We start from the raw sequence: 57671 nt of genomic DNA on the forward strand, positions 1-57671 counted from the left end.
CCGCCCTGGCCTGCCAGTCGGCGCCGTCGCTGGTCACCTTGGTGCCGTCCGCCCGATCGCTGATGCCGCGCACCACGATGGTCGGCAACGACCTGTTGAGATGGCCGGCCTGTGACACACCGGCGGCTTCCATCTCGATGGCGAGCGCGTCGTTGTAGGTCTGGCGGATCCACTGGGCGTGCGCGGAGATCCTGGAGTCCTGCACGACCTCGCCGGCCGCGATCGGCCCGAAGCGCACCTTCGGTACGGCTGCTCCTTCGGGCAGGCGGCGAGTCCAGGATCCGCTCCTGTAGAGGTGACGGGCGATCTGGTCCGGCTCGTGCGAGATCTCCCAGACGCGCGGACGCGCCTTGAACCCGTCGTCCTCGCTGGTGCCACCGTGATAGGCGTACACATGCGTGGCGACCACCACGTCGCCGAGGTCGATGTCGGGCCAGAGAGCCCCGGCCACCCCCACGAACAGCAGGGCGAACGGGGCGAACTCGGTGATAGCCCGCTCGGCGAGCACCGCGGCGGGGTGGGTTCCTTTGCCGACCAGCCCCAGGGCCACCGGACATCCGCCGTCCGCGAGCCTGCCGACCTCGAACCGTGTGCCGGCGGCGTGGCGATGTGACCGTAGATCGGTCACATGCTTGCGGACGGCCTGATACTCCAGGTCCAGTGCGGTGAGGATGACGATGGGACGCTCGTTCATGACTGTCGGACTCCTTCGGCCGCGGTCTGAGCCGCCGGTCCGTCCTGTGGCGTGACGTGGGCCGACCGGACCATGGGGGGATTCAGCGCCTGGACCGGGCCCGCTCTGAAGAGCCTGGCGGGGCGGCCGTTCGCCGTCCGCCGCATCGGGCCGGCCGCGACGATGAAGCCGCGCGAGCCCTGGACCTTGCGGTAGAAGTTCCGGGGGTCCAGCCGGATGCCCCACACCGCTTCGTACACCTGCTGGAGCTCGGAGATGGTGAAGGTCTCGCCGCAGAACGCGGTGGCGAGCGCGGTGTACTCGAGCTTGGTGCGTGCGCGTTCGACGCCGTCGGCGATGATCCGCGCGTGATCGAACGCCAACTCCACGCCGGAGGACAGGGCGTCCTCCACCGGCATCCAGCAGGCGTCGGCCGCGTCGGTCCCCGCGGTGGGCTCCGGCAGGCGCGGTGCGATGGCCAGGTGGGCGACGGACACGACGCGACCGCGGGGGTCGCGCCCTGGCTCGCCGTACACACCCAGCGTCTCCAGGTGCACGTCGGCCAGGCCGGCCTCCTCCGACAGCTCCCGCCGCGCCGCCGCCTCGATGTCCTCGTGCTCGTCACGGAGGAACCCTCCAGGCAGGGCGAGTGCGCCCTGGTAGGGGTCGATCCCGCGGTGGACGAGCAGCACGTGCAGGCGTGCGCCGCGCAAAGTCAAGATCACCAGATCGGCCGCGAGCAGGACGGCCGGTGGTTCCCATGGGTCAGCGTGCATGAGGACAGCGTAGCTTTTTGTCAGATCGACAGAAAGTCTTTAGCTGAACTGATTTGCACTCAATGTCACATGTAGATCACTGGCGGCATGAGAGTGCGTGGGCCGCGCGGGGGTGGGTCAGGTGATCGGCAGGTCCTTGCGGGCCTGTTCCAGGTCGGTGATCCAGATCCACAGCCGCTGCGGCGGCGGCACCTGGTGGTAGCCGAACGGGCCGACCTCGGTCAAAGAGCGCAGGTCGACGCAGACTCGCTGGTAGGCGGCCGCGATGGCGTCCGCGGGGTCGCTCATCTTCGCGGCGCCGAGCCTGAGGCAGGCCCGGTACTCGTAGCCGAGCAGCAGGTCGGAGCCGAACTGCCGCCAGGCGCCGCGCTGCTCCTGCCACGCCGTCTCGGCCTCCTCGATGAGCAGGTTCAGGTCCGAGGCGCGCGGGATGGAGGGGTAGATGACGAAGGTGGCGGCCCAGCCGAGGGCGACCATGTCGAGGTTGAACGTCCTGCGGTCGGGGTGGTGGCGCGGCGGCAGCGGGTCGGTGGCCGAGCCGGAGAACCAGGGGGCGGTGTAGGCGAGCAGCCGGCCGTTCCGCTCGACCAGCTCGCCGGTGGCGATGACCGCCAGCTTGCGCTGCGAGCCGTCCGGGCGGGTGAGCCGGGTGTTCGTCATGGTCTTGTGGGCTTCGGCTGCCAGCTTGCCGGCGGTCAGGTGCCGCTGCGCGGCGTCGGGGGTGAGGCGGGCGATGAGATGGTCGCGCAGGTCCTGCGGCAGCGCGTCGTACGTGCCGTCGCTCAGGCGGGTCCTGGCCCGGTCGAGGGTGGCCTGGGCGCTGGCCGGGTTGCCGCCCAGCTGGCTTTCCGGGGTGTCGATGGACACCATGCGGACCGACATCTCGATCACGGGGGTGTCGCCGTCGGTCACCCTGACGAAGCGGTAGTCCTGGGCCGGCCGACTGGGACCGACGAATCCGAGATCCACCATGCTGCGCTCCTGACCTGCTGAAAGGTGACTGCCTGCCAGCGGCAAGGTCGCAGCCGGTCAGCCGTCCGGCGTGGTGCACACACGGTTCTTGAGAGGCGCGGGGGAAAACCCTCGCCGTGCGCCGACACTCCCGTTACGGTTTTGTGACCTGTTAGAGGTTCGTTGGCGGTTCTGTGGGAAAGCTTGAACATGAAGTCCAGCAGAGGGCTTCTCGCCTCACGTGTTACGTGGCGTGCCTCTGCCTGGGCTTTTTTCCATGGCGGGCCGCCAGCGAATATTTGGAGCATCACATGGCCGTCCTGGATATCGCACTCGAGCAGATGAACGCCGAAGAGCTTCTGACCGAGATGGTCAAGCCGCAGACCTCCGAGCTGCTGAAGGCACGGATCCGTGAACGCCTGGTGGAGCTGTACGACGGGCTCGTGTCCGACGTCACCCGCCGCTACCGCTATCGCGGCGAGCCCGTCGAGGACCTGCGCCAGGCCGCGTACGTCGGGCTGATGAAGGCCGTCAACGGCTACGACGCCGAGCTCGGCCACGAGTTCCGCGGCTACGCGATGATCACCATGATCGGCGAGGTCAAGCGTCACTTCCGGGACCGTACGTGGGCCATCAGGGTGCCGCGGGTCTACCAGGAGCGGCGGATCGAGCTCAACAAGGCCACCTCGGAGCTGACCCAGACGCTCGGCCACTCGCCGACCGTCGCCGAGCTGTCGGCCAAGATGGGCATCTCGGAGGAGGAGGTGCTGCTCACGCTCGAAGCGTCCACCGCCTACAGCGCGCTGTCGCTGGACGCGCCCGTCGGTGACGGTGAGGACGCGGCCGAGCTGGGTGACTTCCTGCCGGCCCAGGACGGGTCGCTGGACATGCTGCTCGACAAGCACTCCGTCAAGCCGCTCATCGACGCCTTGCCGACCCGGGAGAAGAACATCCTGCTGATGCGCTTCTACGGCAACATGACCCAGGCCGAGATCGCCGCCGAGTTCGGCATCTCGCAGATGCACGTGTCGCGGATCCTGCGCGCCGTGCTCACCAAGCTGCGCGACGGCCTGACCGACTGACGGGCGGCGACCGGCGGATAGGCTCGCGAGTGTGCCCCCCTGTCGGGGAGCGCTTCTCTATCCGAGAGTGACAGGCGACATGAGCAGTGTCCGTAACAACGACGGCGTGCGCGTCGGGCACGGGGCCAACGCGCAGTGGCTCAAGGACAACCCCTCGGCCCTGCCCCAGGTGGGGCCGGGCCGCTGGGCGGTGTACGACCGGACCGGCCACCTGTGCGGCCACATCACGGGTGACGGTCCGACCCGCGAGACCCGTTTCAAGGCGGTGACGGCCGAAGGCGAGCCGGTCGCCGAGGACAGCTTCGGCATCACCCTGCCCGACGCGGGGGCGTACCTCCTGGATGTCGCCGGGCACGGCGAGCAGGGGGATGCCGCCGACGGCGGCGAGCAGGGGCAGGCCGCCGGCAAGTAGTTCCGGCCACGGGTTTCCGGTAATGTCCATAGGTATTACATGGAATCCTAAAAGGAAGGTGACCAGGCATGCCTGGCTCCCGGTTGTGGCCTAATCTCACGTCCATGTCGATCAATGAGGACGTTCTCGGCGGCCTGCTGCCCGATCCGGACCGTGCGGCCGTCGCGGTCCTGCCCCCGGTCACCGGGGAAGGGCACTGGGCGGGCGCGCCCAGTGCCGTCGCCGGGGACGAGTGGATCCATCTCGCCTACCGGTTGCGCCGCCCGGTGGGGGAGGGGCGGGGCTACGCGGTGGTGATCGCCCGCTCCCGCGACGGCGAGCGGTTCGAGACGCTGGCCACGATCACCCGTGAGGAGATGGACGCCGAGTCCCTGGAGCGCCCGGCGCTGGTACGCCTGCCGCAGGGACGCTGGCGGCTCTACCTCAGCTGCGCCACCCCGGGCACCAAACACTGGCGGGTGGAGGTGCTGGAGGCGGACGACCCCGCCGCCTTCGATCCGGGCGCGCGCCGGATCGTCCTGCCCGGCGCCCTGAAGACGGGGGTGAAGGACCCGGTGATCGTACGGCGCGGCGGGGTCTGGCACCTGTGGGCCTCCTGCCATCCGCTGGACGACCCCGACGAGGCCGACCAGATGGTCACCGACTACGCCACCAGCGCCGACGGCCTGGAGTGGACCTGGCAGGGCACGGCGCTGAGCGGCCGCCCCGGACAGTGGGACGCGCGCGGAACCCGGATCAGCTCGGTCCGGTTCGACGGGGACCGCGTGCTGGCGTTCTACGACGGACGGGCCAGCGCGGCGGAGAACTACGAGGAGCGCACCGGGGTCGCGGCGGGCGCCGAGCCCGGCGCGCTGACCCCGTACGGCGACGCCCCGGCGGCGGCGTCGCCGCATCGGGGCGGTGGCCTGCGCTATCTCGACCTCGTCGACCTGCCGGCGGGCGGCACTCGGCTCTACTACGAGTACACCCGCGCCGACGGGACCCACGAACTCCGCACCGAACTGCGCTGATCAGGGCGACGTCGCCCGGCCGTTCCTGGACTGGCGCTGGCTCGGCGGCCGGATGCCCACCAGCCCGCCCGAGCGGGACCGGGGCCCGAGCCAGTCGCTGAAGTCCTCGCCGGTGACCTCCCCCAGCAGGGCGATGTCGTCGGCGAAGTAGGGCAGCAGCCCGCTGCGCTGTTCCCAGGTCAGCGGCCGGCGCGACTCGCCCCGGTGCTGGAGCAGCGTCTCGATGGGCTCGGCCAGCGTGGCGGGCAGGCGTCGCCGGAACGACGACAGCAGCGTGTGGCGCGGGCTCGCGTCCGGGTGGGCCGTGACGTTCTCCCTCGGCACCTGGGTGACCAGGCCCTGCCGTACGCCGAGGAAGGCGCAGATCCGGTCCAGTGTCTCGGCCGGCCGGTCCACCAGGTCCCGGTAGCGGAAGATCAGCACCTGCTCCCGGGGGAACAGCGTGAACAGGTGGGCGAGCTGCTCGCCGTAGCGGCCGAGGCTCGTGTAGTGCCAGAAGTGCGCCCAGCCGGCGGCGATCCGCCTGCCCTCTTCGGCGCAGGCCCGCACCACGTCGTCGATCGGGTCCAGCCCGGCCGACCACAGGTGGGTCCAGTTCGAGTGGGCCCGCTCGACCGGGTCACGCAGGATCGCGATGATCCTCACGTCCGGTACGGCCGCCTGGATGCGGCGTTGCGCGTTGAGGTCGTACAGGTAGAAGGGGGTGGCCTCGCCTTTCAGGGTGCCTGGGGGTGCGGCGGCGAACAGCGCCTCGTAGTCCTCGCGCCGCCAGACGTGCTCGCGGTAGGTTCGGGCGTCGCCCGGCCCGCCCCTGGCCGGCGGCGGGCCGTCGGTGAGGAAGAACTTGGGCTCCTTGACCGGTGACATGAACAGCTGCGGATGGTGCTGCAGAGCGGCGTGCAGGGCCGTCGTCCCGGCTTTGGGCGCACCGGCGATGAGGAGGTCCGGCAGGGGCACGATCATCCCTCCTAAGGACTGAAAAGTATCACCTCATTACCTACCAACTATGTGGGATGCTTCAAGCATGGGTTTGGACAGAACCCGCTCACCGAGCGACCACGTCGAGACACCGATGACCGCCGCGATCATGGCCGGGCGCTGGATTCGCTCCGCCGCGGTCGACGACGAACGCGGGCGGCACTGGCGAGCCAACCCCGACCCCCGAGGGCGAGCGGCCGTCGACACCGAGCCCGACTCCCTCTACGCCGGGGCGGCCGGCATCGTGCTCTTCTTCCTCGACCTCGCCGCCGCGACCGGCCACGAGGCCTACCTGGAAGACGCCCGCGCCGGGGCCCGCTATCTCGCCGCCACCTGGCAGGACCAGGCTGACCTGTCTCTTTACCATGGTCTCACCGGCATCGTCGTCGCGCTCACCGAGGCTGGCTGGGTGCTCGGCGAGGAGCGGTTCGAGGAGGCGGCGGTCGCCGCCGCGGACCGGATCGTCCAGGGGGCGCGCCCGTTCGGCGGCGGTCTCGGCTGGACCGGCGACCCCGCCCAGAGCGGCGACGGCGGGATCGTGCTCGGCCTGCTGCGGGCCGCCACGGTGCTCGGCGTGCCCGCCTACGAGGAGATCGCGCTGGTCGCGGGGGAGCGGATCGCCGAGCTGGCCGTGCCCGGCCACCGCTTCGGCGACTGCCCCGGGCTGCCCGAGGACGCCGTCACGCCCGGCTTCCTGTCCGGCACGGCGGGCACCGCCTTCCTGCTGGCCCGCCTGTACGCCCGCACCGGCGAAGGGCGTTTCCTGGAGGGCGCACTGCGGGGAGCGGGCTTCGTGCGCGAGGTCAGCGTGGTGGCCGGCCGGTGCGCCGTGGTCCCGCACCACGTGCCGCAGGGCAGGCAACTGCACTATCTGGGGTTCTGTTCCGGCTCCGCGGGCGTGGCCCGGATGTTCTACGAGCTGCACCGGGCGACCGGCGACCCTGGCCACCTCGACTGGGTGGAGCGGCTGGCGCGGGGCATCATGGAGAGCGGCGCCCCGCACCGGCAGACGGCCGGGTTCTGGAACGTGGCCTGCCAGTGCTGCGGCGCCGCGGGCCTGCTGGAGCTGTTCGTCGGGCTGTGGGCGGCGACCGGGCGCACCTTGTACGCGACCTACGCCGAGACCCTCGCCACCCACCTCATCGGCCGCGCCACCGGCTATGACGGGCTGGGTATGCGGTGGTACCAGGCTTATCGGCGGCTGCGGCCCGGCGAGGTGTCGGCGGACACCGGTTACCTGGTCGGCGCCGCCGGGATAGGTGCGGCCCTGCTGCACTTCGACGCCGCGATGAAGCCGGAGCAGGCGCGTAGGGACATCCTGCTGCCCGACAACCCCTTCCCCGCCATCCCGGTGCCCGCCGCTCAGTCGTGAGCTTTTCATGTAAAACCAGTAGGGAATGTTGACTTTGCCCGGAGCGAAGCGTACGTTCCAGGTATGAGCCAGGGCATCAACCTGACCAAGCGCGCGCACGTGGACTTCGGCCACGTCATCAGCGCGCAGTGTCGTTGATCACGAAGACGTTCCTTCCCTCCGACTTCTCCTGGCGTGGCCGACGGCGCTCACGCCCTCACCGACGTCCTGCCTCCCGCGTGCGCTTACCGCGGGCGAGGCGTCTCTCCCGTGAGGACCCATCTCGTGATCATGACCTCTGACCGATTCCCCGCCGCAACGCCCCTGTACGACGACGCCGCCGAACCGAAGGTGACGCAGTCATGACGGACACGCTCCCCGACCGCACGGTGGACGCCGACGGCTTCCGGCGGGCGCTGGCCGTCCATCCCGCCGGCGTGGTGGTGATCACCGCACTCAGCGAAGGGCTCCCCGTGGGGCTGACCGCGACGTCGTTCTGCTCCGTCAGCCTGGAGCCGCCGCTGGTCTCCTTCTACGTGGACCGATCCTCGAGCACCTGGCCGTCGCTGCGGACGGCCGACCATTTCGCGGTCAACATGCTGGCCGGCGACCAGGCCGACGTGGCGGCGCGGTTCGCCCGCAAGGGGATCGACCGCTTCGCCGAGCCCACCCGGTGGCGGCCGGGCCCGCTGGGCGCGCCGCTGCTGCAGGACGTGTCGGCGCACCTGATCTGCCTGCCGTACGAGACCCGCGAGGTGGGCGACCACATCCTGGTGGTGGGGCTGGTCGCCGAGGCGAACGTGCGCGGCCCGGCCCGCCCTCTCCTCTACCACAGCGGCCGCTTCGGCCGGTTCGTCGCCCAAGCCTGACGTTTCTCCGCTTGTCAGCCCAAGCCTGACATTTTTCCGCCTGTCATAGGGAGCTTTGGTGCCCCGCTTATTTCGGCATGCCCGTTTTGACCTGTCCATTCGATCAACGACTCGGTGGTCCCGATGACCCGGCCACGTAAGCGCGTCCACCTCGCCGCACACTTCCCCGGAGTGAACAACACCACGGTCTGGGCCGATCCGCGCTCCGGCAGCCAGATCGACTTCGCCTCCTTCGTCCATCTCGCCAGGACGGCCGAGCGCGGTACGTTCGACTTCTTCTTCCTGGCCGAAGGGCTGCGGCTGCGCGAGCTGAAGGGGCGCATCCACGATCTCGACGTGGTGGGCAGGCCGGAGGCCCTCACCGTGCTGAGCGCCCTGGCCGCCGTCACCGACCGGCTCGGCCTCGCGGGCACGGTCAACGCCACCTTCAACGAGCCGTACGAGCTGGCCAGGCGGCTGTCCACGCTCGACCACCTGAGCGAGGGGCGGGCCGCCTGGAACGTGGTCACCAGCTCCGACGCCTTCACCGGGGAGAACTTCCGCCGGGGCGGCTACCTCGACCGCGCCGACCGTTACCGGCGCGCCGGCGAGTTCGTCGAACTCTCGCGGAAGCTATGGGACTCCTGGCAGCCGGACGCGCTGGTCGCCGACCAGGACTCCGGCCGGTTCGTCCGGACGGGTGACGTCGGGGCGTTCCGGCACCAGGGCGAGCAGTTCACCGTCGAAGGCCGGTTCACCCTGCCCCGCGGCCCGCAGCGCCATCCGGTGATCATCCAGGCCGGGGACTCCGACGAGGGCAGGGAGTTCGCCGCCTCCGCCGCGGACGTGATCTTCAGCCGGCACGGCACCCTGGAGGACGGCAGGGCCTTCTACGCCGACGTCAAGCGCCGCCTGGCCAGGTACGGCCGCGAACCGGCCACGCTGAAGATCATGCCGGCGGCCACGTACGCGCTGGGCGACACCGAGGAGGAGGCCGCCGAGCGGGCGGCGGAGATCCGCCGCCTGCAGGTCGGGCCGCAGACCGCGATCGCCTTCCTGGAGCAGGTGTGGGGGCGCGACATGTCGGCCGTCGATCCGGACGGCCCGCTGCCGGACATCGAGCCGAACCTGGCGGACGGGGTCTCGCAGGGGCGGGCCGCGCACGGCGACCGGGCGTCCCTGGCCGCTAAGTGGCGGACCATCGCCGACGAGAAGCGACTGACCGTCCGCGAGCTGGTGATCGAGGTGACCGGGCGGCAGACGTTCATCGGGACCCCCGAGAGCGTGGCGCGGCAGATCGACGAGCACGTGCAGGCGGACGCCGCGGACGGCTTCATCCTGGTGCCGCACCTGACCCCCGGCGGCCTGGACGAGTTCGTCGACCGAGTGGTGCCGCTGCTGCGGGAGCGCGGCGTCTTCCGCACCGAGTACACCGGCGGCACGCTGCGCGAACACCTGGAGCTGACATGACCGACCAGCATCAAGCACTGCACCTGGCCGTCGCGCTGGACGGGGCCGGATGGCATCCGGCGGCGTGGCGGGAGTCGTCCGCGCGGCCGTCGCAGCTCTTCAGCGCCCGCTACTGGGCGGGGCTGGTGGCCGAGGCCGAGCGCGGCCTGCTCGACTTCGTCACCATCGAGGACGCGCTGGGCCTGCAGTCCGCGGGGTTCGACGGGCCGGACGAGCGGGTCGACCAGGTGCGCGGCCGGTTCGACGCGGTCCTGCTGGCGGCGCGGCTCGCGCCGCTCACCACCTCCATCGGGCTGGTGCCGACCGCCACCGTCACGCACACCGAGCCGTTCCACGTGGCGATCGGCATCGCCACGCTCGACCACATCAGCGGCGGCCGGGCCGGCTGGCGGCCCCAGATCTCGGGCCGGGCCGCCGAGGCGCGGCACTTCGGACGCCGGCCGTTCCCGCCCCTGGACCCCCGCGACGACGAGCGGATCCGGCCGCTGTTCGAGGAGGCCGCCGACGCGGTCGAGGTGGCCCGGCGGCTCTGGGACAGCTGGGACGACGACGCGGAGATCCGCGACGTGCCCACCGGCCGGTTCATCGACCGGGACAGACTCCACTACATCGACTTCGCCGGGCGCTTCTTCTCGGTGAAGGGGCCGTCGATCACCCCGCGCTCGCCGCAGGGCCAGCCGGTGGTCACGGCGCTCGCGCACGCCCGGATCCCGTACGAGTTCGCGGCGGGCGCCGCCGACGTGGTCTACGTGACGCCTCACTCGGCCGAACAAGCCGCGAGCATCGTGGCCGAGATCCGAGAGCTGTCCGGCGAGGTGCGGATCTTCGCCGACCTGCTCGTCCTCCTGGGCGAGGACGCGGCGGCGCGCAAGGCCCGGCTCGACGAGCTGGACGGCGCCGAGCTGGACTCCGACGCGGCGATCTTCACCGGGACGGTGGAGGAGCTGGCCGACCTGCTGATCGCGTGGCAGCGGGCGGGCATACAAGGCTACCGGCTGCGACCGGGCGCGGTGCCGTACGACCTGAAGCAGATCACCCGAGGGCTGACCGCCGAGCTGCGCGGGCGCGGCGTGTTCAGACGCGCGTACGAGTCCGGCACGCTGCGCGGACTGCTCGGCCTGCCGCGCCCGGCCGGTCGGTATGCGGAGGTTCGATGAAATTTCTGGCCATCACCCTGATCGCGCACCACGACGAGAGATCGCACGCCGAGCGCCTGCGCGAGGTCGTCGACAACGCGGTCCTGGCCGAGGAGCTGGGCTTCGACGGGTTCGGGGTGGGGGAGCGGCACGAGCGGCCGTTCCTGTCCTCCTCGCCGCCGGTGGTGCTCAGCCACATCGCGGCCAGGACGTCCACGATCCGCCTGTTCACCGCCGTCACCACGCTGAGCCTGCTCGACCCGGTGCGCGCGTTCGAGGACTACGCGACGCTCGACAACCTCTCCGGCGGCCGGCTGGAGCTGATCATCGGCAAGGGCAACGGGGCCGCGCAGGCGCAGCTCTTCCACGTCACCCCCGAGGACCAGTGGGAGCGCAACCGCGAGGGGTACGAGCTGTTCCGGCGCCTCTGGCGGGAGGACAAGGTCACCTGGGAGGGCCGGTTCCGGCCGTCGCTGACCGAGGCCGAGACCTGGCCGCGACCGCTGCAGCGGCCGATCAGGATCTGGCACGGCAGCGCGACCAGCAAGGAGTCGGTGGAGCTGGCCGCCAAGTACGGCGACCCGCTGTTCTCGGCCAACGTCAGCAACCCCATCGAGCCGTACGCCGAGCTGATCGAGCACTACCGCGAGCGGTGGGCGCACTACGGCCACGATCCCGCCGAGGCGCTGGTCGGCGCCGGCAGCGCCGGTTACTACGCCACCCGCAGCTCGCAGGAGGCGATCGAGACCTACCGCCCGATCTACGAGGCCCGCCTGGCGCTGTTCGCCCGGCTCGGCGTGCGGCCGGAGTTCCCCACCCTGGAGGACGCCATCGAGCGCAGCTCCATCCTGGTCGGCAGTCCGCAGCAGATCATCGACAAGGTGCTGCGCTACCACAAGCGGTTCGGCCATGAGGCGATGCACCTGCACGCCGACGCCGACGGGCTCACTCCCGAGCAGCACCGGGGCGCGCTGGAGCTGTTCCAGGCCGAGATCGCGCCCGTGCTGCGCGCGGAGATCCCCAGCAGGCCGTTCCCTGGAGGAACCTCATGACACTGTCCATTCTCGACCTCGCCCCCATCACCTCCGGAGGCACCGCGGCCGACGCCCTCCGCAACACGATCGACCTCGCCCAACGGGCCGAGGAGTACGGCTACCGCCGCTACTGGCTGGCCGAACACCACTTCACGCCCGGCGTGGCGAGCTCGGCCCCCGCCGTGCTGATCGCGCTCGTGGCGGCGGCCACCGGCTCGATCCGGGTCGGCTCGGGCGCCGTGCAGCTCGGGCACCAGACACCGGTGTCGGTGGTCGAGCAGTTCGGGCTCATCGACGCGCTCTATCCGGGGCGGCTGGACCTGGGCGTCGGCCGCTCGGGGCAGCGCAGGAACGAGCTCGCCCAGCAGGGCGCCCCACCGCCCGCCCAGCCGCCGCGCATCGTGGACGGCCTGCTCATCCCCCAGGCGTTCGACTGGTCGCAGCTCTTCAAGAGCCCCCACCTGGCCTACCAGGCCGGCCTGCTCCAGCAGCCGGGGGCGCGGACGCCGGACTTCGCCGAGCAGATCGACGAGGTCCTCGCCTTCCTGCGCGGCACCCACCAGGCGCACGCCGTGCCCGGCGAGGGAGCCGACGTGGCCGTGTGGATCCTCGGCAGCAGCGGCGGGCAGAGCGCCCGGGTCGCGGGCGAGCGCGGGCTGCCCTTCGCGGCCAACTACCACGTCAGCCCGTCCAGCGTGCTGGAGGCGGTCGAGGGCTACCGCCAGGCGTTCAAGCCCTCCGACGTGCTGGCGGAGCCGTACGTGATCGTGTCGGCGGACGCGGTGGTGGCCGAGGACGAGGCGACGGCCCGTGAGCTGGCCAAGCCGTACGGGCTGTGGGTGCGCGGGATCAGGACCGGCGCGGGCGCCCCGCCGTACCCCAGCCCGGCCGAGGCCGACGCGCACGTGTGGAGCGAGGAGGACCTGGAGCTGGTGAAGGACCGGACCGACACCCAGTTCGTCGGCTCGCCGGAGGACGTGGCCGAGCGGCTCGGGGTGCTGCGCCGGGTGACCGGCGCCGACGAGCTGCTGATCACTACCATCACGCACGGCCACGCGGACCGGGTGCGCTCCTACGAGCTGCTGGCCAAGGCCTGGGACGGCCGGCGATGAGACGTCTGGTCGTGCTCGCCCTGCTGCTCACCGCCTGCGGCGCGCAGCCCGTTCAGCAGGCCGCGAGCACCTCGCTCACCTGGGCGATCGAAACCCAGCCGATCACGCTGAACCCGCACCTGTGGGCGCAGAACAAGGCCAGGCTGCTGGTCTTCAACCAGTTCGACGCGCTGGTGTCGCGCGCCGAGGACGGCTCGTTCCAGCCCTGGCTCGCCACCTCCTGGAAGGTCTCGGACGACGAGCTCACCTACACCTTCGAGTTACGCGACGACGTGACGTTCCACGACGGCACGACGTTCGACGCGGCGGCGGTCAAGGCCAACCTCGACCAGTTCCGCGAGTCCGGCTACAACCCGGCCGTGGCCGCGATCCAGCTCAGGGCGTTCGACAAGGCCGAGGTGGTGTCGCCCACCACGGTGAAGATCACGCTGAAGGAGCCGGACGGGCTGTTCCTCGACTTCCTCGCCTCACCCCTCGCCGGGCAGGTGTCGCCGAAGTCGCTGCGCGAGGCCAAGGACGTCCGGTTCGGCGGCCCCGACCTGGTCGGCACCGGGCCGTTCATCCTCGACCGGTACGTACAGGGCCAGGAGATCCACTACCGCCGTAACCCCGCCTACAAGTGGCCGCCCGCCGGCGCCGGTCACCAGGGTCCCGCGCACCTGTCCGAGATCACCTACCGCTTCCTGCCCGAGGCCGCGGTCCGCGTCGGCGCGCTCACCTCCGGCCAGGTGCAGGTCATCGAGGGCGTCCCGGCCACCGAGGTCACCCTGATCGAGCAGGACCCCGGCCTGACCCTGACCACCGCGCTCAACTCCGGCACCGCCTTCTCCTATTACTTCAACACCGATCACGCCCCCTTCGACGACCAGCGGGTACGGCAGGCGTTCCGGGAGGCCGTGGACCTGGACGCGGTGCTCAAGGCCGTCTACCAGGGCACCGCCACCAGGGCGTGGAGCGTGGTCGGCAAGGCGAGCCCGTTCTACGACGCCTCCCTGGAGAGGACCTTCGGCGGCGACGCGGCCAAGGCCAACGCCCTGCTCGACGAGGCCGGCTGGAAGCAGCGGGACGCCGAGGGCTTCCGGGTCAAGGCCGGCAAGCGGCTCACCGTGCGCAGCGTCTCCGCCGCGCCCTACGTCAGGGACCGCAGGGACGTCCTCGCCCAGGCCATCCAGGCCCAGGTCAAGCAGAGCGCCGGGATCGACTTCCAGGTCAAGATCGTGGACCAGGGAACGGCGCAGAAGGCCGTGGACGACAACGCGTACGAGATCTTCGAGAACTCGCGCGGCGACTCCGACGTGGGGGCGGCGCTCAACCTCATCCTGCCGCGCGACGGCGCGATCAACCGCACCCGCTTCACCGACCCCCAGGTGGAGAGGTGGCTCGGGCAGGCGTCCGCCACCTCCGACCAGGCCAAGCGGAAGGAGCTCTACACCAAGGTCCAGCGGGCGGTGGTGACCGAGAAGGCGATCGTGTTCCCGATCTACGTCCCCGCCGACCAGATCGCCGCCCAGAAGAGCGTCCAAGGGCTCGGCTTCGACCCCGGCTCCGGCACCCCGGCGAGCGCCTACGACGTCCGGATCGGCACGTGATCAAGAGACTGGGCACCGGGCTGGCCGTCATGTGGGCGGCGGCCACCGCGTCCTACCTGGCGCTGCTGCTGGCCCCCGGCGACACCGTGGACATCCTGGTCGGCGAGGGCGCCGACACCCCGGAGATCCGGGCGGAGATCATCGCCGAGTGGGGGCTCGACCGGCCGGAGGCGGTCCAGTACCTGGACTACCTGTGGCGGCTGCTGCACGGCGATCTCGGCCGCTCCTACCAGCTCGACCGCGGGGTGGGTGAGATCCTGGCCTCCCAGGCCGGGCCGACCGCCCAGCTCACGCTCGCGGCGGCGGCCATCGGGGTCACGCTGGCCGGGGTCATCGCGGTGGCCACGGCCGGCCGGGGGCGGTGGCTGCGCGGCGCCGCCTCGGCGGCAGAGCTGGTGTCGGTGTCGGTGCCGCCCTTCCTGATCGGGATCCTGCTGCTGTCGGTGTTCTCCTTCACGCTCGGCTGGTTCCCGGTCTCCGGCGCGGCGGGGCCGCAGGCGCTCGTGCTGCCCGCGCTCGCGCTCGGCCTGCCCATCGCCGGCGTGCTCGGCCAGGTGCTGCGCGGCGGGCTGGAACGGGCGCTGGAGCAGCCGTTCGCCGTCACCGCCAGGGCGCGCGGGCTGACCGAGCGGGCGCTGGTCGCCCGGCACGCGCTCCGGCACGCCCTGCTCCCCGCCGTCACCCTGGCGGGCTGGTTCACCGGCGCGCTGCTCGGCGGCGCGGTGATCACCGAGGTGCTGTTCGGCCGCCCCGGCCTCGGGCAGATCGCGATGCAGGCCGTGACCGGCAGGGACATGCCGGTGGTGATGGCCGTCGTGCTGCTGTCGGCGGCCGTGTACGTGACGATCAGCACGCTGCTCGACCTCTCCTACCGCGCCATCGACCCGCGGATCGGGGGCTGACGTGCGGATCTTCGTCCCCGCGACGTTCCTGGTGCTGCTCGCGCTGGCCGTCGCCGCGCCCGGCCTGATCACCGGTGTGGACCCGCTGGCGGCCGATCCGCTGCGCGCGCTCGCGCCGCCGGGCGCGGACCACTGGTTCGGCAGCGACCATCTCGGCCGGGACGTGCTGTCCAGGGTGGTGTACGGCGCACGTCACTCGCTCACCATCGGCGTCACCGCCACCGTGCTCGCCGTGACCGCGGGCGTGCTGCTCGGCCTGGCCGCCGGGCTGTCGCCCAAGTGGCTGGACGAGACGCTGGCCCGCTCGTTCGACGTGCTGTCCACCCTGCCGGAGCTGCTGCTCGCGCTGCTGGTCATCGCCATCACCGGGCCGGGCACGGTCAACGTCATCGTGGCCATCGCCGTCGCGCAGATCCCGAACTACGCCCGGGTGATCCGCGCCCAGACCTTCGTGGTCCGCCACGCCGCCTACGTCGAGCAGGCCGTCACGTTCGGCCGCTCCCGGCTCGCGATCACCGCCGGGCACGTGCTGCCCAACGTGCTCGGGCCGATCCCGGTGCTGGCCACGATCGGGCTCGGCACCGCCGTCATCGCCGCCTCCGGGCTCAGCTTCCTCGGCATGGGGCCGCAGCCGCCGGCCGCCGAATGGGGCGCGATGCTCTCCGAGGCCCGCAACTACCTGCGGGTCGCCTGGTGGGAGGCGCTGTTCCCGGGGATCGCGATCACCCTGACCGTCGTCTGCCTGACCGTGGTCGGGCGGCGCCTGCAGCGCCGTTTCGAAGGGAGAACGCCATGACCGTGAACGCCGCGCCGCCCGCCGTCAGGACGCTGCTGGCCGCCGAGGACCTGCGGGTGAGCTTCGTCGGGACCGAGGTGGTGCGCGGCATCTCGCTGTCGGTCGCGCCGGGGGAGTGCGTGGCGATCGTGGGGGAGTCCGGGTCGGGCAAGAGCGTCACCGCCCGGTCGCTGCTCGGCCTCGCCGGGCCCGGCTCGGTCGTACGGGCCGGGGCGTTCCGGATCGCCGGGCGGGACGCGCTCGGGTTCGGACCGGGGGACTGGCGGCGGCTGCGGGGCCGGTTCGCCGGGCTGGTGCTGCAGGACGCGCTGGTCTCGCTCGATCCGCTGCGGACCGTGGGCGCAGAGATCGGGGAGGTGCTCGCGGTGCACGACGCGGTGCCGCGGGCCCGCCGTACGGAACGGACGCTGGAACTGCTCGCCTCGGTGGGCGTGCCCGATCCGGCGGCTCGCGCGCGGCAGTATCCGCACCAGTTGTCCGGCGGGCTGCGGCAGCGGGTGCTGATCGCCTCGGCCATCGCGGCCGAGCCCGAGCTGATCATCGCCGACGAGCCGACCACGGCGCTGGACGTGACCGTTCAGGCGCAGATCCTGCGGCTGCTCGCCGAGCGCAAGGCCGGCGGGACCGCGCTGCTGCTGATCAGCCACGACCTCGCGGTGGTGGCCTCGATCGCGGACCGCGTCCTGGTCATGAAGGACGGCCGGACCGTCGAGGAGGGGCCCACCGGCCAGGTGCTGTCGGCGCCCGAGCACCCGTACACCCGCTCGCTGCTGGCCGCCGTGCCCTCGGCCGCCTCCCGCGGCACCCGCCTGTCGACCGCCCCACCCCTGGTGGGAGCCGCCGCGCGCACGGCGGGGGAGTCGCCGGCGGTCGGGGGCGGCCCGCGTACGGCGGCTGAGCTTCCGCCGGCCGGTGGTGGCGTTCGGGTGGCGGGGGAGCCGCCGCCGGTGGGACGTGCGGTGAGTCGGGCTTGGCCGGTGCTCGCCGGGGTCGGGTTGTCGAAGTCGTACGGCGCGCGCACGGTGGTGGACGAGGTCTCCTTCGTGCTGCACGAGGGGGAGACGCTCGGCATCGTCGGTGAGTCCGGGTCGGGCAAGACCACGCTCGCCAGGCTGGCCCTGGGGCTGCTCGAACCGGATGCCGGGCGGGTCAGCCTGCACCGGCGCCCGTGGAGCGGCGTGCCGGAGCGCGGGCGGCGGCCGCTGCGGCCCAGGATCCAGCTCATCTCGCAGAACCCGCTCGACTCCTTCCACCCCCGCCACACCGTCGGCCGCCTGATCGCCGAGCCGCTGTCGCTGTCGGTGTCAGCGTCGTTGTCGGCGTCGTTGTCGGCGTCGGCGTCGGCGTCGCGGTCGCTGTCGCGGGGCGAGCGGCGGGACCGGGTGCTCGACCTGCTGGCCCGCGTCGGGCTCGGCCCCGAGGTGGCCGGCCGGCACCCCAGGGAGCTGTCCGGCGGGCAGCGGCAGCGCGTCGCCATCGCCCGGGCCCTCGGCCCCCGCCCGGACGTGCTCGTCTGCGACGAGCCGGTCTCCGCGCTCGACGTCTCCATCCAGGCTCAGGTGCTCGACCTGCTCGCCGAGATCCAGGCCGAGTACGGCACCGCCATGCTGTTCATCTCCCACGACCTGGGTGTCGTACATCACGTCTCCGACCGGGTGCTGGTCATGAAAGACGGCCAGGTGGTCGAGGAAGGCGACGTGGAGCAGGTGTTCACCCGCCCGCGGCATGCCTACGCACGGGCGCTGGTGGCCGCCGTGCCCCGGCTGCCCAGGGCGCGAGACGTAAACGTGACTTGACGGTCCGTGAATAACCATTAGATTCCTACTTGTACAGTAGGAATCATAGGAAAGGGGAGGTCGTGCGAGCGCTCATTCTGCTCGGGCTGGTCGGCTTCGTGGCCCAGCTCGTCGACGGCAGCCTAGGCATGGCCTACGGCGTCACCTCGACCACACTGCTGCTGGCCGTCGGCACCAACGCCGCGGCCGCGTCGGCCACCGTTCACCTGGCCGAGATCGGCACCACGCTGGCTTCGGGCATCTCACACTGGCGCTTCGGCAACATCGACTGGAAGGTGGTCGCCCGGATCGGCGTCCCCGGCGGGATCGGCGCCTTCGCCGGCGCGACCTTCCTGTCCAACCTGTCGACCGAGGTCGCCGCCCCGGTCATGTCGATCATCCTGCTGTCTCTGGGTGTCTACATCCTCATCCGCTTCACCGCCTTCGGCCTGCCGCGCGGCAACCTGGGCAAGCCGCTGCGCCGCCGCTTCCTCGGCCCGCTGGGCCTGGTGGCCGGCTTCGTCGACGCCACCGGCGGTGGCGGCTGGGGCCCGGTCGGCACCCCGGCCATCCTGGCCAGCGGCCGTCTGGCCCCGCGCAAGGTGATCGGCTCCATCGACGCCAGCGAGTTCATCGTCGCCATCGCGGCCAGCGTCGGCTTCTTCATCGGCATCGGCTCGGAGAACATCAACTTCTCCTGGGTCGCCGTGCTGCTGATCGGCGGCGTCATCGCCGCGCCGATCGCCGCCTGGCTGGTCCGCCACATCCCGCCGCGCATCCTCGGCTCGGCCGTGGGCGGTCTGATCATCCTGACCAACGTCCGCACCCTGCTGCGCAGCGACTGGATCGACGCCCCCGGCAACGTCCAGACCGTGGCCTACATCACCATCGCCGTCCTGTGGGCCGCCGCCCTGGCCTACTCGGTGCGGGAGTACCGCCGCCACAAGGCCGAGGAGACCGTGGAGGCGATCGAGACCGATCTGCGCAAGTCCGAGGAGGAAACGACCTCCGCCTGACACCTGTGAGAATCTCCGCACGCACCCAGTACGCGCTGGGAGCCATGTTGGCCCTGGCGGAGGCAGGCGGCCCAGTCCACGCGGAATGGGTCGCCACTTCGCAGGACATCCCACGCCGTTTCTGCGACAACATCCTGCTCCAACTCCGCCGGGCCGGGCTCATCAACAGCCAGCGCGGCCCCGACGGCGGGTACTGGCTCGCCCGCTCACCCGGGGAGATCTCCCTGGCCGACGTCATCCGCGTCACCGAGGGCGTCGAGCAGGCCGCCAAGCCGTTCCCCAAGGCAGCCGCGCCCCTCGAAGAGATCTGGGCGCGGCTGCACGACCATGAGCACACCCTGCTCCGCGAGATCACCCTCGCCGACATCATGACCTCCGGCGGCCCGCCGCCGTGACCGAGCCGCGCGATGTCGGGGATGTCGGGGATGTCGGGGGATGTCGCGTGACATCGCCGCGCGAGGGTGGGCCCGCGCGGCGTCTTCGACTCGGACGGCCTGTCAGCAGGACAGGTTGTCGCCCGGCGTGGTGCCGAGGATCTGCACGAACCGCTGGTAGGCGGTGATGCGGCTCTGCACCTGGGCGGGGTTCCTGCCGCCGCACTCGAGGCCGCCGTTGATGCTGCGGATGGTCTCGCCGAAGCCGGGGCCGTTGACCATGGCGTTGTGCGGGGTCATGGTGCCGGGGCCGTTCTGGGTGTTCCAGTACCACAGCGCGGTCTTCCAGGCCACGGCGGAGTCGGTCTGCACCAGATAGGGGTTGCCCAGCAGGTCGAGGCCGAGGGCGTCGCCGGCGGCCTTGTAGTTGTAGTTCCAGCTGAGCTGCATCGGCCCGCGACCGTAGTAGGCGGACGTGCCGGCGGGGCAGCCGAAGGGCTGGCCGGGGTCGCAGTAGTGCGAGTAGTTGGCGGTGTTCTGCTCCACGATGTGGACCAGGCCGCCGGTTTCGTGACCGACGTTGGCGAGGAACGCCGCGGCCTCCCGCTTGCGTACGGTGTCGCTGCCGGTCTTGGCGAAGCCGGGGTAGGCGCTGAGGGCGCTGGTCAGCCCGTTGTAGGTGTAGAAGGAGTTCCTGCCCGGGAACATCTCGTTGAACTGCGCCTGGCTCACCACGAACCCGGACGGGTCCGGCGGGTCGGTGGGGTCGGTGCCGCCACCGCAGGTGTACGGGTCCCAGTACCACGTGCTGATCGTCGGGTCGTAGCCCGGGTTGTCGTGCTCGGCCCGGTAGTACCGGCCGTCGGTGAACCGGACGATGGAGCCGGCGGGGTACCACGTGCCCGCCGCCCAGTTCGGGTGGTTGCAACCGGGGGTGGTCGAGCCGCCGCTGCAGCCGCCCTTGTCCGCCCAGACCGCCGCGCCGCCGGGGGTCTCGCCCTGCGTCCACCACAGGGCCGAGTAGTTGCGGCCGTTGTGGGAGACGGAGGCGCCACCGGTGTAGACGGCGCCGGAGCTCCACGCGGCGGCGCACGCCTCGGCGGAGGCGCTGGACATCGGCAGCGCGAAGGTCAGCGCGCCCGCCACCGCCGTAGCCGACAGGGCGGCCAAAATGCGTTGTTTGTACACCCAATCACCCTCTCAGAATCTCTTAGGAAAGTTTCCTAAGAGATTGGTGCCTGACAATAGCCATGACTCATCGCCACAACAAGGCCCAAATGAGGAGTCAGCCGGTGCTGTAGTGCACGCTCCACGCCGTGCCACCGGTGAACTCGGCGAGGACGCGCACCGGCCTGCCGGTGAGGTCGATGGCCTGGGTCCGGGGCGGGACGCTCTTCTCGGTGTAGACGGCCAGGTGGTCCGTGCCGTACCAGAACCAGATCTTCCCGCCCGCGGGCAGTGGCAGGGTGGACAGCCGCCGTCCGGTGGCGACGTCGATGACGCACGCGGTGTCGGTCAGGCCGGGGCACCCGGCGGCGAGCCGGCCCGCCGAGAAGTGCGGGGTCTCGCCGTCCGCCAGCGCGGCCTGCTCGATGGTACGGCGCACGCTGCCGTCCAGGGCGTGGACGCTGACCCGGTCGGCGCCGGCGGCACGGGCGACCGTCCCCTCGTCGGGCCCCCACACGTAGTCCGCCTTGCCGGACTCCGGCGCGCCCTGCCGGGTCACGGTCGCGGTGCGCCCGGCGACGTCCACCAGGGCGAAGCCCACGGTACGGTTCTCGGCCGCGGTGTCGAAGACGGTCACCAGCAGCCGATCGCCCTCCTCGCTCCAGTTCGCGTTCCGCAGGGCGAGCGGCGGGTCGACCACGTGCACCCAGAACTCGCCGCCGAGGTCACGGTCGGTGAACCGGACCCCGCCCGCGTTCTCCGCGGCCAGCTGGGGGGACTCGTGGACGGCGGCGGTCCGGTCGCCGGCGGGGGAGATCAGCGGCAGCATGCGGCCGGTCGAGGGCCGGAAGGTGTCGCCGTCGACGGCACGCAGACCGGCGCTGAAGGCCAGCCCCTCACTCAGCTGCGTGCTGCCGCGCAGGAAGGAGGTCATCCGCAGGGGGTCGGAGGGATGCTCGTGCAGCGTGGCGCTCAGCCCGGGGACCTTGACCGCGCGGGTGTCGGTGGCCAGCGGCCCGCTCGTGGCGCGGGTGACCGCCCCCGGCCTGAGCACGGCGAGGGTGACGGATCCCGCGACGAGCACGGTCGCCAGGGCGGCGGCCATGATCACCAGGCGTCGCCGGCGCGGGCCCGGCTCGCGGAACGGCACGGGAAGGGACGGCCACCTGCCCGGCTGGGTGACGGCGGCCCTGGTGGCTCCGGCGGTCAGCTCCTGCGGGGAGGTGGCGCCGGTGGCGGTCTGGGCCGGGCGGCCGAGCAGGCGCAGGAGCACCTGCCGGGCGGCGGGCCGGTCGGCCGGGTCCTTGGTCAGGCAGGCGGCGACCGCCTCGCGCAGGTCGGCGTCGAGGGGGCCGAGGTCGGGCTCGGCGTGCATGATCAGGTTGATGGTCGCGGGCAGCGCGCCGGTGCCGAACGGGGGCGTCCCCGTGGCGGCGAACACCATGGTGGAGGCCCACGCGAACAGGTCGGCCGCCGGCCCGCCCACACCGAGGCTGAACTGCTCGGGCGCCATGTAGGGCGGGGTGCCCATCAGGTCCTCGCCCGGGACGTCGACCACACCGGCGGGGCGGGCGATGCCGAAGTCGATGACGCGCGGCCCCTCCGGGCTGAGCAGCACGTTGCCCGGCTTGAAGTCGCGGTGCACGACTCCGGCGCGGTGGATGGCGGCCAGCGCGGTGATGGTGCCCACGGCCAGCCGGTGCAGTTCGCGCCCGCGCAGCGGCCCACGGGCGGCCACCGCCTGCTGCAGGGTGGGGCCCTCGACGTACTCGCTGACCACGTAGGGCGCGCCGTCGGCCGTACCGACCTCGAGGACCTGCGCCGTGCAGAAGGCGGCGATCCTCGGCAGGATCTCGGCCTCGCGGCGCAGCAGCGCCGCGGCCTCCTCGTCGGGCGCGCGCAGGACTTTGACGGCCACCGGGCGGCCGTCCGGCGACTCGGCCAGGTAGACCACACCCTGACCGCCGGCGCCGAGCCGGCCGCGCACCCGATAGTCGCCGATCCTGTCGGGGTCGTCGGGCAGCGACACGGCCGCTATCCCCGGGTGTAGCGTACGTCGACCACCACGTCGTCGGCCGCCTTGATCATGGCTAGCACCCGGACGGGCTTGCCCGACATGTCCGTGACAAAGATGCCACGCTGTCCCTTCTGCACGGAGGCGGCGATGATCAGGTGATTCTCGTCGTACCAGCCGTAGAAGCCCGCGCCCTTGAGGAGCGTCACGTTGTGCAGGCGGGAGGCGTCGGCCGTCTTCCAGACGCAGGCGGAAAGGATCTTGGCGCAGCCGCCGGTGACGAACTTGCCGCCCGAGGGGGAGAACCAGTCGGCCATGCCCTGGACCTCCCCGGTCCAGTGCATCATGCGGATCGCCCGGCCGGAGTCCGCGTCGCGGATGCGCACCCCCTGTCCCCACTCGGCGGTCAGGAAGCTCGAGATCACCGACCGCCCGTCCGGTGTCCACCGGTACTCCGCGTGGTGCTCGATGGGCTTCACCCGGCCGCCCGATGCCTTGGCCGCCTGTTTCACCTCATCGCCGTCGCCGGTCGGGACGAACCGCGCGGTCCGCGCCGCCACGTCCACGATCACGTACCCGGCCGTCAGGGGCACGTCCTCGCCGTCCACCTGCTCGATCCGCTGCGCCGTCAGCAGCACCCGCCTGCTGTCCCGGGACCAGGACAGCGTCAGACTCTGATAGGGCGGACCCAGGGCCGGCACGCTGAAGCGGGCACCGGTCAGGCGGTCGACGAAGGACACGGCCAGATGGTCGTCGGTCGCCGCGTACAGGGAGTTGAAGGAGGCCAGCCAGCGGCCGTCGGGGGACTGCTCGGCCGCCACGGTGTGCGGGCCGACGTCGTTGAACGCACCGGTCCGCGGATCGCGTACGTAGCGGCGGCTCTCGTCCACCCGGAACGAGGTCAGCCGGACCGGGTCGGCGGGGTTCTCGTAGGCGGTGCCGAGCCCGCCGGGCAGCGTCAGCTCGGTGCCGTTGGCCGGCGGGGTGGGCAGAGGGGAGACCGAGCGGGCCGACCACGAGGCCGTGGGGGCGGCGACCGTGGGCTTGGGGGTGGGTTCGGGCGCCGCCGCCAGCGTCAACGCGGCGGACGTGCCGCCGGCGATCAGGGCGATCGTCACCCCCGCGGCGGTGATCAGCAGGGCGCGGCCGGGTCGTCTGGGCGGCTTCGGCGGAGTGGCGAGGTCCGGCGGGGCGGCCAGGCCGGTCTCCTCGACCAGCCGCAGCAGCGCCTCCTCGGCGGTCGGCCGGGCGGTGGGGGAGTCCGCCAGGCAGTCGGCCAGCAGGTCGCGCACCCCGCCTTGGGGCACCGCGGCCAGACTGGCGGCGCCCTCCGCCATCCGCGCCAGCCGTTGCGCTTCGCTGTCGGCGGCGAACGGATCGCGGCCCGCCGCCGCGTAGGCGATCGTGGCGGCCCAGCAGTACACGTCGACGGCCATGCCCGCACGGTCGGCGGCCTCGGCTTCGGCTTCGGCTTGGGCGGCTTTGGCTTGGTCGTTGGTCCGGAGTCGGGCGGTAGTTCGGGCGGTGCCGGAGGGGTGGGTCGAGCCGGTGGCTCGGGCTCGGCGGGCCGGTCGGTGGGGGTCCAGGTCCGCGTCGGTGCCGGTGCGTAACTGCTCGGGGGCCGGCCAGGCCGGCTGGTCCAGCCGGATCGGCGAGGTGTCGTGCGACCCGCCGACCTGATCGTGGATCTCCGGTACGGCGCACAGCAACCGGGGGCCGTCCGGGCCCAGCAGGACCCGGCTCGGCCGGATCCCGGCGGGCGCCAGTCCGGCGCGGTGCACGGCGGCCAGGGCCGTGACGGTGCCGATCGCCAGGCGGCGCAGCGCCGACTCGGCCGGTGGTTCCGCCGCGGCCTGGCCGGCCAGCGAGCCGCCCTCGACGTGTTCGGTGACCACGAAGTCGGCACCCGAGTCGAGCACGGCGACCGTGCCGACGGGGGCCGCCTGCCGCATCCGCTCGGCCCATCCGGGGTCGGCGGGCCGCCGATCGGCCGGCCTGCCGTAGCGGCGCAGCACCACCGTCCTGCCGGAAGGCGCCACCGCCAGGTAATCCACCACGTCACAGCAGCTCACATGCAGTCTGCCGGTCAGCCGATAGCCACCCACCCGCTCCGGATCACCCGGCCGCAGGTCCCCGGCCCCCGGCTCACCGGCCGCCCCGTCCAGGGCCTCCGCCGATCTGACGTTGACGGTCTCCGGCTCGGGGGGCTCGTTGTTCTGGGGGGTCGGGGGTTCGAGGTTCACGGTTTCCGGGTCCGGGCGTGGGGGGTTCATCGGGCCGCCCGGGCCAGGCGCAGGCCGGCGGTGTTGTCCTCGGTCGTCAGAGTGGCCAGGAGGCGGCGGTTGCCGTCGCGGAAGTCCACGGCGAGGAACTCGACCGGTTTCTTGTTCGGGTCAAGGATGATCAGGTGGTCGTCGTCGTACCAGCCCCAGTTCTCCGCGCTCTTGATCGTGTTCACGTAGGTGGCGACCCGCGCGCCCGTCGCGGGGTCCCACGCGCACTGGGAGCCGCCGCTCGGGCAGTCCGTCATCAGCAGCCGGCCCGACGGCGAGGTCAGCGCCCGGCCGATGCTCGCCCCGGTCCACGACATCGTCCGCACCTGTCGTCCTTCCAGATCACGAATGCGCAGGCCGGTGTCGGAGCCGCCGGTGTAGGTGACGGCCACCTGGTCGCCGGAAGGCATCCAGCCGAACGCGCCGGAGCCCTTGTGCCGCCGCTCGTCGGTGTCCACCGTACGGACCGCGCGGGTGACCGCGTCCACCACCGCGAACCCGGTCGGCGGCCGGTCCTTGCCCTTCGCGGTCAGCGTGAGCAGCAGCCGCGACGACCCGCGATCCCACACCGGTGAGATGGATCGCTTCGGCACCCGGACGGTGAACCGCTCGCCGCTCACCCGGGCGATCAGCGTGAGCTCGGTCTTGGCCAGCAGCGCGTACCAGGAGCCGTTGGGCGCGGCGGCCACGTCATCGGCTCGCACACCCGCGTCGACGAACTCGCCGTTCTTGCCGGAGCGCAGCCAGGTGCCGCGCTCGTTGCGGTAGGCCACGATCCGCTGCAGGTCGTCGGGGTGTTCGTGGAGGGTCAGGCCGATGCCGTTCGCCCGCGTCGTGGTGGCCGGCGACGGCAGGGTGGCGGGGCCGCTCGCGGTCGCCGACAGGTCGGGCAGCGAGACCGTCGGCACTACCACGGCGGCGGGCGTCGTGACCACCCGCTCGGCGACCACGTGACCCGTGACGGCGGCGGCCACCGCCACCGCCACGCCGCCGGCGGCCAGGGTGGCCAGCGCGGCGGGCACGGGCCAGGGCGTCCGGCGGGGCGCGGCCGGCGCCTGGTCGCCCATGACCGTCTGGGTCGAGTGCCCGACCAGCCGCAGCAGCACCTCGCCGGCCTCGGGCCGCTGGGCCGGATCCTTGGCCAGGCACGCCGCCACGATCGGGCGCAGGTGTTCTTCGAGCGCCTCCAGTCCGGGCTGGTGCTGGGCGACGCGGTTGACGGTGGCGGCCATCGACTCGCCCTCGAAGGCGTGCGCGCCGGTGGCGGCGAACAGCAGGGTGGCGGCCCAGGCGAACACGTCCCCCGCCGGCCCCGCGATCCCTCCGGTGACCTGCTCGGGAGCCGTGTAGGCGAGATGGCCGAGCGCCCGCGTCGCCACCTCGGCCGAGTCGGCCGTACCGAGACCGGACAGGCCGTAGCCGGTCACGGTGATCCCGTCCGCGTCCACGAGCACTGTGCCGGGGCGCAGGTCGCCGTGCGTGACGCCGCGCTGGTGCAGTCCCACCAGGGCCGAGGCCATCGCGATGCCCAGCCGGTGCAGCGCCGGCCCGGGCCACGGGCCGGCCCGAGCCACGACCTCCTGCAGCGGCGAGCCCGTGACGTGCTCACTCACCAGGTACGGCCGGTCCGCCAGCACCCCGGTGGCGATCACCCGGGCCAGCGAGGGGGCGCTGACGTCGGTCAGCGAGGCGGCGATCGTCTCGAAGCCGGCCGATCCGGCCTGCATCCAGGCGATCTCCACCTGGGCGTCGTCAACGGCCCTAGCCAGGAACACCAGGGCGAGGTCGTCCTCCCGCAGCCGCCCCAGCAGCGAGAACCCGCCGATCTCCGTCGGATCGGCTGGCTGAAGAGAACCGATAGTGGTCATTGCCTCGGCGATTTCTTCGACAGTTGACGGCCCCGATTATCGGCTACCGGCCTCGAAGAACGAAAGATCCACCATGTAACTTTTCCAGTGTAATGCGGTGGTGTCACCCAGTGGCCAAGGATTTCATGCAAAGCTAGTAGGAAAAGTTGACTTTGTGAGCCCTCGCGCGATAGGTTCTCGGCATGAGTCAGGGTCTCAACCTCATCAGACGCGCGCACGTGGACTTCGGTCGCGTCGCCAGCGCGCGATGTCGTTGATCAGGAAGGCGTCCCACCTGGCGTGACCGATGCCGCTCACGCTCTCCCCGACCTCCGCTGCCCGCGCATGTCGCTGATCCGTGAGGACCACCCCGTGACCGCTCTCCGGCACGTTCCGCCCGCCGACCCGCCCGTGCGCGCCGCCTCGGAAGTGGATCCGTACCCAGGTGACACCCACTGGTACGACCTGCCCGACGACGACGCCGAGCCGGAGGAGCGGACGGCCGAGGTCGTCTCCCGGTGGCGCTTCTGGCGGACCGTCCGCGACTGACCCCCACCTTTTAGGGAGACGTGCCGGATAAATCCGGTACGTCCCCCACTCATGCAAGAAGGGCCATTCCCCATGTCATCATCCACACCGCGGTCGACGATCGCGGCCGGCGTCGCCATGCTCACCGTCGTGGGGCTCCTCGGCGCCTGCGGTGGCGGTGGAGGCCCTGTCCAGCAGGCGAGCACCGACGGCAAGCCCGTGTACGGCGGCACCCTGACCTACCTGGAGCACCAGCCCCCGACCTGCCTCTACCTGCCGGCCGCGGGCTTCTATCCCAACGGCGGCATCCTCAACCAGATCACCGACAAGCTCACCTGGCAGAACCCGAAGACGCTGGAGATCGAGCCCTGGATCGCCACCAAGTGGGAGGTCGGCAAGGACGCCACCGAGTACACCTTCCACCTGCGTGACGGCGTGACCTTCAGCGACGGCACCCCGCTCGACGCCGAGGCCGTCGCGGCCAACTTCGACGTGTACGGCCTCGGCGACGACAAGCTGAAGCTGCCCGTCGCCGAGTTCGTCAACAACTACAAGCGCAGCGAGGTCGTCGACCGCCTGACCGTGAAGTTCTTCTTCGACAAGCCCTCGCCCGGCTTCCTCCAGGGCACGTCGGTCATCGGCGCGGGCCTGGTCTCGAAGAAGACGATCTCGCTGCCGTACGAAGAGCAGTGCCAGTTGAAGAACATCGCCGGGTCCGGACCGTTCACGGTCAAGAACCAGGTCATCGACAAGCAGATCGACCTGGCCGCCCGCAAGGACTACAACTGGGCGCCGAAGTCGTCGCAGCACCAGGGGCGCGCCTACCTCGACGAGATCAAGGTCATCGTGACGCCCGAGGACAACGTGCGCGTCGGCGCGCTGACCTCCGGCCAGGCGGACTTCGTCCGCTACGTGCAGGCCTACGACGAGGAGACGGTCAAGAGCGCCGGCCACACCATCTACGCCGAGCCGACCAGGGGCGTCAACAACGGCCTGTACCTGCGGCCGGGCAACAGCATTTTGAAGGACCTCGACGTCCGCAAGGCGCTGCAGGCCGGGACCGACGCCAAGGAGGTCGTCGACACCCTGTTCACGCCCAGCTATCCGCTCGCCACCTCGGTGCTCAGCCATCTCGCCCAGGGTTACGTGGATCTGTCCAAGGAGCTCGCCTACGACCCGGCCAAGGCCAACGCCCTGCTCGACAAGGCCGGCTGGGTGCGCGGCGCCGACGGCATCCGCGCCAAGGACAGCGTGAAACTGCAGCTCGGCGTGTTCATCGCGGGCCCGCAGCCGCTGTCGAAGCAGACCCTGGAGCTGATCGGCCAGCAGTGGGCCAAGCTCGGCGTGAAGCTGGAGATCCGTCCCGCCGACGCCGGCACCCAGGCCGTGGACATCAAGAACGCCGAGAAGACCGCGCTCGCGCACACCATGGTCGGACGTGCCGACCAGGACGTGATCAAGAGTCAGTTCCACAGCGAGAACCGCGACGTCATCCTCTCCCAGGACGAGAAGCTGGACCGGCTGCTGGAGCAGGAGTCGGCCGAGCCCGACACCGCCGCGCGCAACGCCAAGGTCGCCGAGATCCAGCGCTACGTGATCGAGCAGGGCTACACGATCCCGCTGTTCGAGGAGCCGCAGGTGTACGGCGGGGCGCCGCACGTGCACGGGGTCGCGTTCGAGGCGGTCGCCAGGCCGGCGTTCTACTCGGCCTGGAAGTCGAACCAGGACTAGAGATGACCAGATATCTCCTGTCCAGGGTCGGGCAGGCGGCGCTCGTCCTGTGGGCCGCCTTCACGGCCGGCTACATCCTGCTGCAGCTGCTGCCGGGCGACTCGGTCCTGATCAAGTTCCAGAACCCGGAGCTCGGCCTGTCGCCGGAGCAGATCGCGGAGATCCGCGCGTACTACTCGGGCGGGAACCCGCCCCTCGTGGACTACCTGCACACCCTGCTCGGCTTCGCCCGCGGCAGCTTCGGCTACTCGATCGACACCGGCACCCCCGTGGTCGAACGGCTGGCCGAGGCGCTGCCGGAGACGGCCAAGCTGGCCTCGGCCGGATTCCTGCTGGCGGTGCTGATCGCCCTGGTGATCGCGTTCGCGGCCGGCTACAGCAGGACCTCGTGGATCAGGGGCGCGCTGCTGTCCATGCCGTCGCTGTTCGTGTCGGTCCCGGTGTTCTGGCTGGGCATCGTGCTGATCCAGGTGTTCTCGTTCCGGCTCGGCCTGGTGCCCGTCATCGGGGGCAGCCCGGCGCAGCAGCTCATCCTGCCGGTGCTGACGCTGGCGGTGCCCATCTCGGCGCCGATCGCCCAGGTGCTGGCCCGCAGCATCGACCAGGTCTACACCCAGCCGTTCGTGCCGGTGGTCGCGGCCAAGGGCGCGTCCCGGTGGTGGATCCTGTGGCGGCATGTCGCCAGGAACGCGGTGCTGCCGACGCTGACCATGGCGGGGCTGACGATCGGCGAGCTGATCGCGGGCTCGGTCGTGACCGAGACGGTGTTCGGCCGCAACGGCATCGGCCGGCTGACCGAGCAGGCCGTCAACGCGCAGGACACGCCGGTGATGCTCGCCATCGTGGTGCTCGCCGCGACCGTGTTCGTGCTGGTCAACCTGGTCATCGACCTGCTGTTCCCGGTGCTCGACCCACGACTTGAGGTGGCGGCGTGAACAGGCCGAAGATCGGACTGGTCCTCGCGTGGCTGGTGATCGGCGTCGCGCTGCTCTGGGCCGTCGTGCCGGGGGTGTTCACCGGCCACGACCCGATCGCCGGCGTGCCGGCCGAGAAGCTCCAGGCGCCGAGCGGGCAGCACCTGTTCGGCACCGACGCCGTGGGCCGCGACCTGTTCGCCCGGGTGGTGCACGGGGCCGTGCACTCCCTGTCGGGGGCGTTCGTGGCGGTCGGCGTGGGACTGCTCCTCGGCACCCTGCTCGGGCTGCTGGCCGGGTCGGCCGGCGGCCTGCTCGACGACGCGATCATGCGGTTCGTCGACGTGCTGCTGTCGGTCCCCGGACTGCTCCTCGCGCTGACGGTGATCATTCTGCTCGGTCCCGGCACGGTCAACGTGGCCATCGCGGTCGGGATCGGCTCGGTCGCGGCGTTCGCCAGGCTGTCCCGCGCCGAGGTGGTGCGGGTGCGGCGCACCGACTACGTCGAGGCCGCGTTCGGCAGCGGCGGCCGGTACACGACCGTGCTGCGCCGGCACGTGCTGCCGAACTCCCTCGGCCCCGTCATCGCGCTCGCCGCCCTGCAGTTCGGGCTGGCGATCCTGGCCATCTCGACGCTCGGCTTCCTCGGGTACGGCGCGGAGCCGCCCACCCCGGAATGGGGGCTGCTCATCTCCGAAGGGCGCAACTATCTGGCCACGTCCTGGTGGCTGACCTCGCTGCCGGGCGCCGTGGTGGTCTCGGTGGTGCTCGCCGCCGGCCGCATCAGCCGCTCGCTCGGGGCCGACCTCGGAAAGGACCGGGCATGAGCCTGCTCGACGTACGCGATCTCGCGGTCTCCTACAACGGCAGGCGCGCGGTCGAGGGAATCTCCTTCACCGTGGAGCCGGGCGAGACCGTCGCCGTCGTCGGCGAGTCGGGCTCCGGCAAGTCGACCACGGCGCACGCCATCATCGGGCTGCTGCCCGGGAACGCCACCGTGGACCAGGGCCAGATCCTGCTCGGCGACACCGACCTGGCCACCTGGTCCTCGCGGCGGATGGAGTCGGTGCGCGGCGTGCGGATCGGCCTGGTCCCGCAGGACCCGGCCAACTCGCTGGACCCGGTCAAGACCATCGGCGCCCAGGTCGGCGAGGTGCTGCGCATCCACCGGCGCGGCGACCGCCGCACGATCGCCCGCCGGGTCGTCGACCTGCTCACCCGCGTCGGCCTGCCGGAGGCGGAGGCGCTGGCCCGCAGGTACCCGCACGAACTGTCGGGCGGGATGCGCCAGCGGGTGCTCATCGCCATCGCGATCGCCCTGGAGCCCAGCCTCATCATCGCCGACGAGCCCACCAGCGCCCTGGACGTCACCGTGCAGCGGCGCATCCTGGACCTCATCGACGATCTGCGCACCGAGTTCGGCACGGCCGTGCTGCTGGTGACCCACGACCTGGGCGTGGCCGCCGACCGCTCGGACCGGCTGGTCGTCATGAAGGACGGCCGGATCGAGGAGCAGGGGCCGAGCGCGGCCGTGCTGGCCGATCCGCGGGCCGCCTACACCAAGCAGTTGCTGCACGACGCGCCCGCCCTGTCGGTACGCGAGTTCCGGACGGCCGAACCGCCCGTCCGTGAGCCCGCCATCGTGGTCCGGGACCTGGTCAAGGAGTTCCGGGCCGGGCCCAGTGCCGTCTCCCGCGCGGTCGACGGGGTCTCCTTCGAGGTCGCGCACGGCACCACGCACGCGCTGGTGGGCGAGTCCGGATCGGGTAAGACCACCACGGCGCGGATGGTGGTGCGCCTGACCCGGCCCACGTCGGGGACGGTGGAGATCGCCGGCGCCGGTCCGGGCCGGCTCTTCCGCCGTCATGTGCAACTCGTCTACCAGAACCCGTACGGCTCGCTGGATCCCCGGCAGTCCGTCGCGGAGATCGTGGAGGAACCGCTGCGTAATTTCCGGCTCGGCGACCGCGCCGCGCGCCGTGCGCGCGTCGGCGACCTGCTGGAGCGGGTGGCGCTGCCCAAGGACCTGCTCACGCGCAAGCCGCGCGAGCTGTCCGGCGGACAGCGGCAGCGGGTGGCCATCGCCCGCGCCCTGGCCGTCGAACCGGAGGTGGTGGTGCTCGACGAGGCGGTCTCCGCCCTCGACGTCACCGTACAGGCGCAGATCCTCGACCTGCTCGAACAGCTCCAGCGCGAGCTGGGGCTGACCTACCTGTTCATCTCGCACGATCTGGCGGTGGTCCGCCAGATCTCGCACACCGTCTCCGTCATGAACCAAGGAAGAATCGTGGAATCCGGAAGCACATCACAGGTCTTCACCGACCCAGGGCATGAGTACACCCGCGAGCTGCTGGCGGCGATCCCGGAGCCGGTGCGATGAGGCTGGGCTTCTTCAGCCGGCTGCTCGACGACGTGCCGCCGGGGGAGCGCTACCGGCTGGCCGCCGAGCAGATCCGGCACGCCGAGGCCGCCGGGTTCGACTCGGCGTGGGTCGCGCAGCACCACTTCGACGGCGCCGAGGGCGGCCTGCCCGCGCCCCTGGTGTTCCTCGCCCACGTCGCGGCCGTGACCAGCCGCATCCGCCTCGGCACGGGCATCATCACGCTGCCCCTCGAACACCCGGTGCGGGTGGCCGAGGACGCCGCGGTGCTCGACCTGCTGACCGGGGGCCGGCTGGAGGTGGGCGTCGGCAGCGGCGGCACGCCGTCGTCGTTCACCCCCTTCGGCCACGACAGCGCGAACCGCTCCGCCGTCTACGCCGAGCACCTGGCCGTGCTCGTCAACGCCTGGTCCGGGGAGGACCTGGGCGCGGGCAACCGGCTCTACCCGCCGGCGCCCCGGCTGCTCGGCGCCATCTGGGAGGCGACGTTCTCGGTCGGCGGCGGCGCCCGCGCGGGCCGGGCGGGCAACGGGCTGATGCTGTCGCGCACCCAGCCGCGCCCCGTGGACGATCCGCAGGCGACGCTGGCGCGGATCCAGCGGCCCATCGTGGACGCCTACTACGAGAACCTGCCGCCGGGCGTCACCCCGCGGATCATGGCCTCGCGGACCGCGTTCGTGGCCGACAGCCGGGCCGAGGCGCTGCGCTACGCCGAGCTCGGCCTGGGCCGGGGCAGGTTGCCGTTCGAACTGCCGGACAGCGACCTCGACCAGCGGATCGCCGCGTTCGACGTGCACGTCGGCACGCCGCAGGACGTCATCGACAGCCTGCGGGCCGACCCGACGCTGGAGCGGGTGACCGACCTGGTCTTCCAGGCGCACTCGGTCGACCCGCCGCACCCGCTCATCCTCCGCTCGATCGAGCTGCTGGCGACCGAGGTCGCGCCCGCGCTCGGCTGGACGCCACGGCCCGCCGCCACCGAATGGAGCACGACATGATCATCGATGTCATCGACCACCTGGCGGGCGTCGCGCCGAACTCGCCCCTGGACCGGCTGCGCGATCGGCGGCCCGACGCCCGCGAACACGCTCAGCGCAGCTACGACGTGCTCTTCTCCCCGGACTCCGAGGACGAGGTCACCCTCGTCGAGCGCGACGCGGTCGCGGCCTTCGTCGCCGGGCTGCACGGGGACGAACCGGTCGCCGCCTTCTACGCCGAACGGCTGGCCCAGCTCGCGCCGCACCTGGCCGAGCCGGTCCAGGCCGAGATCGCCGCCGGCCGCACCACCGGGCCGTACGGGGTCTACCAGGACGCGGCGCTGGCCGGCGAGAGCGACGAAGGGCTGCGCTACCAGGCGCGGCACGCCGACCTGCTGGGCGTACGGCTGGCCGCCGCGTTCGAGCACGCGCACCTGCTCGTGTTCCGGCCGCGCGAGGCGCACCGCAAGGCGCTGGCCGCGCTGGCCGACGCGGGCTGGAGCACCACCGGGATCGTGACGCTTTCGCAGCTCGTCGCCTTCCTCAGCTTCCAGGTACGACTCGTCGCCGGCCTCCGGGTGCTCGGCGCCTCCCCGAAGGGATCCACGGCATGAGCGGCTTCACCCAGGACCGGATCGGCTGGCGGCCGTGGCTGACGCCGCTGGCCGAGCGGGAGCTGACCGACGAGCACTACGAGGCGCTGGTCGACAAGGCCCGCGCCGCCTCGCCGTACTTCCTGCTGCTGGCCCGTGACCCGCGGATCCTGCACGCGCGGACGCAGACCGACAACGACATCTTCTACAACACCGACGGCGGGCTGCCGCGCGCGGAGCGTGAGCTGGCCGCGACCGCCACCTCGCGGCGCACCGGGTGCGTGTTCTGCGCCTCGGTGCACGCGCGCTTCGCCAGTCACTACTCCAAGCGGCCGGACGACGTGCAACGCCTGCTCGACGAGGGTGTCGACGCGCCGCAGGACGGCAGGTGGCGGGCGATCATCGACGCCTCGCAGGCGCTCACCGCGACCCCCGCCGAGTTCGGCGCCGAGCACGTCGCCGCGCTGCGCGCCGCCGGGCTGGACGACCTGGCCATCAGCGACGCCATCCACGCCGCCGCGTTCTTCAACTGGGCCAACCGGCTCATGCTCTCCCTCGGCGAGCCCGACACCGAGGAAACCGGATGACGACCGACCGCGATTCCGGCACGGGGGAGACACGATGACGACCGACCGCAAGCCCGACACGGGGGAAGTCCGATGACCGACGCGCACCTTGACCACCTCGTCTACGCGGTCCCCGATCTCGCGGCGGGCGTCGCCGCGTTCGCCGAGCGCACCGGGGTCACGCCGGTCGCCGGTGGCAGCCATCCCGGCGGTACGGCCAACTACCTGGTGAGATTCGGCCCCGGCACCTACCTGGAGATCATCGGGCCGGACCCGGCGGCGGAGCCGGGCACCCGGCCGCGCGCCTTCGGCCTGGAGACGCTCGACACGCCCCGGCTGGCCGCGTGGGCGATCCGCCCGGACGACCTCGACCAGTCGGTACGCAAGGCCCGCGAGCAGGGCTACGACCCCGGTGACGTACAGCCGCTGTCGCGGCGCACCCCCGCGGGCACGCTGCTGGAGTGGCGGCTCACCCGGCGGGAGGACCCGGCGGCGGTCCGGCCGGTGCCGTTCCTCATCGACTGGGGCGCCACGGCCCACCCCGCCGCCTCGGAGCTGCCGCAGGTGGGCCTGACCTCCTTCACCGCCGTCCATCCGGAGCCGGCGGCGCTGCGCCGGGATCTGGCCGCGCTCGGCGTCCTGCTCGACGTCGTCGAAGGGCCCGAGGTGGCCCTGCGGGCCGTCCTCGACACCCCGCGCGGCCCCGTCACCCTGTAACGAGAGAGAGACCATGAGCACCCTTCGCGAGTATCTGTCCCACAAGCGCGCCGCCCTGCTGGCCCGCCGCGCGGCGCCGGACCAGGGCCTGGTGCCGCTGCACGCGCATGTCACCGCCGAGGGGCGCAGCGGCGTCCGGCGCATCAGGATCAGGGACTTCCAGATCCTCAGCGACAGCGGTCCCGACTTCGCCGGCTACGACCTGGGGCCCGGCTCGCCGGAGCTCCAGGCGGGCGTGCTGGGCAGTTGCGTCACGCACATCTTCCTGATCAAGGCGGCCGAGCTGGAGGTGCCGATCGACTCGCTGGAGGTGGACGTACGCGCCGAGTACGACCCGGCGGCCCAGAAGCCGGGCAGCACTGGCATCCCGGTGCATCCGCAGAACTTCAGGTACGAGGTGCTGCTGGACTCGCCCGCCTCGGACGAGAAGCTGGCCGAGCTGCACGCCGAGGTGGAGCGGGTCTGCCCGATCCTCAACCTGATCCGCAACCCGCAGCAGATCAGCGGCTCGCTGGTACGCGTGTCGTCTTCTCGCGCCTAAAAACCCACTAAACAAGTAGGTCGTGACGGTTTTACGATGCCGTGCTGAGCTGATGAGGTGCCACCCGAACGGCAGAAAGGTGTGACATGCCAGCGGAGTTACCCCGGCCATGACGCTCTCCGACACCCAGGCCGCGCCCGCGCACCCGCGTGACGAACCCGTACCGAAGATCGTCACCGCCCGCCATCCGCTGCGCTGGTTATCCGGAGCCGGCGTTCTGGTGCTGCTGGCGATGGTGGCCAGCGCGCTCGTCACCAATCCCGCGTGGGAGTGGGACGTCGTCGGCGTGTACCTGTTCGCGCCGTCCGTGCTGCGCTCGGTCCTGCTCACGCTGGAGCTCACCGCGCTGGCCATCGTGCTCGGGTTCGCGCTCGGCACGGTGCTGGCGCTGATGCGCCTGTCGCCCAACCGGCTGCTGTCGGCGGTGGCGTGGGCGTACGTGTGGCTGTTCAGGTCGGTGCCGCTGATCCTGCAGCTCCTGTTCTGGTACAACCTGGCGCTGCTCTACCCCCGGCTGTCGTTCGGCGTCCCCTTCGGGCCCGCCTTCTTCGACATCGGCACCATGGACCTGATCAGCCCACTCACCGCCGCGGCCCTCGGCCTGGCCCTCCACCAGGCCGCGTACGCCGCCGAGATCGTCCGCGGCGGCCTGCTGTCGGTCGATCCCGGCCAGCGCCTGGCCTCCGCCGCGCTCGGCATCCCGCCCTGGCGCCGCCTGTTCAAGGTGATCCTGCCGCAGGCCATGCGGACCATCGTCCCCCACGCGGGCAACGAGATCATCGGCATGGTGAAGGGCACCTCGGTCGTCTACATCATGGCCCTGCCCGAGCTGTTCTACCAGGTGCAGGTGATCTACAACCGCAACGGCAGAGTGATGGCCCTGCTGCTGGTCGCGGCCATCTGGTACCTCGTCCTGACCACCGCGCTGTCAGTCGGCCAGCACTACATCGAGCGCTACTACGGCAGGGGGCGGGCATGGCCGCCATGGTGGAGCTGATCGGCGTGCACAAGAGCTTCGGCTCCCTGCACGTCCTGCGGGGCGTCGACCTGCGCGTGCGCCAGGGCGAGGTCACGGTCGTCCTCGGCCCCTCGGCCCCTCGGGCTCCGGCAAGTCGACCCTGCTGCGCACGATCAACCACCTGGAGAAGGTGGAGCGCGGCACGGTGACCGTCGACGGCGACCTGCTCGGCTACCGGCGGGCGGGGGACCGGCTGCACGAGCTGCGGGAGCGGGAGGTCCTGCGGCAGCGCACCAAGATCGGATTCGTCTTCCAGAGTTTCAACCTGTTCCCGCACCTCACCGTCAGGCAGAACCTCTCCGAAGCGCCCCGCTCGGCCCAGCGCAGGCCGCGCGCCGAGGTCGACGTGGTGGTCGCCCGGCTGCTCGATCGAGTGGGCCTGGCCGACAAGGCCGACGCCTATCCGCACACGCTGTCCGGCGGGCAGCAGCAGCGGGTCGCCATCGCCAGGGCGCTGGCCCTGGAGCCGAAGGTCGTGCTGTTCGACGAGCCTACCTCGGCACTCGACCCCGAACTCGTCGGCGAGGTCCTCGAAGTCATGAAGGATCTCGCGGTCAGCGGCACCACCATGATCGTCGTCACCCATGAGATCGGTTTCGCCCGCGAGGTGGCCGACACCGTCGTCTTCATGGACGCCGGCCGCATCGTCGAACAAGGCCCGCCGTCGCAGGTCCTGGACGCCCCCGAACACGAGCGCACCCGCGCCTTCATCAGCAAAGTCCTCTGACCAAGGAATCCCCCATGCGCCTTCACCCCAGGCGGGCCGTCGCCATGCCCGCACTCCTCCTCCTGCTCGCCGTCGCCTCCTGCGGCGCCGAGCCCACGCTCGCCCCGGAGAACGCCGCACCGCCGCCCTCGGTGGCCGGCCAGACGATCAACACCGGCCCCGAGCAGAACCGGGTCCGGGCGGAGAAGGTCGAGGCCCTGGCCGCCGAGGTGCCCGCCGCCATCGCCGAGGACGGCAAGCTCGCCGTCGGCGTCAACGGCGAGGGCAGCCCGCCGCTCGTCTTCCCCGCCACCGACGACACCACCCTGATCGGGGTGGAGACCGACCTCGCCCAGTTGGTCGCCGACGTCCTGGGACTCGAGCTGGAGCTGCAGAACAGCTCGTGGGAGAACCTGTTCCTGGCCGTCAAGTCCGGCAAGTACGAGGCCGTCTTCAACAACGTCACCGTCACAGAGGAGCGCAAGGACACCTACGACTTCGCCACCTACCGGGTCGACCAGCTCGGCTGGCAGGTGCCCGCCGCCAGCTCGATCAAGGAGATCGCCAAGCCGGCGGACATCGCCGGGCTGCGCGTCTCTGTGGGGTCGGGCACGAACCAGGAGAAGATCCTGCTCGACTGGGACGAGCAGAACAAGCGAGCAGGGCTGAAGCCGGCCGAGATCCTCTACTACCAGAAGTACGGCGACGTGCTGCTCGCCCTGAAGTCGGGGCGCGTCCAGGCCTACTTCGGACCGAACCCGTCCATCGCCTACAACATCGCGGTCAGCGGCGACTCCCGAATCGTCGGCACCGCCTCCGGCGCCGGCCCGGATCTGCAGGGCCTCATCGCGGCGATGACCAAGAAGGGCAACGGACTTGCCGGCCCGGTGGTGCCCCTGGCCGGTGTGACGGTCCCGCTGCCGGACGGCTGGGAGGTGGCGGCGACGGTGGCGGGCGTGCAGTTGTCGGGCGAGAACGTCGCCGGGCGGCCCGACGCCGAGGCGGTCCCCCTGACGGCCGCGGACGTGCCGGAGATGCTGGATCTCGTCGGACGGACCCAGCCCGGTCCGTTCCTGCCGCGGACCATCGAGCTCGGCGGCTATCTGGGGATCCGCCGCGAAGGCGCGCTGGTCGCGATGGCGGGCCGGCGGCTGCGCCCACCCGGCTGGACCGAGATCAGCGCCGTCTGCACCGACGAGGCCTTCCGGGGCCGGGGGCTGGCGACCCGGCTGGTGCTCGCCGTCGCGGCGGGCATCCGGGCGCGGGGCGAGACGCCGTTCATGCACGCCGCCGCGAGCAATACGGGGGCCATCAGGCTGTACGAGTCCCTCGGTTTCCGGCTGCGGCGTACGGCGACCTTCCTCGCGGTCCGGGTGCCCGAACCAGCCCAGGGGCGTCGCTGACGATTTTTTTCCGGACATAACTAATTTCCGATGAAATTTGCCAATGGATCTAGACGGACCGCATGACCTGGGTGACAATCCGAGCGTCAACTGAAGATCGAGGAGACGCCGTGCGAGGTCGCATGGTGTCTCCGGCTTGAACCTGGCGAGGGTGGATGCGCGTAGCTCGTGGGCTGTTCGTAGTGACGTTGGTGGCGGCACTCGCGGCGGCACCCTTGACCCAACCGGACGCCGTCGCCCAGGCGCGACAGAACTACGAACCCACCGAAGCACGGCAGACCGACGAGACCGCCGGACTGCGTCAGAGTGACAGAGCAGCCGAAGCCGCCGGGGACCGAGGCGTGGGCGGCGAGCCCGAGGAGTCGGCTCTCGCGCTCGCCCGCCGCACCAAGCAGCCGGTCGAGGTGACGGCCCTGCGCTCCGAGACGCGCCAGGTCTTCGCCGAACCGGACGGCACCCTCGTCCTGGAGCAGCACCCGCGCCCGGTCCGGGTGCGCAAGCAGGGCCGGTGGCAGGACGTGGACACCACGCTGACGACGCGGCCCGACGGCTCGGTCGCGCCGGTGGCGACGGCGGTGGACCTGAGCTTCTCCGGCGGCGGCACCTCACCGCTGGCCCGCATGGCACGCGGCGCCAAGGCGCTGGAGCTGGGCTGGCAGGGCGCGTTGCCCACCCCGGTGCTCGACGGCGACACGGCGACGTACCCCGAGGTGCTGCCCGGCGTGGACCTGCAGGTGAAGGCGGACGTCGACGGCTTCTCGCACCTGCTGGTCGTCAAGACCCGCGAGGCGGCCGCGAACAAGGCCCTGACCGAGCTGGACTACCCGCTGTCCACCAGCGGCCTGTCGATGAAGTCCACCGAGGGCGGCAACCTGGAGGCGGTCGACGGGGCCGGTGGGACGATCTTCACCGCGTCGCCGCCGCTGATGTGGGACTCCTCGGGCGCCCCGGCGACCCGCACGCTCGCGGCCGAGAAGGTCGCCCCGCCGGACGCCCGCAGCGAGATCATGGGCGTCGAGCTCACCGGCAAGCGGCTCAAGCTCAGGCCGCACCGCGCCATGCTGACCGATCCGCGCACCCGCTTCCCGGTCTACCTCGACCCGTACTTCTCCGCCTCGCGCGGCGCCTGGACGGCCGTCTGGAACATCCACCCCACCTCCAGTTTCTTCAACGCCAGCGACGTGGCCAGGGTGGGGAAGGTCGACAGCCAGAAGAACCGCTCGTTCTTCCAGATGAACACCGGCTCGACCATCCACGGCAAGCAGATCGTCAACGCGACCCTGCGCACGTACGAGACCTGGTCCTACTCGTGCACCAAGCGCAACGTGGAGGCGTGGGCGACCAACACGATCAGCAAGGCCACCACCTGGAACAAGCAGCCCACCTGGGTCACGAAGCTCGACACCGTGAACGCGGCCAAGGGCTGGAGCGCCTCCTGCATGCCGGGCGGGGTCGAGTTCGACGTCACCGCCCAGGTCAAGGACGCTGCCGCGAAGAACTGGCCGAACATCACGATCGGGCTGCGGGCCTCCAGTGAGACGGACAACTACGGCTGGAAGAAGTTCCGCAACAACCCCAAGCTGGTGATCGAGTACAACTCGCTCCCGTCCGCCCCAGTCGCGGCCGACACCTGGTCGGACCCCGGCGGCGACTGCGTCTCCGGCGCCGGGCGGCCCATCGTCAGCAAGGCCACGCCCACCCTCTGGGCCAAGCTGCGGGACGCGGACAACTCGGTCAAGGGCCGGTTCGAGTGGTGGGACGCCGCCGGTGTGAAGGTCGGCGAGCGGCTCACCGGCGTGGGCTCGACCGGCAGCGCCTTCAACGCCCTCGTGCCGGCCGGGGCCTTCGCCGACGGCTCGCTGATCCGCTGGCGGGTCCGCGCGGAGGACGGCCTGGCCAACAGCGCGTGGAGCCCGTGGTGCGAGGCGACCGTGGACGCCTCCGCCCCCGGCACGGAGCCGGGCGTGACCTCGCCCGACTACGTCGAGGGCGGCTGGAGCGGCGGCGTCGGCAGAGCGGGCTCGTTCACCTTCACCCCCAACGGCGTCACCGACGTCGCCGGCTACCTCTACGGCCTGGACACCGCCCCGAAGAACGAGGTGGCGGCCGGGAGCACGGACGGGTCGGCGACGATCCGGCTCACCCCGCGCCATGACGGCCCCAACGTGCTGTCGGTGCGCGCCAAGGACCGCGCCGGTCACCAGGGCCCGATCCGCTCCTACCTGTTCAACGTCAACGGGGCCACCGCCCCTGACGCGCACTGGCCGCTGGACGACGGGGACGGCACGGTGGCCACCGACCGGGCGGGCACCCGCCACGCCGCGCTGCAGGGCACCGCCACCTGGGCCACCGGCCGGACCGGCCTGGGGCTGCGGCTGGCCGGCGGCGGCCATGCGCAGACCAGCGGGCCGGCCGTCTCCACGCTGAGCAACTTCACGGTCGCCGCCTGGGTCCGCCTGAACAGCGCGACCGCCACCGCGACGGCCGTCGGCCAGGACGGCGGCCGGGCGGCCGGCTTCGCCCTGCAGTACTCCAAGGCCGACGACCGCTGGGCGCTGGCCCGGTCCGGCACGGACACGGACGGCGCGCCGGCCGTGCGCGCACTGTCGGCGGCCGCGCCGCGGCTCGGCGAATGGACCCACCTCACCGGCGTGTACGACGCGGCGGCGCGGGAGCTGACCCTGTACGTCAACGGCCGGCTGGAGTCGTCGGTCCCGTTCACCCAGCCGTGGGAGGCGGCCGGGCCCCTGTCCATCGGCAGAGGAAAGGCGAGCGGAGCGGCGGCCGAGTTCTGGCCCGGTGACGTCGACGACGTCCGCGCGTACGGCCGGGCGATGTTCGGTGACGAGGTCGCCGACCTGGTGAACAGCGCCGCGACGCTGGTCGGGCACTGGACGCTCGACGAGGAGACCGGAGTGAGCGCGGCCGACTCCTCGGGCCGGGCCACCGCGGCCACCGTCGGCGGCGGCGCGACCTGGACCGAAGGGTGGCTGGACGGCGGGCTCGGGCTCGACGGCGTCGACGGCCACGCCCAGACCTCGGCCCCCGCCGTCGACACCAGGGCGGGCTTCACCGTCTCGGCCTGGACGCAGCTCGACTACCTGCCCACCCGTGACGCCGCGATCGTCTCCCAGGTGGGCAGCAGAGCCGGCGGCTTCCAACTCGGCTACGACAATGAGAAGGGGCGGTGGACCCTCGCCATGGCCGCCGCCGACACCGACAGCGCCGCGCTGGTGCGCACGCGTTCCGACGCCGTTCCCACCCCGCTGGAGTGGACCCATGTGGCGGGGGTCTACGACCCGCTGGTGGGCGAGCTGCGCGTGTACGTCAACGGCCGCCTGTCGGAGAGCACCATCACCGGCCACGTGAGCGCGTGGAAGGCCCTCGGCCCGCTGCAACTGGGCCGGACCAAGACCGCGGGCGTCTTCACCGGCTACTGGCCGGGCACCGTCGACGACGTCCGCACCTATGACGGCGTGCTGAGCACCGAGCGCATCGCTCAGCTGGCCGCCCAGTAGTAAATCCCCACCCCCCTCACTGGGAGATCCCCATGGATGCACCAGAGTCAGATCCTCCGGAGTCCTACTGGAATCGTTTTCAGGGAGTTGTGCGCGAGTCGCCGTGGACCCGGCGACTGGCCACGATGCTCTCCGTCATCCTCGTGGTGCCGCTGGTCTACGCGATGCCGGCCACCGCCGCGCCCCGCGAGGCCCCCGATGTGGAGCTGGAGAAACCGGTCCACGGCGAGCCGGTGAAGGTGCTGCCCCAGCGGGCCGACCCGGTGGAGAAACAGGCCTGGAAGGCGCCACCGGGCGTCTCCTGGCCGAAACCGCAGACGGTCGAGCTGGGCGGCGACGCGGCGGCCAGGACCATGGACGCCGGCTTCCCCGTACGCCTGGCCGAAGGGAAGGGCGCGCGCACGGCCGCGCAGGCCGCCCCCGTCCAGGTCGAACTGCTCGACACCGAACCCACCGGCCTGCTCGGCCTGGCGATGCGGGTGTCGCCGGGCAAGGGCGTGGCGGTCGCCAAGGGCGGGAGCGGGAAGACCCGCCTGGAGATCGACTACTCCGGCTTCCGGCACGCCTTCGGCGGCGACTACGGCGCCCGCCTGCGAATGGTGCGCCTCCAGGAGTGCGCGCTGACGGCCGCCACGGCGTGCCCGCGGCCGGAGCCCGTCCCCTCCGACAACGACGCGACGGCGGGCACGCTCACCGCCGACGTCGAGACATCCGGCCTGTACGCCCTGGCCGCCGCGCCGTCGGGCCCCTCGGGGGACCACGCGGCGACCTCGCTGGCCGCCTCCGCGGACTGGAGCGTCGGCGCCCAGTCCGGCGACTTCACCTGGAGCTACGACATGCGGGTGCCGCCCGCGCTGGGCGGTGACGAGCCGGAGGTGTCACTCGGCTACTCCTCGCAGAGCGTGGACGGCCGGACCGCCTCGACGAACAACCAGCCGTCCTGGGCGGGCGAGGGCTTCGAACTGAGCCCCGGCGGCTACATCGAGCGCCGCTACAAGCCCTGCATCCTGGACGGCGCCAAGACCGGGGACCTGTGCTGGGACCACGAGAACGCCACCCTGTCCCTCGACGGCTCGGCCGTCGAGCTGATCAAGGACGCCACGACCAAGCAGTGGCGGCCCAAGCGCGACGACGGCACCCGGGTGGAGGCGCTCAAGGGCGCCGTCAACGGCGACAACGACGGTGAATACTGGCGGGTCACCTCCAACGACGGCACCCAGTACACCTTCGGCCTGAACCGGCTGCCCGGCTGGGCCTCCGGCAAGGCCGAGACCAAGTCCGCATGGACCGTCCCGGTCTTCGGCAACAACAGCGGCGAGCCCTGCTACAAGAGCGACAAGTCGGCCGCCTGGTGCCAGCAGGCCTACCGGTGGAACCTCGATCTGTCCGTCGACCCGCACGGCAACGCCATCACCTACTGGTACACCACCGAGCAGAACCACTACGGCCGCACCAACAAGCCCGAGCTGGGTACGCCGTACGTGCGCGCCGGCAACCTCGCCCGCATCGACTACGGCTACCTGAGCGGCGAGCTGTTCACCAGGTCGCCCGCCGCGCGGGTGCTCTTCGACCTGGCCGAGCGCTGCCTGCCCTCCGGAGAGGTCACCTGCGCCGCCGACCAGCTCAAGAAGGACACGGCCAAGCACTGGCCCGATGTCCCGTTCGACCAGATCTGTGATGCGGGGGTGAAGTGCACCGACCGCCTGGCGCCGACGTTCTTCACCCGCAAGCGGCTGGCCAAGGTCACCACCCAGATCGTGAACACCGACCCGGCCAAGTGCTCCGGCCAGCCGTACTGCCCGGTGGACTCCTGGACGCTGGCGCACCAGTTCCCGGCGACGGGCGACGGCCTGAGCCCCGCGCTCTGGCTCGCCTCCCTCCAGCAGAGCGGCCACGTGGGCGCCACCATCACCCTGCCCAAGGTCACCTTCATGGGCCTTCAACTGCCCAACCGGGTGGACGCCAAGGAAGGCCGCCCGCCGCTCGTCAAGTGGCGGGTCCAGGCGGTGCACAACGAGACCGGCGGCGAGCTCAGGGTCAACTACGCCCCGGCCGACTGCAAGCCGGGCGACCTGCCGGCCGCTGACCAGAACACCCGGCGGTGCTTCCCGCAGCGGTGGGCGCCACCGGACGAGGGCGAGGTCACCGACTGGTTCCACAAGTACGTGGTCAAGCAGACGGTGGAGATCGACCGGGTGGCCGCCTCCGCCCCGGTGGTCACCGACTACGAGTATCTGGACGGCGCGGCCTGGCGCTACGCCGAGAACGTGCTGGTCAAGCCCGCGCACCGCACCTGGTCCGACTGGCGCGGCTTCGGCCGGGTCCGCGTCCGCGAAGGCGACGGGCAGGACACCAAGCGCACGCTCACGGAGTTCCGCTTCTTCCGCGGCATGAACGGCGACCGCCTGGCCAACGGCTCGAAGCGCACCGCGAAGGTCCAGGACAGCGAGGGCAACGAGCTGACCGACCACGACCAGTTCGCCGGGTTCGAGCGTGAGGAGATCCTCTACAACGGCGACGGCGGCGCGATCGTGGCCGCCACGACCGAGGAGCCGTGGGCGCTCAAGACCGCCGAGTCCACCCAGGACGGCATCACCAAGATCGCCCACATCGTGCAGGCCAAGACCATGCGCACCCGTACCGCCATGGACGGCGGCGCCTGGCGGCGCACCGGAGAGGAGCGCGACCACGACGAGCACGGCTTCGTCACCCAGGTCCACGACCAGGGCGACCTGACGGTCGACGACGACGACCAGTGCACCCGCTACACCTACGCCCGCGACGCGGCCGCCTGGATGCTGGACTACCCCAGCAGGATCCAGAAGGTCGCCGCGAGCTGCACCACCGGCGTGTCCACGCTCGCCACCGAGGAGCTCATCTCCGACGAGCGGGTGCAGTACGACGGCAAGGCGTACGGCCAGGCGCCCGTCAAGGGCGACGTCACCACGGTCCACGAACTGGTCTCCGGCGACGGGGCGACCGTCACCGACGCGATCCGGACCTACGACGCCTACGGGCGGGAGCTCACCGAGACCGACGCGGTGGGCACCCAGGTCACCACCGCCTACCTGCCGGCCACGGGCGCTCCGGCGACCGAGGTCAGGGAGACCAACGCCCTCGGCTACGTGGACCGCACGTTCCTGGAACCGGCCTGGGGCGAGCCCGTGGCCGAGATCGACGCCAACAACCGGCGCACCGACATGGAGCACGACGCGCTCGGCCGCCTCGTCAAGGTGTGGCAGAGCGACCGCAGCAAGGCGGCAGGCCAGTCGCCGAGCACGGAGTACTCCTACCTGACGCGCAACGACGGCCCCAACGTCGTCACCTCCCGGACACTGCGCGGCGACGGCGGCTACACCGTCAGCCACGAGCTGTACGACGGCCTGTCCCGGCCCCGCCAGACCCAGGAGCCTGCCCCCCGCAACGAGCAGGCGGAGGACCCGGCGCTGCGCGACGGACGCACCGTCACCGACACCTTCTACAACTCGCTCGGCCAGGTGGCCAAGAAGAACACCGGCTACTTCAGCGCCGGCGAGCCGTCCACCGCGCTGCTCGGCGTGGCCGACACCGACGTCCCCAACCAGATCGCCTCCGTCTACGACGGGACCGGTGAGGCGACCGCCCAGATCCTCATGGTCAAGGGCGCCGAGAAGTGGCGCGTCAGCGCCACGACCAAGGGCGACCGGGTGGACATCACGGCCCCGCCCGGCGGCACGGCGACCACCCGCATCGGCGACGCCGAGGACCGGCTCATCGAGCTGCGGCAGTACAAGGGCGCCACGCCGACCGGCGACTACGAGGCCACGAAGTACACCTACGACCCCGCCGGCCGGATGAACAGCGTGACCGACCCCGCCGGCAACGTGTGGCGCTACACCTACGACATGCGCGGCCGGGAGACCAGGACCGAGGACCCGGACAAGGGCGTCACCACCTTCACCTACAACGACGCCGACGAACTCGCCACCACCACCGACGCGCGCGGCAAGACCCTGGCCTACGTCTACGACCGCCTGGGCCGCAAGGTGGCCACGCACGAGGGGTCCGCCGACGGCCCCAAGCTCGCCGAGTGGCAGTACGACAAGCTGGCCAAGGGACACCTGAACGCCAGCATCCGCTACGTGGACGGCCAGGCGTACAAGGCGGAGATCAACGCGATCGACGCCGACGACCGCACCCTGCGCCAGACCGTCACCATCCCCGCCCGCGAGGGCAAGCTGGCCGGGTCCTACCTCCTCAACACCCGCTACACCCTCGACGACCAGGTCCAGTCCGTGAGCTTCCCGGCCGCGGGCGGGCTGGCGGAGGAGTCGGTCGTCTACTCCTACGACGAGCTCGGCCAGCCGACCACGGTGACCGGCCTGTCGTCGTACGTCACCGCGGCCCGCTACTCGAAGATGGGGGAGACCCTCCAGTACGAGCTGAGCACGGGCGGCGCCAAGTCCTGGCTCACCTACACCCACGACGAGACCACCCGCCGGCTGACCCGCAGCAGGCTGGACCGGGACGGCGCGGCCACGCCCGACCTGGATCTCAACTACACCTACGACCCGGCCGGCAACATCACCAAGATCGCCGACCTGGGCGGCGGCCAGGCGCAGGACACCCAGTGCTTCACCTATGACCATCTGCGCCGGCTGACCTCGGCGTGGACGGCCACCGACGACTGCGCGAGCGGCGCCCCGCGGTCGGACAAGATCGGCGGCGTGGCTCCGTACGCGACGAGCTACACCTACGACCTCACCGGCAACCGGACGAAGGAGACCCAGCACGCGTGGGGCGGGCGGGCGGAGTCCGTACGCGCCTCCACCTACCCCAAGGCCGGCGCCAAGCAGCCGCACGCCGCCCTGACCGCCGGGACGGACGTGTTCGCCTACGACGAGACGGGCAACACCACCCGGCGCAAGGTCGGCACCACCGACCAGACGCTGGTCTGGGACGTGGAGGGCAACCTCGAGTCGGTGACCGAGGCGGGCAAGACGACGTCGTTCGTGTACGACGCCGACGGCGACCGGCTGATCCGCAAGACGCCGACGGACTCGACGCTCTACATCGACGACATGGAGCTGCGGCTCGACCACGCCAAGAACGTGGTCGAGTGCACCCGCTACTACACCATCGGCGGCGAGCCGGTGGCGGTGCGCACCCCCGACAACGAGGTGTACTTCCTGGCCGCCGACCACCAGGGCACCGCGCAGGCCGCGGTCAAGGCCAGCACCGGCGAGGTGGCCGTACGCAGGTCGACGCCGTTCGGCCAGGACCGGGGCACGCCACCGCAGTGGTGGCCCGGCCAGCGCGGCTTCGTCGGCGGCACGCAGGACATCTCCACCGGCCTCGTGCATCTCGGCGCCCGCGAGTACGACGCCAGGAACGGGCGGTTCCTGTCCGTCGACCCGATCATCGACGAGGCCGATCCGCAGCAGCTCAACGGCTACGCCTACGCCAACAACAGCCCGGTGACCATGAGCGACCCCGACGGGCAGCTCTTCTGGTTCGTGGCCATCGCCGTGGTCAGGGTCGCGGCGCAGGTCGCGGCCAGGCGGGCCCTCGCGGCGGCGGCCAGGCGGGCGGCCATCGCGGCGGCCAGGAGGAGGGCCGCCATCGCCGCGGCCAAGAGGAAGGCGGCCCAGGAGCTGGCCAAGCGCCGGGCCATCGCCAAGGCCAAGAAGAAGGCCGCCGAGCTGGCCAAGAAGAAGAAGGCCGAGCTGGCCAAGCGGAAGAAGGCGGAGGAGGCCAAGAAGAAGGCGGAGGAGAAGCTCAAGAAGGCCCGCGAGCAGGCGCGTCAGCGCCGGGCCGCCAAGCGCGCCCGTCAGGCCAAGGCGGCCGCGAGGCGGTCCAAGGCGGCCGCGAAGCGGGCACAGAGCAGGCGCGCGGCCGGCAAACCGCCCAAGGCGTCCCAGCGGTCACGGCCCGCGCACCGCCCGACCAGCCACAAGGCGGCCCAACGGCAGTCGCCGCCCAAGGTCGGCCGGGCACCCGTGCGGCGCGGACAGGTGTACAACAACAGCGGCCAGGCGCAGCCGACCAGATCGGTCACCGTCTACCGCAACGGGAAGATGTACCCGGACGGGCACCCGCCGGGCTCCATCCCTCGCGGCAACGGCTCCGGCCAGGGCCAAGGGCAGAACTACAAGTTCGAGGAGATCGAGCTCGAAGGGAGGAAGACGGGCACGATAGCCACCACCGGGGCCAACGTCGTCCGCTGGTTCGACAAGAGCGGGCTCGACGACGCTTTCGGCTTCTTCTTCTGACCCACCGCCCGAACCGGCGCGGTGCCACTGGGCACCGCGCCGGTTCGATCTTTTGACTCAGGTCCTTGCCTGATCCGTCAAGTCGGCTTTCAATGATCTCCATACCGGTGCCGTTCACTGAGTTTCAAGGATTCTCAGTGATTCGCCCGGTGTGGGCGAAGGTCCTCGTCTGACCCGGGCAGCAGGTGCCCGGTGCGAGGTTGACGTTTCACGGCCACCTGCCCCGCCAGGCGGGGTCTTATGGTCGGCTCCACGTCCGTTTATGGTCTCCGGGCCACTCCCGGCGACGGTGCGCTTCACTAGGGAAGCGAGGTTGCGTGCGGCGTTCTCGTCGCGATCCATCGACAGGCCGCACCCTTCACAGACGTAGGTGCGGATCCTTAGCGGCAGTTTGGTTTTCACTGCCTGGCAGGATGAGCAGGTCTTGGAGGAGGGGAACCAACGGCTCGCCACCAGCAGTCGGCCGCCGTTCCAGGTGGTCTTGTAGGTGAGCTGGCGGCGGATCTCGCCGAACCCGACATCGGAGATGGCGCGGGCCAGTCGCCGGTTGCGGATCATCCCGGCCACGTTGAGGTCTTCGACCACGATGGTGCCGTAGGTGCGGGCCAGGCTGGTGGTGAGCTGGTGGATGCCGTCACGGCGCAACGCCGCCACCCGATACTCCGCCCGGTTGCGGGCCGCGTTCGCCTGCAGCCACCGGTTCGAAGGCCGTTGCCGGGTGCGCCGGTCGGGGCCGTGTTTGCGGGAGACCGCCCGCGACAGGCGCCGCAGCTTACGCAAGGCCGTCGTCAGATGACGGGGGTTGGCGATCGGCGGTCGTCCGTCGGAGAAGACCGCGAGCGTCTTGATGCCGAGGTCCACGCCGATCACCGCGTCCGGCCGGGCAGGCTTGCCTGGGGGGCGTTCGGTGTGCACGGTGAAGCTGACGTGCCAGCGGCCCTCCTGCCAGCGGACCGTCGCCGACGCGATCCGCGCCCCGCCGTCCGCTAGGAGGCGGGCGAGTTTGCCGACCGGCTCGTGGGTCTTGATCCGGCCCAGCACCGGCAGCACCACATGAGTGTCGCCGTCCAGCCGGATCGTGCCGGTGGTGAACCGCACCGACCGCTGACCTCGGCGCTTGGACTTGAACTGGGGAAAACCCACCTTCGGGCCCTTACGCGTGCCCTGCCGGGACTCGCGCCAGTTGGACAGCGCGCCGGCAAGGCGGGCCAGCCCGCAGGCGTATGCCTCCTTGGAGTTGCCCGCCCACCACGGCGCCACCTCGTCTTTGACCTGATTCCAGCGTTTGCGCAAGCCGTACATCGACCACGACAGGGCCGGGGTGAGCTGATCGTCGGGGATGCCGTAGGAGCGTTCGGCCTCCCGCTGCGCCAGATTCGCCTTCACCTGCGCCAGGCCCCAGTTGAACGCCACCCGCACCGCGCCACAATGCGAAGCCAGCGCGGCGGCCTGACGTGCGGTGGGGTCCAGCGCGAAACGATAGGCCTGAACGACACGCACCACGCTCTCCTCCCTCACGCATTCGAGAGCTTGTGCGAATGACTCTATCAGCATGACCGTACGGTGGGTAAGATTTTGTATGCAGTGCGTGAGAATGGAGGGGGTCGGGATGAGTCACAGCCCACGGACGCAAAGACCAATCACTGCCCAGCCCGGTAGACCGACACAGCGCTGTGCACCGCCTGAGTGTGGTCAGCCATGGCTTGCGCGCAGTACGGCGGCTACTTCATGTAGCCTCGCTCCGCGCCTATGAGCACGTTGCTCAGCACCACGGCGTGAGGTTCCCCCCGTCTTCGGGTGGGACTTCGAGGTCGGCGGCGACCTGGGAACCCGCAGACCCAGGCGTGGGAGGGCGTGGGCTTCCAGCCGCCGTTCGACGAAGGGCACCAGGAGGCGATGGAGTACGCCTCCGGCCGGATCTCGCTGATCGGCGTCGCCGCCGACTACCGGAATCGCTGCCGGCTATCGGGACCGCTGATCGGCGTCGCGGCCGGTCAGCGGGATCGCCGGCCGGCCGGTGCGCTCAGGTGCTCGGTGATCGCGCCGGTCATCGGGATCACCGTGGGCAGCGGCGGCGTGTCGTAATAGCCCGGCTTGTGGGTGCGCAGCAGCAGCTCGCCGCTGCGCTCCCACCGGAAGCCCTTCCGGTTGAGCAGCCCCGCGAAAACCGCGTCGGCGGTGCCGGGGTGCCGTGCGGCCAGCCGCTGGATCGGCACCGGGGAGACCGCGTCGCCCCGCAGGTAGGTGGACAGCAGCTCGCGGTAGTCCTGCCTGACGATCAGCCGCGGCTCGGCGAACAGCTCCTCCAGCTTGCCGAAGTCGGCGTAGAAACCGAGCCCGCCCACCTCGTCGAAGATCAGCGCCACCGTCTCCGCCGCCGTCATCGTCTCCGGCGGCTCCAGCGCCTCGCCCGCCGGCGGGCCGCCGAGCCGGGCCGCCTGGTGGGTCAGGTAGCCGCGCATCGCCAGGGCGACGTCCTCGCCCATCAGGACGGCCAGGTCGGCGCCGAAGTAGCCGATGAAGCAGCGCCGCTGCTCCCGCTGCAGCGCCCTGGCCTCCTCCAGCAGCACGGGGTTGCGGAACACCCAGGCCGGATGCTCCAGCGCGACCTGCGCGGCCACCGGCACCAGCGTGTCGCGCGCCTCGGCGGGATGCACCGCGGGGGTGCCGCTGATCAGCCAGTCCGCACCGAGCGGGATCAACCGGCCCACGACGTACGTGCCGGGCGCGAGCGTGTCGAAGGCCCGGTCGCCGAGGTTGGAGAACACCCGGTAGACCAGCTCGTCGACGAGGTTGAACAGCAGCACCGCCGCGCCGTCGACCGCCCGCACCTCGAAGACGCCCTCCACCACGGTCTTCCAGCTCAGCAGCAGCTCGATGTCCGCCCGGTCCAGCCCCGCCCGCTCGGCCACGAACCGGTCCACGACCGTCTCGCCCGAGGGGAACCGATGCTGGTGGGCGAAGTAGTCGACCGGCAGGAACGCGGCGGCCTCGTCGGCCGGATGGCCGTCGGCGTAGAACCGGTCCAGCACCATGGCCAGCTCGGCGCCGAACCGGCCCGACGTGGCGAAGTGGACCAGCTCCGTCTTGAGCTCCACGGCCCGCGCAAGCTTGCTCATCATCACTCCTCGTGTCCGGAGTGACACTATCCGTCCGTGCTCGCCTCGTGCAGCGGTTCGGCCGAGGTCACCGGTTGAGCAGCGAACGGTGGCGGCTGTAGGCGAAGTAGATGATCAGCCCCAGGACGAACCAGACGGCGAAGCGCAGCCAGGTGTGCGGGGACAGGAAGGAGATCAGCCAGAGCGAGAACAGCACCCCGACGGCCGGCACGAACGGCATCCCCGGCGTACGGAACTGCCGGGGGAGGTCCGGCTGACGGTAGCGGAGCACGATCACGGCGATGCACACCACCACGAAGGCCAGCAGGATCCCGATGTTGGTCAGCTCGGCGGCCTCCCGGATGGGCAGGAACCCGGCGATCACCGCCGAGGCGACGCCGACGATCCAGGTGACGCGGGTGGGCACCCGCCGTACGGGGTGCAGCTTGGCGAACCACTGCGGCAGCAGCCCGTCCCGGCTCATGGCGAACCAGACCCGGGTCACCCCGAGCATGAACGTGAACATCACGGTCAGGATGCCGATGATGGCGCCCACCGCGATCACCGAGGCCAGCCCGGACAGCCCGACCGACGCGAAGGCCGAGGAGAAGCCGCTCTCGGGGTCGATCTCCCGGTAGTTCTGCATGCCGGTGAGCACCAGCGTGGCGAGCACGTACAGGATCATCGAGATGACCAGCGAGTAGATGATCGCCCTGGGCATGTGCCGCATGGCGTCCTTGGACTCCTCCGCGGCGGTGCTCATCGCGTCGTAGCCGAAGACGGCGAAGAACACCGTGGCCGCGCCGGTGATCGCGCCGCCGATGCCGAAGGGGAAGAACGGCGTGTAGTTGGCCGTGTTGATGTGGAAGAACCCGACCACGATGACGAGCAGCACCACCGCGACCTTGATGGCGACCACGATCGTCTCGAACCTGGCCGCCGTCCGGATGCCCTGATTGAGCAGGAAGGCGATCAGCAGGCACAGCAGCACCGCGAACAGGTCCACCACCCGCCCCGGGCCGGTGCCCGGCGCGCCGAGCATCCAGGCGGGCAGTGCGAAACCCAGCTCCTGGACGAGGAAGCCGAAGTAGCCGGAGATGCCGATGGCCACGACCGCGACGATGGCGGTGTACTCCAGCAGGAGGTCCCAGCCGATGAACCAGCCTACGATCTCCCCGAGGACCGCGTAGCCGTAGGTGTAGGCGGACCCGGCCTTCGGGATCATGCCGGCGAACTCGGCGTACGACATGGCCGCCGCGGCGCTCGCCACCCCCGCGATGAGGAACGACACCAGCACGGCCGGCCCCGCCGTCTCGTTGGCCACCGCGCCCGCCAGGGCGAAGATGCCCGCGCCGATGATGCCGCCGACGCCGATCGCGGTGAGCTGCCACAGCCCCAGGGTCCGCTCCAGCTCGCCCTCGTGCTCTGTCGCGATCTGCTCCACCGGCTTACGGCGGAACACGCCCCGAGTCGAAGCCATCACAGCCCCCGATCACCCCGTTCGAGCCCCAGACCAGGCACTTTCCCATCTGCGCAGGTCCTAAGCGGCGGCCCGCCGGGGGAGCGGGACCCATGACCGAACCCGGGCTCCGGCGGGGGCCGCACGTGTGAAACCCGCCAGCGGTGGTAGCCGTCAGCGAGAACGGCGACACCGAGACAGGGGGAGGGGGACGCCATGGCCGAGCTGCTGACCGACAACGAGATCGACACCGCGCTGGTGGCCCTGGAGGGCTGGCACCGAGACGGCGACACCCTGCGCAGAGACATCCCGATCATCCCGGCCAACTTCGACTGGCTGAGCAAGGCGGTGCTGAACGAGGCGAAGGCCCTGGACCACCATCCCGACATCGAGCGCACCGAGCAGGGCATCCGCTTCCGGCTGTCCACGCACAGCGCGGGCGGGGTGACGGCCAAGGACGTCGAACTGGCCGCGCACATCGACCAGGTCGTCGACGGAGCCGTACGGGACCGAGGCTGACCGGACGCCCGGCGACGGATGCTTCGGCTAGGCCAGCATCCGGACGATGGAGGTGAACAGGCGGGGGAGGGCGCGGGCCGCGGGGACCACCAGGCGGGCCGTGCCGGGACGGCGGGCGGCCTGTACCAGTGCGCCCGTCAGCAGCCGGTGGGTCCGCGACAGCCGCAGCCAGGCGCCCTCGTAGTCCTGCGGCCGATCCTCGCGCAGGCACCGGATCAGGATCTCCGCCGAGCGCACCGCGAGCGAGATCCCCTCGCCGGTGAGCGCGTCGACGTACCCGGCGGCGTCCCCCACCAGCAGGACCCGCCCCGAGCGGCGGGCCCGGACGTGCTGGCGCAGCGGACCGGCGCCCCGCACGGGGGTGACGGCCGGGCCGCGCAGCCGCTCGACCAGGCCGGGGAACGCGCTCAGGTGCTCCTCGAAACCGCGCCGCCCCGAGCTCAGGATCGCCACCCCGACCAGGTCATGGCCCACCGGCGTGACGTACGCCTCGCCGCCGCCCGACCAGTGCACCTCGACGAAGTCGGTCCACGGCGTCATCCGATAGTGCCGGCGCTGGCCGTACCGGCGCACGCCGCGCGCGGGCAGGTCGAGCCCGAGTGAGCGGCGCAGCGGCGAGTGCAGGCCGTCGGCGGCGACCAGCCAGCGCGCCCGCAGCCCGGCGGCCCGCACGCCGTCGCCGTCCTGGGCCACCTCGGTGATCCGGCCGGTGATCGTCTTGACGCCGAGCTCGGCGGCGCGCTGGGCGAGCGCGGCGTGCAGGAGCGTGCGCCGTACGCCCAGGCCGGTGGCGCGGTGGAAGGTGGCCCGCGCCTCGCGCCTGGCGTCGAGATAGTGGATGCCGCGCAGCGGGTGGCCCGGCACCGTCACCCCCATCGCCGCCAGCGCCGCGACGCCGCCGGGCATGACCCCTTCGCCGCACGCCTTGTCCACGGGGGTGGCGCGCGGCTCGACGACGACCGCCTCCATCCCGGCCAGTGCCGCGTGGATGGCGGTCGCCAGACCGGCGGGCCCGCCTCCCGCGACGAGCACGTCGATCACGTGGTCGACGGCCGTTCCGCCGCCAGGGTGAGCGCGTCGTTCTCGCAGCGGATCCGTACGACCATCAGCGCGGCGTTCAGCACCGTGAACGCCAGCGCGGTGACCCAGGCCGTGTGGACCAGCGGCAGCGCCAGCCCCTCCACGGCCACCGCCACGTAGTTGGGGTGGCGCAGCCAGGTCAGCCGGTAGGGGCCGCCGGTCACCAGCGGCAGGCCGGGCACCACGATCACCTGGGTGTTCCACTGCGGCCCGAGCGTGGTGATGCACCACCAGCGCAGCGCCTGGGCGGCGACCACCAGGGCGAGCATCGGCCAGCCGAGCACGGGCAGGAACGGCCGGTCGGCGAGCGCGACCTCCAGCGGCGCGCAGACGAGCAGGCCGGTGTGCAGCGCCACCATCCAGGGATAGTGGCCCTGGCCGGTCAGTATGCCGCCGCGCGCCAGGCTCCACGCGGCGTTGCGGCGGGCGACGACGAGCTCGGCCAGGCGTTCGAGGCCGACGAGCAGGATGAGGACGAGATACCAGGTCATCAGGCGGTCACCAGCGCAGGAGGACGAGTTCGGAGCAGAAACCGGGGCCCATCGCGATGAGCAGCCCCCAGGTGCTGGGCTCGGGCCTGCGCGTGGCCAGCGTCTCGCTCAGCACGTGCAGGACGGACGACGAGGACAGGTTGCCGTGGGCGGCGAGCGAGCGCCAGGTCACGTCCAACGCTCCCGCCGGCAGGTCGAGCACCTCCGACACGGCTTCGAGGACCTTCGGGCCGCCGGGATGGCACACCCACGCCGATATCTCCTCCTTCGTCACGCCGTGGTCGGTCAGGAAGTCGTGCACGTCCTGAGCGAGATACTGTCGCACGACCGCGGGGACGCTCGCATCCAGCAGCACCCGGAATCCGCCGTCCCCGACCTGCCAGCCCATGACGTGTTCGGAGCCGGGATAGAGATGGCTGCGGGTGGCCACCACCGCCGGGCCCGCCGGGCCCGCCGGGCCGCGGTCGTCGCCGGCGAACACCACGGCCGCGGAGCCGTCGCCGAACAGCGCGCTGGCGACCAGACCGGCCGGTGAGGAGTCGCCGCGCTGCACGGTCAGCGAGCACAGCTCCACCGACAGCAGCACCGCCACATGATCGGGCCAGCCCTGTAGATAGTCGTGCATCCTGGCGATCCCCGCCGCGCCCGCCACACAGCCCAGGCCGAAGATCGGCAGCCGTTTGACGTCCGGCCGCAGGCCCAGCTCCGCGACCAGCCGGGCGTCGATCGACGGCGCGGCGATGCCCGTCACCGAGGTGAACATGATCAGGTCGACGTCCCCGGGCGTCAGCCTGGCGGCCTTCAGCGCGGCACTGACACTCTCGCGGCCCAGCTCGACCGCGGTGGAGACGAAGGCGTCGTTGGCCGCGCCGAAGCCGGTCAGCTTCTCGTACTCCTCGATCGGCAGGGCGAGGTTGCGGAAGTCCACGCGGGCGCTGCCATGCAGGCGGTCCAGCAGCCGCCGGTCGGCGTTCTCCGGTAGGCACACGCGCGCAGCCATGTCGGTGAGCTCGGACTGCGCGTATCTATGAGGAGGGAACGCGCAGCGGACTGCGGCGATGTGGGTCATGGAGGCTCCCGGTGCAGTTAGCCGATAACTCTCACTCCCCGCACGCTTCCCACCGGCAAGGTCGGTTAAGCCACGGCGGCAGGGCGAGTAATTCTCGCGAACCCCCGTCCCGCCTACGATCGAGCCTGTGACCGACACCGGACGGCCGCCCGCCACGTTGGCCCGCACCCTGGGCGGGCTGGCGCGAGCCTGCCACCCCGGCCCGACCGTGGCCGTCACCGCCCTGGTCACCGCGCTGGCCGTGGTCGCCGGGCGGGACGCCGCCGGCTGCGTCCTGGTGGCCGCCGCCGTCCTGGCCGGCCAGTTGTCGATCGGCTGGTGCAACGACGCCGTCGACGCCCGCCGCGACGCCACGGCGGGCCGCGCCGGCAAGCCGATCGTGGACGGCACGGTGAGCGCGCGCGCCGTCTGGATCGCCGCGGTGGTCGCGCTGGCGTGCTGCGTGCCGCTGTCCCTCGCCTCCGGCCCGCGGGCGGGCGCCGTCCACCTCGCGGGGGTGCTGGCGGCCTGGGCGTACGACTTCGGGCTGAAGGGCACCGTGCTGTCGTGGGCGCCGTACGCGATCGGGTTCGGCAGCCTGCCTCCCTTCGTGACGCTGGGGCTGCCGGGCGCGCCGTGGCCCGCGTGGTGGGCGGTCCTGGCCGCGGCGCTCCTGGGCGTCGGCGCGCATCTGGCCAACGTGCTGCCCGACATCGAGGGGGATCTGGCCACCGGCGTGCGCGGGCTGCCGCAGCGGCTCGGCGCGGCCACCGTACGCGCGCTGATCCCCGTGCCCCTGCTGGCCGCGACCTGCCTGCTCGTCTTCGGCCACGCGCCGCCGGGGTGGGCGGGCTGGACCGCGCTGGCCGCCGCCTGCGCCCTCACGGCCACGGGCCTGCTCGCGGGCGGGTCTTCACGCCTTCCCTTCGGTACGGCCATCGCCGTGGCGGGCGTGGACGTCACCCTCCTCCTGGCCAACGGCGCCTCACTCACCGCCTGACCCGGCTCGCGTACGGGCCTCTCGTTTTACTGATGACCCGGCTCGCGTACGGGCCTCTCGTTCACCGACGACGCAGCCCGCGTACAGTCCCTCGTTCACCGATGAGGCGGCTTTCAGCGTGATCTGGCGTGGAACCCCGGGCGTTCACGCCCGGGAGGAAACGACAGCGCGGGAGGGCCTCCAGGCCCGAGCGGTGCCCTGACAGTCGGTCTCCGTGTGGAGCTCAGCCCGGCTGCCTCTGGTTCTCGACGTACTCCTCGGTGATTGACGAGGGTGCTCTGCCGCGGGAAGCGGAGACCTGCGAGGGGGACCGGCAATGGCCGCCCCACAGATACCTGCGGATGTGGGCCGGAAACTCCTTGCGCGGCATCCGGGCCGAGACGCCCTTGAGGGAGTTGACCAGAGTCGAGAGCGCGACCTTGGGCGGATAGTGCACCAGCAGGTGGACATGCGGGTGGACAAGATCGTGCTCGCCGTTGAACTCCACCAGCGTGGCACCGAAGCTGTCACATGCTGCGATCATGGTGTGTTCGCAACGGCTCAGGAT

The 57671-nt window shown here is 71.5% G+C and carries 45 protein-coding genes and 2 pseudogenes (1 of these 47 cut by a window edge); 32 read left to right on the forward strand and 15 right to left on the reverse strand.

Going from position 1 to position 57671, the window contains the following annotated elements; all coding sequences use genetic code 11:
* From IEY87_RS45770 to IEY87_RS16800, 3 genes are all read right to left on the reverse strand, one after another.
* The coding region (locus IEY87_RS45770; protein WP_229699343.1) for a 5'-methylthioadenosine/S-adenosylhomocysteine nucleosidase family protein at window positions 1-694 on the reverse strand (694 nt) is incomplete at its 3' end.
* On the reverse strand, window positions 691-1449 hold the full coding sequence (locus tag IEY87_RS16795) for an NUDIX hydrolase (protein ID WP_189139597.1): 759 nt from the start codon (window positions 1447-1449) through the stop codon (window positions 691-693). The genes IEY87_RS45770 and IEY87_RS16795, both read right to left, overlap by 4 nt.
* A gap of 117 nt (window positions 1450-1566) precedes the next feature.
* The gene (locus IEY87_RS16800; protein WP_189139598.1) at window positions 1567-2421 is read right to left on the reverse strand and encodes a nuclease; all 855 of its coding nucleotides are present in this window, start codon (window positions 2419-2421) and stop codon (window positions 1567-1569) included.
* A 290-nt stretch (window positions 2422-2711) separates the two neighbouring features.
* Between IEY87_RS16800 and IEY87_RS16805 the strand changes: the two genes are divergently transcribed.
* The 3 genes from IEY87_RS16805 to IEY87_RS16815 all read left to right on the forward strand — a co-directional run bounded on the left by IEY87_RS16805 (window position 2712) and on the right by IEY87_RS16815 (window position 4904).
* Entirely contained in the window at window positions 2712-3482 is a 771-nt protein-coding gene (locus IEY87_RS16805; protein ID WP_189139599.1) for a SigB/SigF/SigG family RNA polymerase sigma factor, read from the forward strand.
* Window positions 3483-3561: 79 nt separating this feature from the next.
* A complete protein-coding gene (locus IEY87_RS16810) occupies window positions 3562-3894 on the forward strand; it encodes a hypothetical protein (protein WP_189139600.1) in 333 nt (110 codons plus the stop codon).
* Between the two features lie 104 nt (window positions 3895-3998).
* Window positions 3999-4904 carry a glycoside hydrolase family protein gene (locus tag IEY87_RS16815; RefSeq protein ID WP_189139601.1) on the forward strand — a complete coding sequence of 302 codons (906 nt, stop codon included), beginning with the start codon at window positions 3999-4001 and terminating at the stop codon, window positions 4902-4904.
* Here IEY87_RS16815 and IEY87_RS16820 read toward each other — a convergent pair whose 3' ends face one another.
* The gene (locus IEY87_RS16820; protein WP_225277054.1) at window positions 4905-5867 is read right to left on the reverse strand and encodes a sulfotransferase family protein; all 963 of its coding nucleotides are present in this window, start codon (window positions 5865-5867) and stop codon (window positions 4905-4907) included. It lies immediately after the preceding gene.
* Window positions 5868-5928: 61 nt separating this feature from the next.
* On the opposite strand from IEY87_RS16820, the gene IEY87_RS16825 reads away from it, so the two are divergent.
* From IEY87_RS16825 to IEY87_RS16880, 12 genes are all read left to right on the forward strand, one after another.
* Window positions 5929-7254 carry a lanthionine synthetase LanC family protein gene (locus tag IEY87_RS16825; protein ID WP_189139602.1) on the forward strand — a complete coding sequence of 442 codons (1326 nt, stop codon included), beginning with the start codon at window positions 5929-5931 and terminating at the stop codon, window positions 7252-7254.
* A 341-nt stretch (window positions 7255-7595) separates the two neighbouring features.
* Window positions 7596-8102: a flavin reductase family protein gene (locus IEY87_RS16830; protein WP_189139603.1), complete on the forward strand. Its 507-nt coding sequence runs from the start codon at window positions 7596-7598 to the stop codon at window positions 8100-8102.
* Between the two features lie 123 nt (window positions 8103-8225).
* Window positions 8226-9551 carry an NtaA/DmoA family FMN-dependent monooxygenase gene (locus tag IEY87_RS16835; RefSeq protein ID WP_189139604.1) on the forward strand — a complete coding sequence of 442 codons (1326 nt, stop codon included), beginning with the start codon at window positions 8226-8228 and terminating at the stop codon, window positions 9549-9551.
* Complete coding sequence (locus tag IEY87_RS16840) at window positions 9548-10708, forward strand: LLM class flavin-dependent oxidoreductase (protein ID WP_189139605.1); 1161 nt, start codon at window positions 9548-9550, stop codon at window positions 10706-10708. The genes IEY87_RS16835 and IEY87_RS16840 overlap by 4 nt, the downstream gene beginning before the upstream one ends.
* On the forward strand, window positions 10705-11739 hold the full coding sequence (locus tag IEY87_RS16845; RefSeq protein WP_189139606.1) for an LLM class flavin-dependent oxidoreductase: 1035 nt from the start codon (window positions 10705-10707) through the stop codon (window positions 11737-11739). Before IEY87_RS16840 ends, IEY87_RS16845 begins: the two co-directional genes overlap by 4 nt.
* Window positions 11736-12833 (forward strand): LLM class flavin-dependent oxidoreductase, encoded by a 1098-nt coding sequence (locus IEY87_RS16850; RefSeq protein ID WP_189139607.1) that lies wholly within the window; start codon window positions 11736-11738, stop codon window positions 12831-12833. The genes IEY87_RS16845 and IEY87_RS16850 overlap by 4 nt, the downstream gene beginning before the upstream one ends.
* Entirely contained in the window at window positions 12830-14422 is a 1593-nt protein-coding gene (locus IEY87_RS16855) for an ABC transporter substrate-binding protein (RefSeq protein ID WP_189139608.1), read from the forward strand. The genes IEY87_RS16850 and IEY87_RS16855 overlap by 4 nt, the downstream gene beginning before the upstream one ends.
* Window positions 14419-15324: an ABC transporter permease gene (locus IEY87_RS16860; protein ID WP_225277053.1), complete on the forward strand. Its 906-nt coding sequence runs from the start codon at window positions 14419-14421 to the stop codon at window positions 15322-15324. Before IEY87_RS16855 ends, IEY87_RS16860 begins: the two co-directional genes overlap by 4 nt.
* Window position 15325: 1 nt before the next feature.
* On the forward strand, window positions 15326-16120 hold the full coding sequence (locus IEY87_RS16865) for an ABC transporter permease (protein ID WP_189139609.1): 795 nt from the start codon (window positions 15326-15328) through the stop codon (window positions 16118-16120).
* Entirely contained in the window at window positions 16117-17916 is a 1800-nt protein-coding gene (locus IEY87_RS16870) for a dipeptide ABC transporter ATP-binding protein (RefSeq protein WP_189139610.1), read from the forward strand. The genes IEY87_RS16865 and IEY87_RS16870 overlap by 4 nt, the downstream gene beginning before the upstream one ends.
* Before the next feature lie 62 nt (window positions 17917-17978).
* A complete protein-coding gene (locus IEY87_RS16875) occupies window positions 17979-18911 on the forward strand; it encodes a sulfite exporter TauE/SafE family protein (protein ID WP_189139611.1) in 933 nt (310 codons plus the stop codon).
* A 5-nt stretch (window positions 18912-18916) separates the two neighbouring features.
* Window positions 18917-19306 (forward strand): RrF2 family transcriptional regulator, encoded by a 390-nt coding sequence (locus tag IEY87_RS16880; protein WP_189139612.1) that lies wholly within the window; start codon window positions 18917-18919, stop codon window positions 19304-19306.
* A 102-nt stretch (window positions 19307-19408) separates the two neighbouring features.
* On the opposite strand, the gene IEY87_RS16885 is transcribed toward IEY87_RS16880, so the two are convergent.
* The 4 genes from IEY87_RS16885 to IEY87_RS16900 form a co-directional block, all read right to left on the reverse strand.
* The gene (locus IEY87_RS16885) at window positions 19409-20473 is read right to left on the reverse strand and encodes a glycoside hydrolase family 19 protein (RefSeq protein ID WP_189139613.1); all 1065 of its coding nucleotides are present in this window, start codon (window positions 20471-20473) and stop codon (window positions 19409-19411) included.
* 97 nt (window positions 20474-20570) lie between these two features.
* Window positions 20571-22481, reverse strand: coding sequence for a serine/threonine-protein kinase (locus IEY87_RS16890; protein ID WP_189139614.1), 1911 nt, complete (start codon window positions 22479-22481; stop codon window positions 20571-20573).
* A 5-nt stretch (window positions 22482-22486) separates the two neighbouring features.
* Window positions 22487-24709 carry a protein kinase family protein gene (locus IEY87_RS16895; RefSeq protein ID WP_189139615.1) on the reverse strand — a complete coding sequence of 741 codons (2223 nt, stop codon included), beginning with the start codon at window positions 24707-24709 and terminating at the stop codon, window positions 22487-22489.
* Between the two features lie 26 nt (window positions 24710-24735).
* The gene (locus IEY87_RS16900; protein ID WP_189139616.1) at window positions 24736-26607 is read right to left on the reverse strand and encodes a serine/threonine protein kinase; all 1872 of its coding nucleotides are present in this window, start codon (window positions 26605-26607) and stop codon (window positions 24736-24738) included.
* Window positions 26608-26886: 279 nt separating this feature from the next.
* Here IEY87_RS16900 and IEY87_RS16905 point away from each other — a divergent pair, with 279 nt between their 5' ends.
* From IEY87_RS16905 to IEY87_RS16980, 15 genes and pseudogenes are all read left to right on the forward strand, one after another.
* Complete coding sequence (locus IEY87_RS16905) at window positions 26887-27135, forward strand: hypothetical protein (RefSeq protein ID WP_189139617.1); 249 nt, start codon at window positions 26887-26889, stop codon at window positions 27133-27135.
* Between the two features lie 72 nt (window positions 27136-27207).
* Entirely contained in the window at window positions 27208-28845 is a 1638-nt protein-coding gene (locus IEY87_RS16910; RefSeq protein WP_189139618.1) for a TIGR04028 family ABC transporter substrate-binding protein, read from the forward strand.
* A gap of 2 nt (window positions 28846-28847) precedes the next feature.
* Window positions 28848-29780 (forward strand): ABC transporter permease, encoded by a 933-nt coding sequence (locus tag IEY87_RS16915; protein ID WP_189139619.1) that lies wholly within the window; start codon window positions 28848-28850, stop codon window positions 29778-29780.
* On the forward strand, window positions 29777-30586 hold the full coding sequence (locus tag IEY87_RS16920; RefSeq protein WP_189139620.1) for an ABC transporter permease: 810 nt from the start codon (window positions 29777-29779) through the stop codon (window positions 30584-30586). The genes IEY87_RS16915 and IEY87_RS16920 overlap by 4 nt, the downstream gene beginning before the upstream one ends.
* Window positions 30583-32139 (forward strand): dipeptide ABC transporter ATP-binding protein, encoded by a 1557-nt coding sequence (locus IEY87_RS16925; RefSeq protein WP_189139621.1) that lies wholly within the window; start codon window positions 30583-30585, stop codon window positions 32137-32139. Before IEY87_RS16920 ends, IEY87_RS16925 begins: the two co-directional genes overlap by 4 nt.
* Entirely contained in the window at window positions 32136-33137 is a 1002-nt protein-coding gene (locus IEY87_RS16930) for a putative FMN-dependent luciferase-like monooxygenase (protein ID WP_189139622.1), read from the forward strand. The genes IEY87_RS16925 and IEY87_RS16930 overlap by 4 nt, the downstream gene beginning before the upstream one ends.
* A complete protein-coding gene (locus IEY87_RS16935; RefSeq protein ID WP_189139623.1) occupies window positions 33134-33730 on the forward strand; it encodes a CMD domain protein in 597 nt (198 codons plus the stop codon). The genes IEY87_RS16930 and IEY87_RS16935 overlap by 4 nt, the downstream gene beginning before the upstream one ends.
* Complete coding sequence (locus tag IEY87_RS16940) at window positions 33727-34296, forward strand: alkylhydroperoxidase domain protein (protein ID WP_189139624.1); 570 nt, start codon at window positions 33727-33729, stop codon at window positions 34294-34296. Before IEY87_RS16935 ends, IEY87_RS16940 begins: the two co-directional genes overlap by 4 nt.
* 72 nt (window positions 34297-34368) lie before the next feature.
* A complete protein-coding gene (locus IEY87_RS16945; protein ID WP_189139625.1) occupies window positions 34369-34992 on the forward strand; it encodes a VOC family protein in 624 nt (207 codons plus the stop codon).
* 13 nt (window positions 34993-35005) lie between these two features.
* Window positions 35006-35533 (forward strand): OsmC family protein, encoded by a 528-nt coding sequence (locus IEY87_RS16950; protein ID WP_189139626.1) that lies wholly within the window; start codon window positions 35006-35008, stop codon window positions 35531-35533.
* 109 nt (window positions 35534-35642) lie between these two features.
* Window positions 35643-36530, forward strand: a complete 888-nt coding sequence (locus tag IEY87_RS16955; RefSeq protein ID WP_189139627.1) for an amino acid ABC transporter permease — start codon at window positions 35643-35645, stop codon at window positions 36528-36530.
* Window positions 36509-37278 (forward strand): annotated as a pseudogene (locus tag IEY87_RS16960) (amino acid ABC transporter ATP-binding protein). Before IEY87_RS16955 ends, IEY87_RS16960 begins: the two are co-directional and overlap by 22 nt.
* Window positions 37279-37292: 14 nt before the next feature.
* Window positions 37293-38660 (forward strand): GNAT family N-acetyltransferase, encoded by a 1368-nt coding sequence (locus tag IEY87_RS45775; protein WP_225277052.1) that lies wholly within the window; start codon window positions 37293-37295, stop codon window positions 38658-38660.
* A 155-nt stretch (window positions 38661-38815) separates the two neighbouring features.
* The gene (locus IEY87_RS16975; RefSeq protein WP_189139628.1) at window positions 38816-42178 is read left to right on the forward strand and encodes a LamG-like jellyroll fold domain-containing protein; all 3363 of its coding nucleotides are present in this window, start codon (window positions 38816-38818) and stop codon (window positions 42176-42178) included.
* A gap of 89 nt (window positions 42179-42267) precedes the next feature.
* Complete coding sequence (locus tag IEY87_RS16980; RefSeq protein ID WP_189139629.1) at window positions 42268-48429, forward strand: RHS repeat-associated core domain-containing protein; 6162 nt, start codon at window positions 42268-42270, stop codon at window positions 48427-48429.
* Window positions 48430-48543: 114 nt separating this feature from the next.
* Here IEY87_RS16980 and tnpB read toward each other — a convergent pair whose 3' ends face one another.
* The 3 genes from tnpB to IEY87_RS16995 form a co-directional block, all read right to left on the reverse strand.
* Entirely contained in the window at window positions 48544-49929 is a 1386-nt protein-coding gene (gene tnpB / locus IEY87_RS16985; protein WP_189139630.1) for an IS607 family element RNA-guided endonuclease TnpB, read from the reverse strand.
* Window positions 49930-50423: 494 nt separating this feature from the next.
* Entirely contained in the window at window positions 50424-51548 is a 1125-nt protein-coding gene (locus tag IEY87_RS16990; RefSeq protein WP_229699344.1) for a hypothetical protein, read from the reverse strand.
* Window positions 51549-51615: 67 nt separating this feature from the next.
* Entirely contained in the window at window positions 51616-53007 is a 1392-nt protein-coding gene (locus tag IEY87_RS16995) for an amino acid permease (RefSeq protein WP_189139632.1), read from the reverse strand.
* A 195-nt stretch (window positions 53008-53202) separates the two neighbouring features.
* Here IEY87_RS16995 and IEY87_RS17000 point away from each other — a divergent pair, with 195 nt between their 5' ends.
* Window positions 53203-53505, forward strand: coding sequence for a 4a-hydroxytetrahydrobiopterin dehydratase (locus tag IEY87_RS17000; protein ID WP_189139633.1), 303 nt, complete (start codon window positions 53203-53205; stop codon window positions 53503-53505).
* 27 nt (window positions 53506-53532) lie between these two features.
* Here the strand turns inward: IEY87_RS17000 and IEY87_RS17005 are convergent, their stop codons facing one another.
* From IEY87_RS17005 to IEY87_RS17015, 3 genes are read right to left on the reverse strand one after another with little or no spacing between them, the layout of a single operon-like run.
* Window positions 53533-54546 carry an NAD(P)/FAD-dependent oxidoreductase gene (locus tag IEY87_RS17005; protein WP_189139634.1) on the reverse strand — a complete coding sequence of 338 codons (1014 nt, stop codon included), beginning with the start codon at window positions 54544-54546 and terminating at the stop codon, window positions 53533-53535.
* Window positions 54543-55076: an isoprenylcysteine carboxyl methyltransferase family protein gene (locus IEY87_RS17010; protein ID WP_189139635.1), complete on the reverse strand. Its 534-nt coding sequence runs from the start codon at window positions 55074-55076 to the stop codon at window positions 54543-54545. The genes IEY87_RS17005 and IEY87_RS17010 overlap by 4 nt, the downstream gene beginning before the upstream one ends.
* A gap of 7 nt (window positions 55077-55083) precedes the next feature.
* Window positions 55084-56145, reverse strand: coding sequence for a type III polyketide synthase (locus IEY87_RS17015; RefSeq protein WP_189139636.1), 1062 nt, complete (start codon window positions 56143-56145; stop codon window positions 55084-55086).
* 127 nt (window positions 56146-56272) lie between these two features.
* Between IEY87_RS17015 and IEY87_RS17020 the strand changes: the two genes are divergently transcribed.
* Entirely contained in the window at window positions 56273-57124 is an 852-nt protein-coding gene (locus IEY87_RS17020) for a UbiA family prenyltransferase (protein ID WP_225277051.1), read from the forward strand.
* A 223-nt stretch (window positions 57125-57347) separates the two neighbouring features.
* On the opposite strand, the pseudogene tnpA reads toward IEY87_RS17020, so the two are convergent.
* A pseudogene (tnpA, locus tag IEY87_RS17025) lies at window positions 57348-57671 on the reverse strand (IS200/IS605 family transposase); it runs 70 nt beyond the window's last position.

The sequence above is a fragment of the Nonomuraea glycinis genome (assembly GCF_014646515.1).
GTDB lineage: Bacteria > Actinomycetota > Actinomycetes > Streptosporangiales > Streptosporangiaceae > Nonomuraea > Nonomuraea glycinis.

Coding starts and splice junctions, on each gene's coding strand:
- IEY87_RS16795 (WP_189139597.1), bottom strand. CDS start 1,449: ATGCACGCTGACCCATGGGAACCACCGGCCGTCCTGCTCGCGGCCGAT.
- IEY87_RS16800 (WP_189139598.1), bottom strand. CDS start 2,421: ATGGTGGATCTCGGATTCGTCGGTCCCAGTCGGCCGGCCCAGGACTAC.
- IEY87_RS16805 (WP_189139599.1), top strand. CDS start 2,712: ATGGCCGTCCTGGATATCGCACTCGAGCAGATGAACGCCGAAGAGCTT.
- IEY87_RS16810 (WP_189139600.1), top strand. CDS start 3,562: ATGAGCAGTGTCCGTAACAACGACGGCGTGCGCGTCGGGCACGGGGCC.
- IEY87_RS16815 (WP_189139601.1), top strand. CDS start 3,999: ATGTCGATCAATGAGGACGTTCTCGGCGGCCTGCTGCCCGATCCGGAC.
- IEY87_RS16820 (WP_225277054.1), bottom strand. CDS start 5,867: ATGATCGTGCCCCTGCCGGACCTCCTCATCGCCGGTGCGCCCAAAGCC.
- IEY87_RS16825 (WP_189139602.1), top strand. CDS start 5,929: ATGGGTTTGGACAGAACCCGCTCACCGAGCGACCACGTCGAGACACCG.
- IEY87_RS16830 (WP_189139603.1), top strand. CDS start 7,596: ATGACGGACACGCTCCCCGACCGCACGGTGGACGCCGACGGCTTCCGG.
- IEY87_RS16835 (WP_189139604.1), top strand. CDS start 8,226: ATGACCCGGCCACGTAAGCGCGTCCACCTCGCCGCACACTTCCCCGGA.
- IEY87_RS16840 (WP_189139605.1), top strand. CDS start 9,548: ATGACCGACCAGCATCAAGCACTGCACCTGGCCGTCGCGCTGGACGGG.
- IEY87_RS16845 (WP_189139606.1), top strand. CDS start 10,705: ATGAAATTTCTGGCCATCACCCTGATCGCGCACCACGACGAGAGATCG.
- IEY87_RS16850 (WP_189139607.1), top strand. CDS start 11,736: ATGACACTGTCCATTCTCGACCTCGCCCCCATCACCTCCGGAGGCACC.
- IEY87_RS16855 (WP_189139608.1), top strand. CDS start 12,830: ATGAGACGTCTGGTCGTGCTCGCCCTGCTGCTCACCGCCTGCGGCGCG.
- IEY87_RS16870 (WP_189139610.1), top strand. CDS start 16,117: ATGACCGTGAACGCCGCGCCGCCCGCCGTCAGGACGCTGCTGGCCGCC.
- IEY87_RS16900 (WP_189139616.1), bottom strand. CDS start 26,607: ATGACCACTATCGGTTCTCTTCAGCCAGCCGATCCGACGGAGATCGGC.
- IEY87_RS16910 (WP_189139618.1), top strand. CDS start 27,208: ATGTCATCATCCACACCGCGGTCGACGATCGCGGCCGGCGTCGCCATG.
- IEY87_RS16915 (WP_189139619.1), top strand. CDS start 28,848: ATGACCAGATATCTCCTGTCCAGGGTCGGGCAGGCGGCGCTCGTCCTG.
- IEY87_RS16925 (WP_189139621.1), top strand. CDS start 30,583: ATGAGCCTGCTCGACGTACGCGATCTCGCGGTCTCCTACAACGGCAGG.
- IEY87_RS16930 (WP_189139622.1), top strand. CDS start 32,136: ATGAGGCTGGGCTTCTTCAGCCGGCTGCTCGACGACGTGCCGCCGGGG.
- IEY87_RS16935 (WP_189139623.1), top strand. CDS start 33,134: ATGATCATCGATGTCATCGACCACCTGGCGGGCGTCGCGCCGAACTCG.
- IEY87_RS16940 (WP_189139624.1), top strand. CDS start 33,727: ATGAGCGGCTTCACCCAGGACCGGATCGGCTGGCGGCCGTGGCTGACG.
- IEY87_RS16945 (WP_189139625.1), top strand. CDS start 34,369: ATGACCGACGCGCACCTTGACCACCTCGTCTACGCGGTCCCCGATCTC.
- IEY87_RS16950 (WP_189139626.1), top strand. CDS start 35,006: ATGAGCACCCTTCGCGAGTATCTGTCCCACAAGCGCGCCGCCCTGCTG.
- IEY87_RS16955 (WP_189139627.1), top strand. CDS start 35,643: ATGACGCTCTCCGACACCCAGGCCGCGCCCGCGCACCCGCGTGACGAA.
- IEY87_RS45775 (WP_225277052.1), top strand. CDS start 37,293: ATGCGCCTTCACCCCAGGCGGGCCGTCGCCATGCCCGCACTCCTCCTC.
- IEY87_RS16975 (WP_189139628.1), top strand. CDS start 38,816: ATGCGCGTAGCTCGTGGGCTGTTCGTAGTGACGTTGGTGGCGGCACTC.
- IEY87_RS16990 (WP_229699344.1), bottom strand. CDS start 51,548: ATGAGCAAGCTTGCGCGGGCCGTGGAGCTCAAGACGGAGCTGGTCCAC.
- IEY87_RS16995 (WP_189139632.1), bottom strand. CDS start 53,007: ATGGCTTCGACTCGGGGCGTGTTCCGCCGTAAGCCGGTGGAGCAGATC.
- IEY87_RS17000 (WP_189139633.1), top strand. CDS start 53,203: ATGGCCGAGCTGCTGACCGACAACGAGATCGACACCGCGCTGGTGGCC.
- IEY87_RS17010 (WP_189139635.1), bottom strand. CDS start 55,076: ATGACCTGGTATCTCGTCCTCATCCTGCTCGTCGGCCTCGAACGCCTG.
- IEY87_RS17015 (WP_189139636.1), bottom strand. CDS start 56,145: ATGACCCACATCGCCGCAGTCCGCTGCGCGTTCCCTCCTCATAGATAC.